Below are 56,724 nucleotides of genomic sequence, written 5' to 3' on the forward strand. Positions count from 1 at the left end.
CCGTAGGTCTTGAAGTCCACGGGCCGGCGTGCGAGCGCCTCCGCGCGCTCCTTCTGGTCGAACGCCTTGAAGACGTCGATCAGATGTTCCTTGGTGTCGCCGCAATTGAGCATGACGATCACGCCGAGATCGCGCTCGGCGATTTCGCGCATGGCGGCGTCGAGCGTCCACGAATGCGTGGACGAGCCCGTTTCCAGCAGATCCAGCACCGAGAGCGGCTCGTGCACGCGCACCGGCGTGTCCTCGCCGGGCTTGGGCGTGCCGCGCACGAGGGCGATGTGCGGCGTGCGCGTGGGGTGGTCGACGTACATGACCGCGCGGAACACGCCGTGGGCGGTGTGCATGGTGCGCTCGGCCACGCGCTCGACGATCGACTCGGTGCGACTGCGGTAGTGGATCAGGTCGGCGATGGTGCCGATCTTGATGTCGTGCTCCTTGGCGAACTCCATGAGATCGGGCAGGCGCGCCATCGTGCCGTCGTCCTTGATGACCTCGCAGATCACCGCCGCCGGCGTGAGGCCCGCGAGCGCCGTGAAGTCGCAACCGGCCTCGGTGTGGCCCGCGCGCACGAGCACGCCGCCCGGCTGCGCCATGATCGGGAACACGTGGCCCGGCTGCACGATGTGCTCGGCGCGCGCGTCGTGCGCGACGGCCGTCTGGATCGTGCGGGCGCGGTCAGCGGCCGAGATGCCGGTCGTAACGCCTTCGGCCGCCTCGATGCTCACCGTGAACGCCGTGCCGTACTGCGTGCCGTTGCGGTAGGTCATGAGCGGCAGGTTGAGCAGCTTGCAGCGTTCCTGCGTGAGCGTGAGGCAGATCAGGCCGCGGCCGTACTTCGCCATGAAGTTGATGGCTTCGGGCGTCACGAACTCTGCTGCGATGACGAGGTCGCCCTCGTTTTCCCGGTCTTCTTCGTCAACGAGGATCACCATTTTGCCGGCTTTCAGTTCGGCGATGATCTCAAGGGTGGAGGCGAGCGTCATGATGGGATTTTGGCTGGAAAGCGCACATTTTACGCCACGCGGGCGGGCGCGTCGCCCAGAACGGTGGGAGCGCGCGGGGTTTTGAGGCGGGCGGGCCCTCAGGCGGGTTCGCCGGCGCTGCACGTTCGCGTTGCCCGGTGCCGATCAAGCGCGCACGAGAGTTGGCCGAACGGCCAGCTAGCCCCGGCGTGGCGCCTTCGCGACAATAGTAACGCTTGACGTTATTAACGAGGAGCGTTACTATCCATGACGATTACATCATTTGCCTGCCGGGACACCGCCGCCCTGTTCGCGGGGCGCCGGGTTGCCCGATTTGCCGCGATCGAAACGGTCGCCATGCGCAAGCTGCAGCAAGTTCATGCCGCGGTTTCGCTATCGTTTTTGCGCGTGCCGCCCGGCAACCGGCTGGAGCCCTTGAACGGCGAGCTGGAAGGGGCGCACAGCATCCGCGTCAACGCGCAATGGCGCATCTGCTTTTATTTCGCGCGCGGCGAGGCTTCGCAGGTGCGCATCATCGACTATCACTGAGGAGCATTGCTATGGCACGGGAAGTACCGCTGGCCACTCCGGGCGAGATCCTGAACGAAGACTGGCTCAAGCCGATGGGCATCAGCCAGTACGCGCTCGCCAAGGCGATTGGCGTGCCGCCGCGCCGCATCAACGAGATCGTGCTCGGCAAGCGCGCGATCACGGCGGACACGGCCGTGCGGCTCGCCGTCTATTTCGGCACCGACGCGCGCAGCTGGATGGAGCTGCAGGCGCACTACGACACCGAGCTCGCGCGCGAGGCGCTCGCCGAAGTATTGGCGAACATTCAGCCTCATGTGCGCGCGGTGGCGGCCTGAGCGCCGGCGCGTCCGGCTTGCGGCTTGCCCCGCGCCGGGCGCTCAGCGCAGGACGATGTCGTCGGCGAGTCCCTTCGTAAGCTCCAGGGCCTGGCGCTCGAACAGGCGCCGGTAGAGCCCGTTCTCGCGGCGCACGAGTTCGTCGTGCGTGCCTTCCTCCGCCACGCGCCCGCGCTCGAGCACCAGCAGCCGGTCGAGCGCGCGCACGGTCGAAAGCCGGTGCGCGACCACGACCGTCGTGCGGCCCTCCATCAGGCGCTCCATGGCCTGCTGGATCAGCACTTCGCTTTCGCTGTCGAGGCTCGAGGTCGCTTCGTCGAAGATCAGGATCGGCGCGTTGGCGAGGAACGCGCGCGCGATCGCGACGCGCTGGCGCTCGCCGCCCGAGAGCTTCACGCCGCGCTCGCCCACGAGCGTCTCGTAGCCGCGCGGCAGCGCCATGATGAAATCGTGCGCGCTCGCGAGCTTCGCTGCGCGCACGATCTCGTCGTGGGTCGCGCCGGGTCTCGCATAGGCGATGTTCTCCGCGAGCGAGCGGTGGAACAGCACCGGCTCCTGCTGCACGATGGCGATCTGCGAGCGCAGCGAAGCCTGCTGGATCTGCGCGATGTCCTGGCCGTCGATCGTGATGCGGCCGTCGGACACGTCGTAGAGCCGCTGGATCAGCTTGATGAGCGTGGTCTTGCCGGAGCCCGAATGGCCGACAAGGCCCACGCGCTCGCCCGGCGCGATGCGCAGCGAAAGATTCGCGTAGAGCGGCCGCTCGTGCGCGCCGTAGCGGAACGTCATGTCCTCGAAGCGGATGTCGCCGCGGTCGATCACGATGGGCGGCGCGTCCGGCCGGTCTTCGATACCAAGCGGCTGGGCATCGAGCATCACGAGCTCTTCCATGTCGTTGACCGAGCGCTGCAGGTTGCGCACGTGCATGCCCACGTCGCGCAGATAACCCTTGAGCAGGAAGAAGAGCGTGAGCGCGAAGGTGATGTCGCCCACGCTCGCGAGCCCGCGTGCCCACAGCAGCAGCGCCGAGCCCAGAATGGCCGCCTGCATGGCCACCAGCAGCGCGCCCTGCACGCCGCCGTTGAACGTGCCGCGCCGCCAGGTGCGGCGCGTGCGGCTGTCCCACTTGGCGATCACGCGCGCGAGCCGCGCTTCTTCGCGCGTTTCCGCCCCGAACGCCTTGACGACGGGGTTGCACGAGACGGCGTCGGCGAGCGCGCCGCCCATCTTCGTGTCCCACTGGTTCGCCAGCCGTGCGGAAGGCGCGACGTAGAAGAGCGAGAGCGAGACGGTAATGGCGAGATAGAGCGCCGAGCCGACTCCGACCACGAGACCCATCACGTGCCACTGCACCGCGAGCAGGATGGTCGAGCCGACCAGCATCACGAGCGACGGGAAGAGGGCGACGAGCAGCGTGTCGTTGAGCAAGTCGAGCGCCCACATGCCGCGCGTGATCTTGCGCACGGTCGAGCCGGCGAAGCTGTTCGCGTGCCAGTCGGTCGAGAAGCGCTGCACGCGGTGAAAGGCGTGCGTCGCGACCTCGCTCATCATCCTGAGCGTGAGCACGATGATGTTCTGGAACGCGGCCTGGCGCATGAGCGTGCCGACGAGCCCGAGCGCCGTCAGCGCCCAGAACGCCACGACGGCGGCGTGCCAGGCGGCGGCGTTGCCGCTTGCGGCGTCGTGCGCGAGCGCGTCGACGAGCTGGCCGGCGTAGTGCGGCGTGAGCACGTCGGCGAGCGCGCCGAGCAGCGCGGCGAGGGCCACGGCGCCTACACGCCACGGCTGGCGCGACCAGTGCCGGAACGTGAAGCCGAGGACATTGCGGAACGTCTGTCCGCCCGAAGCGAGTTGTTTGTCTTGGTCTGCCATGGACAGCGTGCTCCGGACGCGAGGCCCGGAGACTATTCAGGAATGCGATGAGCGGAAAACGGGGTCTGCGCGTTCAGTGACGCAATTCGGGCACTTCGTGCCGAACGTAAAACCTCGAAATCGCTGGAAAGCGGCGCGGCGGCAAGCATGCCGCCAATCACGCGCCGCGCGGCGCAGCGGACGCAGTCAGCGTGCCGGCAGCGGAGTGTGCGCGAAGTGTGGCATCACCCGAACCGGCGGCATGACGGCGGCCATCTCGATTACTGCCATCTTTGCCTCCTTCATTGAGTTCGGGTGGAGAGACCGCGGTGCGCCGGCTGGCGGCCGCGAAGGACGAATGGGGAGTCTACCAGCGCTGCAGAATATGTGCTTGCAGGCGGTGCGGAGCTGGCTGCGCGTGCGCACCGTTCTTGTCGTGTGTCACTGAGAGGGGCGGCCCGCGAACTGCGCGGGCACGCGCCGTGGCAGGCGGCTCAGTCTTGAGCTGTGCCGTTGCCTCGCGATGAGGAGAGCATCCGCTCCACATACCGCGCAATTATGTTGAGTCTGGCGGGAGAGGCTTGTCCCACATGGCTGGGGTGCCAAACGCCGGCCAGTATACCGTCAGAAATACCGTCACTTAGCGGTTGCTGTACCTAAAGACGTCAGTAGACGAACAGGTTAATGCATCGCGCGATGCTTGATGGGTGCCTAAACCGAGCGTCACAGCCGTTCTGCTGCTCCTTGCGGAGTTAGGTGGTGATCACTTTAAGCCGTTGGCTCAGCACTCGACTTTGTGACGACTATCGTAGCTGTGAGTGAGATTGTCGTGGGCGACGCCGATAACCGCTGTCAAGTCTCCGGAGGCTCTCGCGAGTCCCCTCTACCACTTGCTAAAGATCCATGGCGCAATGCCGTTAATATCTCAAATAACCGTACTTTAGAACAGAATCTATGCGCTATCGGGAAGAAAAAGATAAGGTATTTGGGTATCGAGTGGTTGGTTTGATTATGGTTGCCGGCGGTGGTGTCTTTACGCTCGCCTCCATATTGAAATTTTTCTATTTTGGCCTTGATTCAGGTGACCCGCTTTCCCATGCGTTGGCTCAACCGTTCAAAAATCTCGTTTCGCTGGCTTACGGTTTGACGAGCCCCTACTTGAACATCGTTTGGCGCGTGGCCGCCTTGCCTAATTTTAGAGAATATGTTTCTTGGGGCAATGGCGGTTTCATTTTTGAATATCTTGTTCTCATATTTGGCATCGGGAGAATTCGAGCGGCAGGACGTTTGACAGGACGCATCGCCGAAGCCAGAAAGATTCTCGAGGACGAGCAATTGAGGCAATCTGTAAGGCCTGGGGGCGGCGAGCCCCCGGCACAGACGCAATCTACGACTCCTGTACAGATGCAATCTACGACTCCCGTGCCTAGTGGGAATGGCGGCGGGTTTAAGTTGTTCCACGCGCTGTACATTGGTCCGGTAGTCGCCGCAGTTGTTGCTCAAATTATTGAGAAGATTTTTCACCTTACCTGATTGACCTCCCGGGGCGGCAGAGTCCGTCAAGGCGGTTCGCGCAATACTCAACAGCGAGGCCATCGTTCTCTGTCGAGCGCTTAGTCAGGGCTGTGGTGTTTGGTTGCCCTCCACCGGGATGGCTTGTGCCGACCTCGTTGAACAAATGAGCAATTATGTTGAGTCTAGCCGGATTCACTTGCCTGCGGCTGGTCGATTAGCCGCCCCGGCCGGTTGCCTTCAAGAGTAACCGAATGAGCGCGAACATACGGTGAAATAGGTAATCGATTTGCGATGACTCGACAATCGGCACCTTGTCTGTCTCGGTATGCCGAATCATGAAATTGTTCCCGATCTCGGTTAGTTGAATGGCCTCCTGTTCGAGACGGTCTCGGAATACCGGCTCGGACGAAACACGATCGAGCAATGCTTTGGTGCTGCCTTTCTTGTCCTTGCCGGGTTCAAGCGTCTTTAGGCGTTCCCAGGCGTCCCATAGCTTCTCAAGCGCCTCCCGCCGTACATCGATGTCGCGGTTCAGGAACTTCTGGCGAGCTGTCTCCAGCAGCGTATTGAGTGCCGCGTCTCCCGTCTGAAATAGTGTCTCGATTAGGCTTTGGTTGATGACGGCCGGGGCGAGGCGACTCACTTCGCCGTCAAGCAGCTCGAAACCCATGCCATTCCGTTCGAAGATTCGATTCACGTCGGACGCAAACTTCTCCCGACCGGCTTCTTGGTCGTAGGTGTAGTGCGAGTGGCTCATGTACCGGTGGTACTGTGGGTCAAGCGCTTCGGCGACATGTTCGTAGGAAAACTCGACTAGGTCGAAAATCGCGCTATCAGTTGGCGGAGCGTCAGGATCAATCTGTTGCCGTGGCGATAGAAGCCCATAGCCGGCTATCGTGTTCTCCAGCTTATCGAGGTCCGTCCCGGCATACGCGTAGCCGTCGCCGCATTTGTTAGGGAAAGCAAGGCCGAACCATTCTTCGTCTATGCGTGCGCGTATGAGTGTCAGTAGCGCGCTGCGCGTTGTGTCGTCCAGCGTTTCAGCGACTCGTGGCTTTATGATGCCCTGCCGCTCGGTGAACAGCTTCTTCATGCGTGGTCCTTGCGTTCACGAGCTCAAAGGGCGATGGCCTTCTCGATTGCCTTGACGGCAACGGCAGTGCCGATCTTTAAGGCGACATCTAGCGCCCACTTGCCTGATGATTTCAGATGACCGATCGCACCGGCGGCGTCGTGATTCTTTGCTGCGGTTTCAGCCGCACCAACGCTGGCGATTGCCTGGTCATGTTCAACATCGGTCGCCTCTTTACGCATGGAGGCCCGTAGAGAAGCTAGTTCGCCAGCGAGAGCAACAAGATCAATCCCCGCTGCCGCCTGTTCGCAGGCTTGGTTGAAGGTGTTGTGCGCTGCGTGAGCGTTCGGTCCGACGGCACCAGCTTGACCAGAAATGTTGTATTGGTCTCCCATGGCAATCCTCTCAGAGAAGAACTGTTGAACCACCATCTGCTCCTGTCGGGGTAGCAGATATTCGTAAGCATCTAGATGTGCCCCGTAGGCCGAAGTCGTCTCATCGTCGAAAGTGAATGACGGGAAAATCTCCGGATCCACCCGGAATACGACTTCAAGTGAGAAATCGAACGCTCCGTGTGATGAGCGACACTCCAGATATAGGACAAAGCGATCACGCTGTTCATCGCGGACAACTGCCTTCTTGAACTCGCGGCCGCTGCGAGGATCGGTGAAACGTACATGCGTGGGTACGGCTCCCTGCGGTAGGCACAGCGCATAGTAGCTTAGGCGCTGCCGCTCGGTCGGGATGCCAGCCCACGATGTGAGGAAGCGAAACTCGCCATCGTTACAGCTTAACCGCGCAGAGGACACCTTCCGAACTTTGCATTCCGCGAATGCCCGTGCGAAGTGTCGCTCATGGCGATCGTCAAGGAAATGAAACGGACCGCTTCTCGGTTCTTCATATTCGTCTGCGAAGGCAACAGTGATCGCCTCTCCATATTCCGCGTGCATGCGGAACGTACACAATGCCCCGTCTGCATCGAGTTGTTCAACAATCACGACGGCTACGTCCATATTATTCTCCTTCGTTGTTTGCGACTTAGCAGCGCTTTCGGGGTAACGGTGTACGCGGGTGCCCATGAATCCCCGGCTTGGTAACCATATGTACCCATTCTTTGAGCTGAGCGATAGTTTCGTCAGTTGAACGTTTCGTGGTTTGTCCGACAAAGTAGTGTGCTAGATCGGCGATTTCCCCTCTTGCAGGAATACCGGTACCGCCCCAGTACCAGAACGGCTCGAAGATCAGCGCATTCTTGCCACTCCTGTCGCGAGCACGACTTTTTCCGTCTTCGTGATAGTCCTTTCGCAGCGGAACTAATTCTTCTCCCATTGCCCCCGGTTTTGCGCGATAGATGGCATCTCTCCGGCCACGGAACCGCTTTTCGTACTCGCCAAGGGAAAGTACTTCGGAGATTTGTCCCACGTACGCGACGCGCCCAATTCCATATTGCTTGGGCGCAAACGCAATAACCCAGTCCCCCGGGATCGCGTGCTTGCGAATCATGGGCTTGCAGCACGAGAGGGTCAGCATATTGTTGTCCACGCACGGAGCCATTCCGGCATCAGTGGCTAGAACATACCGCCAGATCCGGTTCACGATGTTGCCTCCATCAATACCGAAGTAACCCAGTCGCTCATGCTGGATGAATCGATGGGGTGCGCAACAAACTCTTGACCTCGTGCGGCGGTCTGAAGTGAACCGTCGGGTTTCCAGCGATCAGGGGGGTTGTATGTCATGCCGCAGCCCCCTTTGCCGGGATGAAGCCATTCTGGGACGGTCCAAACGGATGGCAATGAACAGGCAGCCGATAGGCGATATCCACGCTTAAGGCTGCCCCAACCCTTGAGAGGCAATTGCTTCGGGCCAAGCTTTAGTCGGTCGGCGGCGAGATAGAGGACGTTTGGCGACTTCCAGCCGGGTCGGACGTGAGGATGAACTTCCAACCATGGGTGCTGCTCTATTGCGCGGCTTCCATCTGCTCCCAGATCGAATACGTCTCCAACCTGAAGCCATCCCCAAATGCGGTGTTCTGGCCGGCCGATGAATTTCCAACGGCTATCATGTTCGACTGGCCGAAATAGGCCCCAAAAGATAAATAAATCTCCGCGCCCCACATTCTGTTTCGCTAAATGCCCTTGAGCGGAGGACACTTGGCCGAGTGCGCCTCGCCAACCGGCGATACGCGGCAGGCACTCTGAGGCAACGTCGGGATCGAGGTGGCACCAGCTCTCCGCAGTTAGACGGCCACGAGTGAGATCGGTGACGAGATCGCCGTAGTGGCCACTCAAGTCCCCATAGCGGGTGCGAGAGGGCATTTTCGTCGGTATGGGGAGGGACACTGGGCGGCCTTCGACAATCGGGCTTGGGCAACCACCGGCGGTTCCATCAAACCCCTTTCGGCTGAAGATGATCTTCACGACGATACCCCCGGGAATACCGATATTTTCATTGCCGGCCTGTCGTGTCAGCGTATCCGAACACGGTGTTTTTCGCGAGCCTGACCAAAGTTATTTGGCCGTTGAGGGGGTGATTTGACCCTGATAAAATGACGATACGACCGAAAAACCGGCCAAATGTCGGCTTTCGGCTCGCCGCTCGCGCCGCAGCGCATGCCTTAGCAAATCCGCCGGATTTTTCGCCGGATTTCGCTTCGAATTTCTCTCCCTGAACCACCCAAAATGTCCGATGCCGCCACAGGCAGGCGTTGCTGCGCGCTTCTTTTTCGCGTTTTTACGGAGCCTCCATGCCTGTCATTGCAATTCCAACCGCAGTCGAGAGCACACCGACGACCTTCACGCCTGCGTTTCCGTTCGTCGCGCAGACTAACGATTTCGACGATGTCTTTGCGTGCGCCGCGATGCTCTCACGCAAGACGATCGAAGATGTGAGGGAAATCGCCATCGCGAAGACTCGGCATCCCGCCCGGGGACCGTTCTATCTTGGTGAGACGCAGATTGCCGCGCTGCTCGCGCAACTAGGCTTTGTCGCGACCGTGTACAAGGAGGTTGGTCGCGTGGCTGACATTCCTGACGTCGCTTTCCTGCTAGTCGACTACAACGCCGACATGGAGGTTGGTCGGCACATTCTGTTTCACCGCGCAAAGGCTTCGCACGCCTCCGGCACGACGATCGAGTACGCCCTGGACCCTTCGCCGTGGTGCAAACCGGCGGACCGCGTTCGCACGAACTTCAAAGACATCGCCGGCCATTGGGCAATTGGCATCCACGCCATGAACACCAAAGCCGGTACCAGCAAGTAATCCCGCCAGCAATCAGCGGTTGCCCCTTCCGGTTGCATTGAAAGCCAGAGCGTCACGTGTCTGGCTTTTTGCATTTCTGGGGCGCCATTTATCGACACCAACAGGTGTTCAAGGAGATCCAGATGAGCATGAACAACGGGACGTCTGAACCCGGCACGGCAGCATGCCTCTCCCTGCAAACGCCGCTGCCGCGGTTCCGGCTCGGGCAGATCGTAGCTACGCGTGGGGTTTTGACGCATCTCGAGCACCACGGCATTCAAGCCGATCCTTACCTGCGTCGGCATGTATGCGGCGACTGGGGAAACGTGCCGCCCGACGATGCTTTGGCAAATGAGCGAGCCGTGGTGCACGGCGCGCGAATCCTGTCATCGTATGAGGTTGCAGGCGAGCGGGTGTGGGTCATCACTGAAGCAGATCGTTCGGTAACGACCTTACTCTTCCCGTCCGAGTATTGACCATGCCGGCCATCCCCACCACCGTCTCGATGATCGGAGCCGGGTTTGTGCCGGCGTTCCTCCGAGTGCAGCAAAGCGACGACTTCGATTGTTCGTTCGCGGCAATCGCCATGATCTGCGGCACGACCCTCGAAGCTGTACGCAACGTTGCAATCGAGCAGTTTGGGCATCCGGCGCACGGCCCTTACTGGATAACCGGCGCGCTGATCGCGAGCCTACTCGAACACTACGGGTACGAAACTGGCATGTACGAAGAACCAGTATCGGTCGGTGAAATACCCGATCTGGCGATCGCCCTGGTGGAATACGACGATCACACCAATCTTGGCCGACACGTGCTGTTCCATCGCGCCCGCGCCAGTCACGACCCAACCATCAAGGTTGAGTACGTTATCGACCCGGCATACTGGATCGAGCCGCAGGACTATGTGCTAACGAACTTGCCCAAGATCCAGTGGTATCTCGGCATTCGTGCCATGACGGAAGGGCGGGCTAAGGTGCCTTCGTCTGGGTATCGCCGGATTCTGCCCCAGTGTCGGGCAGCGATTCGGCGACAAGCGCGGCCATCGTCACTCCCAGCGCTTTCGCGATGCGTTCGATGTTGCAGATGGAAATGTTGCGCTCGCCGCGCTCGACCGAGCTGATGTAGTTCGGATGCAGTTCGGCCAATTCGGCGACCTTCTCCTGCGTCAGTTCCTTCGACTTACGGACGCGACGCATGTTGGCCGCGAACAGTAGCTGGGCTTCACACTTTTGAGTTTGGTTCGGCATGCCGGAAGTGTTCCGGCACCGCCCGCCCAAAGCCACACACTTTGAGTTTGGTTTCAGGTAAAGTGCACGCGATAACCAAACCCAAAGTGTTATTTTTGACCTTACGGGGGTATTTCAATGAAACGGATCTTTCTCGCGGCGGTCCTGGCCGCGTCAGCATCCATCGCGAATGCGCAGAACCTTTCCGATCAGGACATCAACCTGATGGCTGCTGCGCAGAAGGCGGTCAAGACATACAAGCAGGGCGGCGTGACTGGCATCTATTCGGCCGTCACCCAGTGTTATCAGCATTTGCGCCAAGGTCAGAAGGCATTTGGCCGGAGCGTCGAGTTTTGCGTTGCGCTCGACATCAGCGGCATCTTCATCGATTCGGAAATGGCGAGCGCGGAGGGATTCCCGCGTGATGCGCGCTTCATGGACGCGACGGCGGCAAATCGCATGAACGAGGTTCTGCGGCGCTACGGGATCACGGCCAGTGACGACGATACGCGCGCGTACTTTGCCGCACGTGTCGAGCGCGTCAAGAAATACACCAACGACGCCATGCAACTCGGGTGAGGAGCGAAAAATGAAGCTGACAACATCTGCTACCGCCACCGCAGCATTGGCATTGGTTTTCGCTGTTGTGTCGTGCCACGCAGCTAGTAAGGCCGAGGTCGCCCACTATGAAAAGCAGGTCGAGCGTGCCGCCACGAAAGAGTGTGATGGCGACACCGGCGACGGCGTGAGCACAACCGCGTACTCGTGGAACCTCGCCGGCACCGGGCCGGTGACGGTCGTATCGGCCGGGGCCAACGGCTGCGCGGGCGGGCAGGCTCCACGAACCTGGCTTTGGATGTTCTTCGCCGATGGCAGCGCCAGCCAGGCGAGCCAGTCACCGAATTCGGTCGAATCGCTCGAGCTTACCGGCGACCAGATCGTCGTCAAGAGCCTCGAGGTCGGACCGGAAGATTCGCCGAACTTCCCGAGCCATCTGACCCAGCTTGTCTACAAGGTCGCCGGCCGAAAACTGACCCTAGTCAGCAGCCGGTTGCTGGCGATCAAAAAGGACTGAGCAGGCGAGGCACGGCTAGCGGGTTCCGTCTAAAACCGCGCTGCCATGCTTGGCGTGGAAGCCACGCGCGGCACGTTGCCATGCGCAGCGGCATACGACGGCAAGCCTTCCGAGCTATTACCGTTCGATTTGCAGATGCGTCGTCCAGCGATGGCGCGTCGATAACTATGGAGGGAGCGCTATGGCGTTCTGCGAGCAGTGCGGTACACCGTTGTTAGAAAGCGCACTTTTTTGCGCTGGATGTGGCAAAGAGATCGCGTCCTCGGCGGCGTCGCGGGCAATGGCGCTCGATGCGGCGCGATCAACACCCGGCTCTTCGCGAGCGTCAACCGCTGATGACTTCGCCGAACTGCCGGAAAAGTGGCGGCAACGGTTTGCCACCATCGAGAAGGCCGGTGGCGAGCGCGTCCGGTGGTGGCGCTGGCCGGCGGCGAAACAGCTGAGCACGAAAGAGAAACGGCTGATTACCTCGAATTTGTGGGCCTTCGTGTTCGGACCGTTCTATTACCTGTATCTCGGCCTTTGGCGAAAGGCCATCACGCTGTCGCTCGTTGCGCTCGTACTCGATGTCATCCTTAGCATGGCCGGTGATGCACTCAATATTCCAATCGACAACTTCCTTTGGATCGTGTCGGCCATCATGTTCAAGCAATGCGCGAACGTCGATTACTATCGCAAGACCGTACTCAAGCGGCGCGAATGGTGGTGACGGGTTGCCCACTGACTAGACTAGACCACTCCACGTGGAATCGTGCATGAAACGCTTCTGTTGTGCAGTCACCGCTTTGCTCATCGCCGCCAACGTCCACGCCAACCCGCTCGATCATGGCGACCTCGTGACGTTTCCAACACGGGACGGCGTGACGCAGAGCGTCTTTATCGAGTCACGGTGACCTAACCCGCCATGGGTGATTGTCCTGTTCGGCGGTACGCCGGGCGACCTTCATCTGGACGCCAATGGCGCGACTACGCTCAAGGGCAATTTTGTGATCTGCTCGGCGCATCACTGGATCAATTGGGGCGATGCGGTCGTCTTGGTCGATACGCCGTCCGACCACACCGAAGGCGTCGATGACCTGTTCCGTCGCAGCAAGGAGTCGTTCGCGGATACGCAGGCCGTCATGGCGACGTTGCGGCAACGCTTCCCGAATTCAAAGATTGCGCTGGTCGGTACGAGCGCTGGGACGGTTTCGGTCGGCAACGCGCTGGACCGCGATCCGACGCTGGCCGATGCGTTTGTGCTGACATCCCCGGTGACCGTGTCGCACAAGGGCAGCGCCGCCATCGGCGATCTTGACGTGGACGGCACAAAATATCGCGTACTGGTGGTTTCGAACGAACACGATGCCTGTGTGTCATCGCCTGCGTATGCGGGCAAGCGTCTGGCCGAACACAACCACTTCGATTTCGTCTCGGTCGACTCGACGGACGGTAGCGGTGATACCTCGGAGAAATGCGGCGGGCATTCGCCGCACGGATTTCTCGGCATCGAAAAAGAGGTGCTTGGCGGCATCAACAACTGGTTGGTAGGGCAACCGGTCGTTGGGCAGTAGAGCAGGGGCGAAGGGCGCATCAGTCGGAACCGTGCCTACGCGTTCACTGTCTTTAAGGTAATCCTCCGACTCGCCAGGCGTCCTTTTTTTTTCCACTGCCGATCAACCGTAACGAAGCCAGGGCATTGCGCCCTGGCTTTTTGGCTTGCGTTGCTCACGCGCACGTGCCGAAGCGCTACGGGGTCCCATCGTTGGGCGAGATCAATTTCATGCCGGCACAGCTAGGATTTCCGCATAACCGATCAATTCTGCAGAATAACTGCCATCGCCGTTTGCAGTCCCCTTGTGCTTCAACTCTCGCTGCAACGTTGGCTCGACCGTATGAACGAATAGGTCGATTCGCTGCTCTGGCTGGAGCAGTGGTGTTGTGGTTGGGGCAAGGAGGTATTTTTCGCACAGACGTTCGACCGCCGGGACGCGCGTGCCGTCCTGCTTCACGGCAATAGGCTGCACCACCACGCGCCGCTCGCCGTTGCCGACTGACGCCTCGACCATCCACAGCGACAACAGCACCGGGTCATCCACGTCGCCACATACGGCGACGCCGACTTCCTCCGGCGGCACGCTGCGCCAGCGTCCCAATTCCTCCTGCACCAGCGGGTGATCCAAACCCATCAGTTGCAGCGTGTCCTGATTTGTCGCCGCTTCGCGACTTAAGGTGAAGCGCGCGCGGCGGGTGTTCTCGGCGGTGATGAGGTCGTAGGTGGCATCGTCCACCTTCACCAGCTTCTGCTGGCGATCCGCGACCGCCGCTGAGATGAAACGGACCAGCCGATCCAGACTAGACGACACGTCCGAGAAGGGCTTGTAGTCGTCGAGGCTGAAACCGTCGAGGTCTTGGAACAAGTCGAATACCACCTGACGCGCCTCGCGCGAATTCGACAATGCCGCCTCCAGTTCCACCTTCGTGCGCTTCAGTTCCGGATCGGATAACGCTTCCTGATACAGCCGGTCGTAGTTCAACCGTTCGGACAACTGCCCAAGAATCTGCGCGCGCAGATCTTCCGCGACATTGCCTTGCTCATCTACCTTGCCCACTGTGCGCGCGATCTCGGTTAGCTTCTCGTCGAGCAGCAGGAAAATACGGCCTTCGATGGTGTCCGACAGCACGAGGTTGTAAACCTGCGCCGTGTAGCTCTGACCGTAGCGATGGATGCGCCCGATGCGCTGCTCCACGTCCATCGGGTTCCACGGCAGGTCGAAGTTGAACAGGATGCGCGCAAATTGCAGGTTGATGCCTTCGCGGCCTGCCGCGGTGCAAACCAGGACGCGTGGACCGTCCTTCTGGCGAAAACGCCGCTCCGCCGCCACCTTCGCGCCGTGATCGCCACCGCGCAGCACCACCACACCCTGACCGGGGAAGGTCTGCTCGATCTCCCGAGCGATCATGTCCACCGTGCCAAGGTAGGTGGCGAAGATTACGATCTTCTCGTTCGGGTTTTGCCGCCAGAGCGTGCCCAAGCCATCGAGCAGCTTCTGCATCTTGGTCTCACGCTGCGGTGGGAACACGCGCAGCAGATCGCTGATGCGTAGGCGCTCCTCTGGTAGATGCAGGTTCACCACCGCCGATGCGGCTTCCTCCGCGTGTGTGGCCGAATACTCGCTGCCGTAAGGATCGGAAGCCATCTCAAGTGCTTCCTCATCAAGCTTCCTCACCAGCCGGTATTTCAGATCGGCTAGCACTCGATCCACCTCGCTGCGCCCGACGCTGTCACGCGGCAGATCGAATTCCTCGTGGATCAGCTCGCGCGCTTCCTCGGTCAATCGCTCGCGGCCCTCAATATCCAGCTCCTTGTCGCGCAGAAACGCCTCGTGCAGCGTCAGCATCAGCAGGCGCCGCTTGAGCGTGCGGCGCACGGCAGCGAAACTCGATGCCGCGATTTTCTGGAAGATCGCCATCAGGAAGCCCAGTGCGCGCCCTTGGTTGCCTTGGCGGCGCGCGAGATCGAAGCCATCCTCCAAATACTCCCGTAGTTTCTCGTAGAACAGCCGTTCGGCTTGCGCCATCACGAACGATTCGGTGTGAACCCAGCGACGCGCAAACAGCGGCGAACCATCCGGCTGGCAGGCGTCGGCCTTGGTGCGGCGGAACATCACCGTGTTGAGGCGATGACGGTTCTCGACCATTTCTTCGGGGCTACGGAATAGCGTCGGGTTCAGCAGTTGCACCAGCATCCAGAACTGGAAGTGGTTGCCCTGGTGCGGTGTGGCCGACAGCAGCAGGAGGTCGCGCGAATGATCCTTCAGCGCCTCGGCCAGCTTGTAGTTCTCCGTCTTACGCACCTTGCCGCCAGTGCGGTAGGCGGTCAGGTGGTGCGCTTCGTCGAATACCACCAGATCCCAACGCGGCGCGTCCAGCAGCCGCTTGATACGCACCGGGCGCTTCAGCGTGTCAATGCTGGCAATCAGCCGGTCGTGCTTGGCGAAAGCGTTGGTTTTTCGGTCGGTGATGTCACCCTCGGAACCGAACACCTCGAAGTCGAGGTTGAACACCTCGTTCAATTCACGGTGCCAGTTGTTCACGAGACCCGCAGGCACCACCATCAGCGCGCGATTCAATTCGCCACGGCTCGCCAGTTCGCGCAGGATCAGCGCGGTTTCAATGGTCTTGCCCAAGCCCACCTCGTCGGCGATCAGGTAACGCCGGGGCGACGCGGTGGCGACGCGGTGCGTCAAAACCACCTGGTGTGGGAGCAGGTCGATTTTAGCCGACGTCAGCGCCGAGGCGCTTTCCATTACCGGCAGCGCGTGGGCTTCGTAGGACAGCCACGCCTTGCGCCCACGCTCCGCACTGCCATCCACGGCGCGCAGGATGCGCTCTGTGCGAGTGAATTCGCGCCGCAGCGCTGCCACCGGCACTCGGCGTTCGCCGACACCGAAGAATGCGCGTAGGTACCCGTCACGCGCCTGATCGAGGACGACACCCGGACCGTACTCGTGGTGGGTGATGCGCTCGCCAGGTTGGAACCGAATCTCTGCCGTCACGCGTCGCCCTCACGTAATCCGCAGGTGGAACAGACCAGCGGGCTTGCCGCCGTCACGCAACAGGATTTCCTGCGGGTATTCGTTAGCCTGGCCCCAGAGGATGCGACCGAAGTCGATCTGATGCCCGTGGGGCGCGTGGCACAGCCAGCCCACCTCGTCGGTGGCCGCTTGCACCTTGATGCGATTGTGGCCGCCGGGCAGCCAGAACACCAGCGCTGCATCGCCTTGATACTCGTCTTGAAATGACAGAATCGCGGGCTTGATCGCATCACCCAGCCAAGTGTCGGCTTCCAAGGGCGATAGCAGATCGAGGCTGCCATCCAGTCCCGCCACTACGAGGGTCTTGCTGCCATTGCTCGGCAGGTCGTCCGGCCAGCTGCTCACCGCGCGCAAGAACTGGCGCAAGCTCCAAACCTCGCTGGCCGCGCAGATCTGGTTGCGTGCTTCCTCGTCCCACACCCAACTCGTGCCGCGTCGCTGCCACACCGTATCCAGCAGTTGCCTCATCTCCCGTACTCCCCATCGTCATCGAACAAGGAACCCTGTGCAGGCTGGGGTGCTTGGCTGGCGTGCCATGCGTTGTAGATGGACGCGGCGCGCGAAGCCGCATTGCGGGTGGCCTGATCCGAGCCATTGCGGTGGAGCCATTCCAGCAGCGATTTCAACGCGACGTGCGGCTTGAAATTTTCGTTCTTCAGCGTGTCGGAGGCGTTGATGCCGCTGCCGTCGAAGCACGCGCCGATTAGGACCAGCGCCTGATCGAGGTCGGATGTGAGGCGGCGACGGTGCTTGCCCGACCACTCGCGCGCGAATGCCAGCGGATCGGTGCGAGTGAAGATCTTGCTCTTTTCCGCACACCAGCCGCGCTGTACGAACTCGTCCGGAGTGGTGATCGATCCTTTGAGGAATTTCTGCAACTGATCGCGCTTCAGTTCGCTGGCCACGCCGAAGGTGCGCAAGAACTGCCGCGTGATCGGCTCGGAGTTGACTGGCGGTGCCTCTTTGCCCTTGTCGGCGTCCTCGTCGATGAGCTGGTTAATGCCGACCAACGCATCCCTGACGGAGATGGTGCGTCCTTCATCGACATAGACTTTGCCGTAATGGCGCGAGAAGTATTCGAGTGCCTTGCCGCGCCGGATTACCTGAAGGTCGGCAGCGGGCAGACCTTCCTTCGCGTGGTTCTCCAGCATGGCCTGCAACTGACGCACGTCGGCCATCACCTCGCGACGCATCCGGCCCCAGCTTACCTGCTTGGGTTCTTCGGTGCGCTTGCGGCAGACGTGGATGATGTCGTACTCGATGGTCTGCGAGCCGAACGTGCCTGGCTTCGCGCCTTCTCCTTTGGTTTCGTCCGAGCGGATCGGATACGTATCGGCGAACTGAGGCGCCGACTTCAGCCCTAGCGGGGAATTCCCCGCTAGGGCCATTTCCTCATGTACCGTTGAAATCGTGGAGAAGCGATTGTGGTCGAGCTGCTGCGATTTGGGATCGATCGTCGGCGCGCCTCAGTTCAAAGGAGGCCCGTCAGATACCCGATTTTGCGACCCGGATGTGGACCTGGTTCGACGTGTTCGACCCACTTCGGCCACCAGGCGCGTCTCCAAATAGGCGGCAGCTTTCGCGTTCACGTCGGCCGCTCGCGACGTAAGCTCATCATCGGTCAAACCGATCGTTGATGCCATCAGGTTCATTGAAACCGAAAATGTCCGGCACTCGGTTCAGAAATTCCCGGCGAAAACGGGGGCGTCCACGACGCAACGTTTCGGCGCTGTATGCAAAGCCACGCTCATTCAGTAATGCCGCGACATAGTCGTCGGTGTCTGCCCATGTCCTGACAGGACTGACGCCTTTTAGATTCGTGTTATGTCGATCTCGATAGAGGTTTTCGGCAATGAGGCCCGCGAGACAAAATAGTATTGGCTTCTTCGTGTCCACGATTTTGCGGCGAATGCCGTGATTCGCGACCAGGCCACGCAGCCCTTCCGGCAGGCTGTCGAAGAACGCGCCGGACTCGCTTGGACCGAGATGCCTGTTTCGCCATTTTGAGTCGAGCCTCATGAGAAAAAGTGCCAGTTGTCTCTCGATGTCGAGCGTCCTATCGTCGCATGGCACGAGTAGCACCAGAGAGTCCAATACGGGCCTTCCGTACACTCGCACATTGGCGCGTTCCGAGTCGAGAATGCTTCGACGCATGGCTCTGGTTTCACGATCATCTCCACTGAATGACAGCGTCAAGCCACGGACGAACCATGAATTGAAAAGGCGATCAAACTCAGCGGTTGGAATTGGCTTAGTCTTCATAGCTTCGGGCGAGAAGCGACCATCGTTGACTCGTCCCTGGAGATTCATCCGTGCATACAGATCAAGCGCCTTTAGACTTGTATCGGTGACATGATCGACCAAAGTGTCCCACTCATAGCTCTGGTCGATCTGAATGCGGATTTCATCTGCAGTTGACCGCAATTCCGCAGCTATCTGTAGACGCGCTATCAGTTTCTTATTTGCAGCCAGTCGTTCCGCCACCTGCTGGTAGCGAGCTACTTCGGTACGCAACTCCCTTTCCGTAACATGTCCCGGTCGGCTCGCGAGATACACGATGCAATCGGCCAGGGAGGGAACATGAAATGGGAAAGGTAGATTTTTGCCGACGGCGCGAATGGGTCCGCCCGCCCAGCTTGTCAAAGTCCGCAACGGTACCCGCGCTTCGAAATCGCGCTTGACCTCAACCATGAGGGTCCTAGCAAAATTCAAAAGAGAGTCCTCGTTTTCTTGGTGCATGCGAGGCAAGTCAATGTCTGACGGCGGTGCTGTCCAATCTTCTAGCGAATGACCGCGCCGTCCCGGGCCGAACGGTCGTCGGGCATCCTGCAGCGAGTTCAGGATTTGGCTGGTCGCAATTGCACGCTCGCGGTCCGATTCAAAAATGCCAGCAGACGCGTCAACCTTCTCTCTCACTTGCTGACTGAGGTCTACGAGGCGCTCTAGCCCGTTTCCTTGACCACGCTGCCAAGTCACCGCGAGCAAAAACTGCAGGTACGCGTCCATCAGGTCGATGGCGGCGATTTCGGATTCACTAATTGCTGTCATTGTCAAGGGTAACATTGGGTTGTCCGATTCGTGGCATTTTATCCTCCCCAGACTGAAGGCAAGATGCTTACCGGTGCCAGCGCACCGACCTTTCCCACCTAAAATGGAGTGAATCATGTCAGTTACCAAACTTGTAAAAACAGTCTCAGGGACCGCAGGAGAAGCGTTGGAGATCAACACGTTTAACCGTCTGGTGCAGCGCTATGGCGACGCGCAGGTAGTGAAGGTGATCGTGGAGGCGGAACTGAAGGCCGCTGGCGAAACCTGGGACAGTTTCAACACGTATATGCGTGTCAAGACGAAGATCCAAAATGACGAGATCAGTATCGTTCGCGCAGCCAAAGAAGCGAAATCGCTGTTGGACGCGGACCTTCGCGATGCCGGCTTCAGCGGCACATAATCTGTTCGGATCCCAATCGGCGGGGGTAAGGGGCGAGCATTGAAGCGAGTTCGACTCGTCGGAGGTACGGCGCGACGGCGACAGCGGCCGCAGACCCACTCTCCCCGTTGTGGGTCGAAGGAGCTAAGCCGCACGCCTTTCGAGGTCAGGGCAAGCGGCCAGCCCCGTACGCACTGCCACGGAAACGTCTAAAGCCCGCCGAATGCGGGCTTTCTTTTGGTGTGCCCGGCAAGGGGAACCGTTAGCCAGAGACAAGGATGTCGCGGGCGACTGCGAATCCGAAGGAAGTCCAAGGCAAAGTCCTGGTCTGACGAACAGGGAGCGGATACGAGACGACGCATCGGGGTCAGGCGGCCAAAGGAGCCAAAGCCCGAAACTTGCACGGAACGATGCGGCGCATACCGCTCCGTTCAGACGGACTGCCGGCCTTGGCTGGTCCCAGAGACTACTGCGCCCGAGTCCGGCGCATAGATCTGCGACAGGATCTCCGCGACCAGTTCAATAGTTCCCAGCACTTGGTTCGTCAACATCGACGAGCCATGGGCTAACTCATTGCGCAAACTGGGCAGGCTCTTTTGCAGTATCTGCACCAGATCCCAACGCTGATCACAAGGAGTGATGTTGACCGGCTCGTCGTCGTCAACCTCCATGCTTTCGAGTTGCTGATCGATCATGGTTTGGATAATTTCCATTGACCGACGCTGGCGCGCACGGCCTTCTGCGGCCCGATGCCAGCGGCTGAAGCCTTCGTTTCGGATAAGACCCAGTTCTATCGCATAGCCCAGCAGGCCGGCCAGCATCGGTTGCTGCTGCCTTGGACGCTGATACCGGTCAGGCAGTCTATCGGGCAACCGCTCTCTGAGCCCAAACTCCAGTGCGAATAGCGCTTGGCTTTGAGCCACTGGAAAGAAGCGGTACACGTGCCAGGCATAGAGGTAGAGGTTACGAGCCGTCTCGAACTGAATGGCTACGGCTTCCGGCACGCCGATGGTGAGCTGGATGGCCTCAATGTCGCGGTGGTGTGCAGCTAGGGACGGCAAAGCCTGCCCAGCGAACATCGCCGTGCGCGGGTCTGGTTCTGCCGCGGTGCCAGGGCTCCGCAAGCTTTCGGCGGCACTCAAGATGGTCGACTTCATGACGGCTAATTTGGAGGCTGACATTTACAGTGATCTTGGGCTGTTCACCAGTGCTGGACCAGTTCCATGAGGTCTTCGGGCTTTGTCTGATACACCGGAGCCCGAGGCAGCACGTCCGCATGTCGCCATTTGTGAGGGGCAGGTTATGGCCGGCTTAGGTCAGATGCGCATTTCGCAGTTGTGGACATTCCACTTGTCAGCTGGAGGCGCGTGGTGTTCAGAGAATCCGAAGGTTCCGGATTTTGCCGATGGTTGGAGACCGGCTCAGGATCAGTTCGGTGATGTACTCGGGCACGAGTGCGCGTGGGATGTTGGTCGGAATCCCTTCTACGAGCTGCGACGGAACCTGGGCGATGAATGCGTCAGGATCGTTTTTCATGCTGTGCTCGTAGCTGACTCGGTAATCCATATGGGTATGGTACAGCCTGTGGTCTGACGGGTAGCTGATGTGGCGTTCGACTTGATACGGCGAGTGGTATACGTAGAAAACCACTGAAATCCGCGAATTCTCCGCGCTGCCCAATCTCTGGGCGTCGCCGTCGATCCCAATGCCGGCGGGGCAGACAGCCGGTTTGGGTGCCTCGGAGAGGCGTTTTTCTGGACGCGTGACGGTATACTTAGCGCGGAAAACGACGGTATACCGTCAAGTATACCGTCACAACGCCATAGATTTAGCTGGATCTGGCGAGACGACCGTAGACGCTGATTTTCGAAAAATCGAATTATTTCAACGGGTTATGGTCGTCCTGAGGCGCACTGAGCATCCGCTCCACATACCGCGCAATCAAATCGATTTCGAGATTCACCTTCGAGCCCGCCGCGAGATGCTTGAGCGTGGTCACTTCAACGGTGTGCGGAATCAGGTTGATCGAGAATTCGCAGCCGTCGGCGCGGTCGTCCACGGTATTCACGGTCAAGCTCACGCCGTTGACCGTGACCGAGCCCTTGTACGCGAGGTAGCGGCCGATCTCCGCCGGCGCGAGGATGCGCAGCTCGTGCGACTCGCCCACCGGCGCAAAGCGCGTGACGGTGCCGAGGCCGTCGACGTGGCCCGAGACGATATGGCCGCCCAGCCGGTCGTGCGCGCGCAGCGCCTTTTCGAGATTCACTTCGCCCGTGTCGGCGAGGCCCACGGTGCGGTTCAGGCTCTCGCGCGAGACGTCCACGTCGAAGCTCGCCGCCGACTTTTCGATCACGGTCATGCACGCGCCCTGAATGGCGATGCTGTCGCCGAGCTGCACGTCCTCGAGGTCGAGGCCACCCGCGTTGACGGTGAGGCGCACGCCCGCGTCGGCGTCGCTGCCGAGCGGACGGATCGATTCGATGCGGCCCACGGCCGCGACGATTCCGGTAAACATCTGGCTGTCCTTTATCTGTTCGTTCAGTGTGTTCGGGAGAATCATGGTGCCTCCCCGTGCGCGTGGGCATCGGCGCCCGCAGTCGGGTCCGTATTGGGGTTATCGTGCACGAGGCGCGCGAGGATGCGCAGATCCTCGGCGATGCGCTCGACCGAATGGAAGGCGAGGCGCGTGCGCGCATCGAGCTTCGTGGGTGCGACAAGGTCGAACATGCCGAGCGCGTTCGTGCCGAGCAGCGAGGGCGCGAGATAGACGAGCAGCTCGTCCACGCAGCCTTCACGCAACAGCGATCCATTGAGCTTGTAGCCGGCTTCCACGTGCAGCTCGTTCACGCCGCGCGCGGCCAGCTCGCCGAGCATGGCGGGCAGATCCACCTTGCCGCGCGCGTTGCCGATCGCGACGATCTCGGCGCCGCGCGCGCGCAGTGCGTCGGCGCGCTCGGCGTTGGTGTCGTCGAGCGTGGCGCAGAACACGAGCGTGGGCGCACCCACGAAGATCTGCGAAAGCGGCGAGGCGTCGAGGCGGCTGTCGACGAGAATGCGCTTGGGCTGGCGCGGCGTGTCGATCGCACGCACGGTCATGCGCGGGTCGTCTTCCTTCACGGTGCCGATGCCCGTGAGGATGGCCGACGCGCGTGCGCGCCAGGCATGGCCGTCGGCGCGCGCGGCCTCGCCCGTGATCCACTGGCTTTCGCCCGAGGGCAGGCCGGTGCGCCCGTCGAGCGACGCCGCCACTTTCATGCGCACCCAGGGGCGCTTTCTCGTCATGCGCGAGACGAAGCCGATATTGAGTTCGCGCGCCTCGTTGGCCAGCAGCCCGCAGCGCACTTCAACGCCCGCGTCGCGCAGTATCGAGAGGCCGCGCCCCGAAACGAGCGGGTTCGGGTCTTCCATCGCCGCGATCACGCGCGCGACTTTCGCCTCGATCAGCGCGTTCGCGCAGGGCGGCGTGCGGCCGAAGTGGCTGCACGGCTCGAGCGTCACATAGGCGGTCGCGCCGCGCAGGTCGTGGCCGCGCGCGCGCGCGTCCTTCATCGCCTGGATTTCGGCGTGGTCGTGGCCGGCGGGCTGCGTGAAGCCTTCGCCGATCACCACGCCGTCCTTCACCAGCACGCAACCGACGCGCGGGTTCGGATCGGTCGTGTACAGGCCGCGCACCGCGAGGGCGAGCGCGCGCTGCATGTGGGCGAAATCGGCTTGCGAAAACATGTCTTGCTGGCTCCGGGGCGGATCGGGTGAGGGCGGCGAGGCCTACGCCCCGCCTTCGGCTGGCTGCCGCGCTCGTTTAGTGTGCTTGGTGCCTTACTGCTCGGCGAACGCGCGGCGCGCAACGGCAATCGTCTCGTCGATGATCGCGTCGTCGTGCGCGCTCGACACGAAGCCCGCCTCGTAGGCCGAAGGTGCGAAGTACACGCCCGCATCCAGCATCTGATGGAAGAAGCGGTTAAAGCGCGTCACGTCGCTCTTCGTGACTTCCGCGAAGCTGCCCGGCACCTTGTCCGCGAAGTAAAGGCCGAACATGCCGCCGAGCGAATCCGCGACAAACGGCACATTCGCTTCGCGCGCGGCCTGCGAGAGACCCTGCGCCAGACGTGCGGTCTGCGCCGTGAGCTTCTCGTAGAAGCCCGGCGCCTGAATGAGCTGCAGCGTCTTCAAGCCCGCCGCCATGGCGATCGGGTTGCCCGAGAGCGTGCCCGCCTGATAGACGGCGCCGTTGGGCGCGAGGTGGTCCATGATCTCGCGGCGGCCGCCGAACGCCGCCGCCGGCATGCCGCCGCCGATCACCTTGCCGAGGCACACGAGGTCCGCCTGCACGCCGTACAGCGCCTGCGCGCCGCGCAGGCCCACGCGGAAGCCGCACATCACTTCGTCGAAAATCAGCACGCTGCCGTGCTTCGCCGTGAGGGCGCGCAGCGTGTTGATGAATTCGGGCGTGGCCTTCACGAGGTTCATGTTGCCCGCGACCGGCTCGATGATCACGGCGGCGATCTCGTCGCCGAACGCCTTGAACGCTTCTTCGAGCGCCGCGACGTTGTTGTACTCGAGCACCGTCGTGTGCTTCGCGATGTCCACCGGCACGCCCGCCGAAGTGGGGTTGCCGAACGTGAGCAGGCCCGAGCCGGCCTTCACGAGCAGGCTGTCGGCGTGGCCGTGATAGCAGCCTTCGAACTTCACGATGCGGTCACGCTTCGTGAAGCCGCGCGCGAGGCGCAGCGCGCTCATGGTGGCTTCGGTGCCGCTCGACACCATGCGCACCTGCTCCATCGACGGCACGATCTTGCAGATTTCCTCGGCGATCTCGATCTCGGCCTCGGTCGGCGCGCCGAACGAGAAGCCGTTGGCGAGCACGCGCTGCACGGCTTCGAGCACTTCGGGGTGCACGTGGCCGACGATCATCGGGCCCCACGAGCCGATGTAGTCGATGTAGCGCTTGCCTTCGGCGTCCCAGAAGTACGCCCCTTGCGCGCGCTCGATGAAGCGCGGCGTGCCGCCGACCGAGCGGAACGCGCGCACGGGCGAGTTCACGCCGCCCGGAATGGTGCGCTGGGCGCGTTCGAAAAGGGCCTGGTTCGTGGACGAGGTGTTGGACATGAGTGCTGGACCTGCGAGAGTGGTGTTTGCGGTGGCGTGGGGCGCGGCAGGCAGTGCCCCGGCGCGCCGACGCCCGGACCCATGCGGCTTCGGGCCGGCCGGCTGAGGTGCCGGGCCGGGCGCCAGCGATGGGGCGGTTATGCCGAAATTGTACCGGAGTCGCGCCGAACGGGCCGAGGGCAGCACCGGGCGGCGGCGGGGGCGGCGGAGCACCGGCGTGCACTGCGCAGACGGCGCGAGCCAGCCCTTACATCGGCGCGTACGGCACGGACGGCGCGAGGCAGGCCTTGTCCAGACTTACCCAGCCGCGTGCATCGCCGCAACCGCTGCGGCCGGCATGGGCCGCTTGCCGGTCAGCTCGGCCCAGCGCTTTTCCAGCGCGCCCTCGGCGATCGGCTTGATGACGGTGCCCGAGCTCTGTGCATCCCAGGTCTGCACGGAAAACGGATGCACGCGCAACGCGTCGCGCGCGATCACGACGTTTTCGCTGGCGTCGACCAGCCAGTCGTAGACGAAGTCGATGCACAGCCTGTAGCCGCGCTTGTACGCGGGGTCGGGCACCTCGTAAGGCGCGCGCGTCACATAGCCGGAGCCGAACAGGCCCCGTGGCTCGGCGGCGACGCGATGGAGGAACACGCGGTCGCCGGGCAGGATGCCGCGCGCGAAGCCGCAACCCCAAGTGTCGGCAATGGCCTCGCCCGCCTGCACGCGGCGCGCGAAATCGGGCAGCTCGGGCCAGGGCCACTTCTTGGGGCTCCAGATCAGCAGGTAGGCACTCATGGGCGAAGGTCGCGCCTCGCGGCGCATTGCAGGGCTAGAACGGACGAAAAAAGGACGCGAGGTGCGCAGCTTAGCGCAAAGCGACCATGGCGCGGCACGGACGCGGTTGCAGCGCCGGTGCGTGCTTACGTGCGGCTCGGCCCTGCGCGGCGGTCCTGTCGCACGACCCTGCGGTGCGCCGAAAGCGAAAATTAAGCCTCGGGTACAATGCTTCGGCTACGTAGCCGCTTTTTGCGTCGCACTGCGTCGCGATTGCGACCCGATGGGACGCAACCGGCCCATGCCAAAGCGGCGCAGAACATCGAGACCGGGCCCCCGGCCACGGTCCGCTCCTCATCGATTCCATGTCCCATTCCCCGCGACGCCGGCCCGATGGCCGGCTGATCCTGTTGCTCGGCGCGCTCGCCGCCTGTGGCCCGCTCGCCACCGACATGTACTTGCCGAGCCTGCCCGCCATCGCCCAGTCGTTCGGCGTGAGCGCGGCCGCGGCCGCCATGACGCTCACGAGCTTCATGGCGGGCTTCTCGATCGGCATGCTGCTCTACGGTCCGCTCTCCGATGCCTACGGCCGCCGCCCCGTGCTGCTCGGCGGCATCGCGCTCTTCACGCTCGCGAGCGTCGCGTGCTGGCTCTCGTACTCGGCGGGCGAGCTCGCCTTCGTGCGCTTTTTGCAGGCGCTCGGCGCGGGCGCGGCCTCGGTGCTCGCGCGGGCGATCGCGCGCGACGCGCACGAGCCGTCCGACGCGGCCAAGGTGCTCTCGATGGTCGCCATCGTCACCTCGATCGGGCCGCTGCTCGCGCCGCTGATCGGCGGGCAGTTGCTGCTGCTCGGCGGCTGGCGCGTGGTGTTCGTCGCACTGACGCTGTTCGGCCTCGCGTGCGGTGTCGCCGCCTGGCTGCGCGTGCCCGAGACCTGGCCGGCCGAAAAGCGCGAGAGCGCCGCCGTGCTGCGCTCGTTCGCGGCGTACGGGCGCCTGCTGCGCGACCCGCTCGTCTGGGGCCACATGCTGTGCGGCGGCATGGCGTTCGCGGCGATGTTCACCTACATCTCGGCCACGCCGTTCGTCTATATCGAGTACTTCCACGTCTCGCCCCAGCACTACGGCCTGTTCTTCGGCGCGAACGTGTTCGGCATCATGCTCGGCAACTTCCTCAACACGCGCTTCATCGGACGCATGGGCACGCTGCGCATGGTGTCGATGGCCTCGACGGTCAGCATCGCCGCGTCGTTCTTCGTCGCGCTCATGTGCGTGACGGGGTGGGGCGGCCTGTGGTCGATCGTGACCGGCCTGTTCTTCGTGGTGGGCGTGGTCGGCCTGCTCAGCGCGAACTGCGCGACCGATCTGATGTACCGCTATCCGAAGAACGCCGGCGCGGCCGCGGCCGTGTTCGGCGCGACGCAGCTCGGGCTTGGCGCCTTCGCGAGCGTCGTGGTCGGCTGGTTCCCCGGCGTCTCGCCGCTCGGCATGGGCTGCACGATCGGCGCGTGCGGCGCGTTCACCTGGGTTGGCCGCAGCATCGTCGTGAAGTGGCACGGGCGGCCCGCGCCGGGCGCACAGCAGGCGGCGCCGAACGCCTAAGCGCAACCAGCCGGAAGCACAAAATCGAACGGGACGCCGAGGCGTCCCGTTTTGCGTTGCATCACGCTTTCATGGTGTCAAATGCGGCGATGTCGTTGCGCGCTGTCGCATTCGCGCCGCTTCATCGCGTCAATCGCTCGCGCGCGCCGACGAAGACGCACCGTGGCTCAGCCAGTCGAGCACGGCGGAGGCGTCGTCATCGGCATGCTCGCGGGCCTTTTCGACGGCGTCGCCCATGTCCGCATCGGGCGACGCGCGACGGATCGCGACGCCCACCGCGAGAATGTCGATCATCAGCAGATGCAGGACGCGCGAGATCATCGAAAGCTGCGACTCGCGCATTTCGATGTGATCGGTCTCGAGCGCCACGGTCGCGCGCTTGGCGAGCGGCGTGTTGCTCGACGTGATCGCGATCACCTTAGCGCCGGCCTGCATGGCGACGTCGAGCACGCGCAACAGCTCGGGCGCGCGGCCCGATTTCGACACGGCCACGATCACGTCGCCCTTGCCGAGCAGGGCCGCCGAGGCTGCCTGCATGTACAGGTCGCCGTAAGCGATAGTCGGGATGCCGAAGCGAAAGAACTTGTAGTGTGCGTCCTGCGCGACGATGTGCGAGTTGCCGAGGCCGTAGAACTCGATGCGCCGCGCGCCGTTGAGCAGCGTGATGGCCTCTTCCACATGCTCGAAGTTCAGATGCTCGCGCAGCTGCAGGATGGCCGAGACGGTGTTGTCGAGGACCTTCGCGCCGAAGTCGGTCGCCGCGTCGCCCAGATGCACCTGGCTGTGGCTCACGGGAATCGTGCCCGTGAGGCCCGTGGCGAGCTTGAGCTTGAAGTCCGAGAGCCCCTGGCAGCCGAGCGAGCGGCAAAAGCGGATGACCGTGGGCTGACTCACGTCGGCCTTGCGCGCGATGTCGACGATCGGGTCGTTGATGATCGAGCGCGGATGGTTCAGCGCGAGGTCGGCCACGCGCCGCTCGGCGGGCGTGAGCGCGTCGCGCATCTGGCGGATGCGCTCGAACACCGCCGACGATCCGCCGCCCGCACGGTTCGAGAGCTGCTCCGCGAGGATCGCCGACACGCCGAGGAACGCCGGATATTCGGCGGTGATGACATAGGTGGGCACGTTCGCGAGATAGGCGTCGAAGCGGCCCTTGGCCTCGAAGCGCTGGCGAAACGACGAGCGCGTGAACAGCTCGCCGAGGCGCGGCACCACGCCGCCGCCGATATAGATGCCGCCGAGCGAGCCGAGCGTCATCGCGATGTTGCCCGCGAAGCTGCCGAGAATGCCGCAGAAGCACTCGACGGTTTCCACCGCGAGCGCCTCGCCGTCGTGCGCGCGCTTGACGATCTCGGCCGTATCGATGGTCGCGGCCGGCTTCTTCTTGTCGCGCGCGGCGAGCGCGCGATAGATCAGCTCGACGCCGGGGCCCGCGCACACGCGCTCGAACGACACGTGCGGCCACTTCTTGCGCGCGAACTGCAGCACGATGTCCTCGCGCTCGTCCTGCGGCGAGAAGCTCGCATGGCCGCCTTCGCTGCCGAGCGCGATCCAGCGGTCGTCGGCGGGAATCAGGCCCGAAACGCCGAGGCCCGTGCCCGGCCCGAGCAGGCCGATCACGCTGTTCTGGCGGCGCTGGCCGCCGCCCACCTGGGTGCGCTGCGTGTCGGTCAGGCCCGGCAGCGCCATGGCGAGCGCGGTGAAGTCGTTCACGACCAGCAGCGTGTCGAAGCCGAGCGCACGGCGCGTGGCCTCGATCGAAAAGGTCCAGTCGTGATTGGTCATGCGCACCTGGTCGCCGTCGACCGGGTTCGCGATGGCGATGGCCGCGTGGTTCACGCGGCCGATCTTGGTGTCCTTCAGGTATTGCTGGATGACCTGGGCGACGCCCGGGTAGTCGGCGCACGGATACACGCGCACCTGGCCGATCTCGCCCGGGCCCGTCTCCAGCGCGAAGCGCGCGTTGGTTCCGCCGATGTCGGCGAGCAGCCTCGGTCCGTCGGCGTGCTGGCCCGCGCCAGGGGCGGATTTGTTAGGCGCACCAGTAGACATCGAGTCTCACTCCCTTGTCGTTCGCCAGCTTCGAGATGGCGTTGTTCTGTTCTGCCGCGGCGGCCTGTTGCAGCACGTCGAGCTTGCGCTGGCCCGCGATCAGCAGGAACAGGCGATCCACCTGGCGCAGCGCCTGCATCGACCACGAGACGCGCGCGTGCGGCGCCGCCTGCGGATGCACGGCCACGAACGGCCGCGCCGTGGTGATGGCCTCGCGCCACTCGGGCGCGTCGGCGAAGATCGAGGCCGTGTGGCCGTCCTCGCCCATGCCGAGCACCGCGACGTTGGGCAACAGGCGCTGCGGATCGGCGTTGAGCGCGGCGACGTGCGCGTCCAGCGTCTGCGCGACATCGACGAGCGGCAGGAAGCGCGCGTGCGCCGCCTCGTTCTTCAGCAAGGTCTCGTGCACGAGACGCGCGTTGCTGGCGGGGTCTGTCTCGGGCACCCAGCGGTCGTCCACCAGCGTGATGTCGGTGCGCGCCCAGTCGAAGCGGTGCGTCGACAGGGTTTCGAGAAAAGGACGCGGGCTCGTGCCGCCTGAAACCGCGAGCGTTGCACGGCGCACGCCGGTGCCGGGTGCGGCTGCCAGAGCGGCGAGCGACGCATGTAGCGCGTCGCCCACGGCTCGCGCCAGCGCGTCGGATTGGACGCGCGGGTCGTCGAATACGTGAAGCTCGATCACTTCTCCTCCAGGCGGCTTTTTTGTCGATCTGCGTGGGTGTTCATCTATTCCGTTCAATTCTCTTCTTCGAGCCAGCAGGTGCCGTGCTGCGCCAGCATCGCGCTCGAGGCCGCCGGTCCCCACGTGCCCGCCGCATACGGCTTGGGCGGGCGCGGCGAGGCGGCCCATTCGTTGAGGATGGGCTCGACCCATTTCCATGCGGCTTCCTGTTCGTCGCGGCGCACGAAGAGGGCGAGGCGTCCGTTGATCACGTCGAGCAGGAGACGTTGATACGCCTCCATCTGGCCTTCGCGGAAGAACTGGTCGAACGCGAGGTCGAGGTGGACGCTCGCGAGATTCATGCCTTCGCCGGGCTGCTTGGCGAGACAGTACAGACGAATGCTCTCGTTGGGCTGCAGGCGAATCACCAGACGATTCGATCCGGGGCGCAGCGCCGTTGGCCCCAGCGCCGAATGCGGCACGGGGCGGAAATTCACGACGATTTCCGCGACGCGGTCGGCGAGGCGCTTGCCCGTGCGCAGGAAGAACGGCACGCCGGCCCAGCGCCAGTTTTCGATCTCGACATTCAGGGCGACGAAGGTTTCGGTGCGGCTATCGGGCTTCACGCCGTGCTCGGTCGCATAGCCCGGCACCTGCTGCCCGCGAATCACGCCCGCATGATACTGGCCGCGCACGGCAACCTTGCTGATATCGGCGGGATTGATGGGCTTGAGCGCACGCAGCACGCGCAGCTTCTCGTCGCGCACCGAGTCCGAGTCCATCGAATGCGGCGGCTCCATGGCGACGATCGAGAGCAACTGCAGCAGATGGTTCTGCACCATGTCGCGCAGCGCGCCGGTGTTGTCGTAGAAGTCGCCGCGCGCTTCCACGCCCAGCTCTTCTGCAATCGTGATCTGGATGCTCTCGACCCATTCGCGGCGCCACAACGGCTCGAAGAGCGCGTTGCCGAATCGCAGCGCGAGCAGGTTCTGCACCGGCTCTTTGCCGAGATAGTGGTCGATCCGGTAGATCTGCTCTTCCGCGAAGATCTCGCCCACGGCGTCGTTGATCGCATTGGACGATTTCAGGTCGTAGCCGAGCGGCTTTTCGAGCACGATGCGCGCGCGCTCGTTCAGGCCGACCGAGGCAAGCGCGCGGCAGATCGGCACGAACAGCGACGGGCCCGTGGCCAGATAGAACACGCGGATGCCGGGCAGCGACGCGATCCCGTCGCGCAGGTGCGTGAAGTCTTCTGCGCGCGAGAGGTCGAGCTTCACATAGTCGATGCGCTCGAGAAAGCTCGCCCAGGCGGCCTCGTCGAGACCGTTCTTCGAGACGTGCGGCTTGACGTGCTCGTTGACCCACTGGAGGTACTGGTCGCGATCGTCCTCGTGGCGCGCGACGCCCACGATTCTCCCCGACGCGGCGAGCATGCCCGAGCGGTGCGCTTCGAACAGGGCCGGCAGGATCTTGCGCATCGACAGGTCGCCGGTGGCGCCGAAGAGCACGAACGTGAAGCCTGAATCGGTAGGGCTTTGCATAGTCTCCGTCACAGTCCAGAAAGGCCGCGGGAACAAGTTCCAGCGGGGCTCGCGCAGGATGCCGATCGAGCTCCGCCTGGGCGGCCGTAGTCCGATAAAATTTTTTTTGACACTGAATTGTAGTTTAACTACAATCCAAATCAAGAGGTAACGTTCATTCGATGAAAAAAGCGTAGGCAAGCGCGGCGCAGCATGGGTTTGCGGCGGTCCTGCACACGTTTTTCGAGGGTGGACGGAACGTCCCTCATGTTAACGGACAATGGATTCGTCCATGTACCTTCCCGGCGCTCAGTCAGGTCTCTCAAGGAGGCCTGCCGGACACCGGAAGCGGGGATGTTCGGCCGCCGCGCCGCTATGACCGGTGCGCGCGGCGCCTTGACTGGTCGAGCGTCGCGTCTCGCGAGCGCGGCCGGACAAAATCAAAAGAGGAGACAGTCTTTGCGTTCCGAACTACTCATCTCTTGAGCGTCCAGCGGCCGGACACCGGCCCGCGGCCCGCGCGCATCCAAAGAAAAAACGCGCGCGGCACTCCGGCGCCCGACCCGTCCAGTGTTTTGCCTGTTTTTGTGCCTGTACTAACCACACCGCACCCTGGTGACATCAGGGGCCAGCTGTTCTTACTGATCAGGTGTCTGGAGGAGATAAGCAATGAAATTCCGAGCGATCATGGGCGCCCTGTGCGCCGCAGGTCTCATGGCCGGCGTCGCGACCGCGCAGGCGGCCGAGTCTCTCGAAGTGCTGCACTGGTGGACTTCGGGCGGCGAATCGAAGGCCGTCGGCGTGCTCAAGGACGACATGCAGAAGCAGGGCTACGTGTGGAAGGACTTCGCGGTCGCCGGTGGCGCGGGCGCGGCGGCCATGACCGCACTGAAGACCCAGGTGATCTCGGGTAACGCACCCACGGCAGCACAGATCAAGGGCCCGCTGATCCAGGAATGGGCAGACCAGGGCGTGCTGGTGCCGATCGACTCGGCCGCCGGCGACTGGAAGGCCAACCTGCCGCCGCAAATCGACAAGATCATGAAGGCGGACGGCCACTACGTTGGCGCGCCGTTCTCGGTGCACCGCGTGAACTGGCTGTGGATCAACAAGGCGGCGCTCGACAAGGTGGGCGGCAAGGCGCCGACCACGTGGCCGGAATTCTTCGCGCTGGCCGACAAGCTCAAGGCTGCGGGTTACCAGCCGGTTGCCGCGGGCGGCCAGCCCTGGCAGGACCTGACGCTCTGGGAAGACGTGGTGCTCTCGCAGGGCGCGGAGTTCTACAAGAAGGCGCTCGTCGATCTCGACCAGAAGACCCTGACCTCGCAGCAGATGGTGGGCGTGTTCGACACGGTCCGCAAGATCGAGTCGTACATGGATAACGCCCGCACGGGCCGCGACTGGAACCTGGCCACGGCCATGGTCATCAACGGCAAGGCCGGCATGCAGTTCATGGGCGACTGGGCCAAGGGCGAGTTCGCGAACGCGAACAAGCAGCCGGGCACGGACTACGTCTGCGCACCGGTGCCGGGCACCTCGAAGGCCTACACTTTCAATGTCGACTCGTTCGTGTTCTTCCAGCAGAAGGGCCAGAAGACGGCCACGCCGGGCCAGCTCGCGCTCGCGAAGACGATCATGAGCCCGGCCTTCCAGGAGCAGTTCAGCCTGTACAAGGGCTCGATCCCGGTGCGTCTGGGCGTGGACATGAGCAAGTTCGACGCATGCGGCAAGCAGTCTTACGCGGATGAGCAAACGGCGATCAAGGCCGGCGGCTATGTGCCCTCGCTCGCGCACGGCATGGCTCAGCCGGACGCAACGGCCGGTGCGATCACCGACGTGGTCACGAAGTTCATGAACTCGAACCAGGACTCCAAGAGCGCGGTGGAAGCGCTTGCGAAGGCCGCCAAGACCAAGTAAGCGAAGTCAGTCTGGGTAGTTGATGCAATGAAACAGGCGGGGTGCGCTGCATGCGGCGCACCCCGGGCATGACGGGTCGAACCGACCCCCATCATCGTGTGGAGTCCGTAATGTTTCGCACCGTACCAGGAGTTGCGCAGTGACTGCTTCTCTTAGCGGCAACGGCAAGGCGGCCACGCCTGCCACACGTCGCACGTCGCCGATGGCGGCGCTCGCCGACCGCTGGATCCCGAAGCTGGTGCTCTCGCCCAGCATCTTGATCAGCCTCGTGTTCGTCTACGGCTTCATCGCCATCACCGGTTATCTGTCGCTGTCGAATTCGCGACTGATGCCGCGCTACGAATTCGCGGGCTTCGACCGCTACAGCGAGCTGTTCAGCAACGACGTCTGGTGGACGTCGGCGCAGAACCTCGGCTGGTTCGGCATCCCGTTCATTGCCATCTGCGTGTTTCTCGGGCTCTTTCTCGCGATCCTGCTCGACCAGCAGATTCGCCAGGAAGGCGCGCTGCGCGCGGTGTTCCTCTATCCGATGGCGCTCTCTTACATCGTGACGGGCACGGCGTGGCAGTGGATCTTCAACCCCGATCTCGGGATTCAGCAGGTGCTGCACGACTGGGGCTGGACGAGCTTCCAGCTCGGCTGGCTCAACGACCCGGACAAGGCGATTTTCTGTATCGTGGTTGCCGCCGTGTGGCAGTCCACGGGCTTTTGCATGGCGCTGTTCCTCGCGGGCCTGCGCGGCGTCGACAGTGAAATCTTCAAGGCCGCCCAGGTGGACGGCGCGACGCTGCCCACGATCTACCGCAAGATCGTCATTCCGAGCATGCGCCCCGTGTTCTTCTCGGTGCTGCTGATCCTGTGCCACATCACGATCAAGACCTTCGACCTCGTCGTCGCGCTGACCGCGGGCGGTCCGGGCACGTCGTCGTCGCTGCCGGCCATCTTCATGTACACGTTTTCGTTCAACCGCGGGCAGCTCGGTGTCGGCGCAGCTTCGTCGATGATGATGCTCGCGACGGTGGTGGCCGTGCTCGTGCCGCTCATGTACCTGGAATCGAGGAGCACGCGCAATGCAGCCTAAGATGAAGGTGAGCCGCGTGGTCGTCTACGCGGCGCTGATCCTGTTCGCGTTGTACTTCCTGTTCCCGCTCTACGTGATGCTGTCGACGTCGTTCAAGTCGCTCGACCAGATCCATACGGGCAACATGCTCACGCTGCCGACGAGCCCGACTTTCGCGCCGTGGATCAAGGCGTGGAGCCAGGCCTGTACCGGCGTGCGCTGCGACGGCATGCAGCCGTTCTTCATGAACTCCGTGAAGATGGTGATTCCGGCCGTGCTGATCTCGTCGATCATCGGCGCGTTCAACGGCTACGTGCTCACGCACTGGCGCTTCCGCGGCGCGGACGCGCTCTTCACGATGCTGCTGGTGGGCTGCTTCATCCCGTTCCAGGCGATCCTGCTGCCGATGGCGCGTCTCGAAGGCTTCTTCGGCCTGTCGAACACGATCGGCGGGCTGGTGCTCGTGCACGTCGTGTACGGCATCGCGTTCACCACGATGTTCTTCCGCAACTTCTACGTGAGCGTGCCCGCCGAGCTCGTGAAGGCCGCGCGCATCGACGGCGCCGGCTTCTTCATGATCTTCACGCGCATCATGCTGCCGATCTCGCTGCCCATCTTCATGGTCTGCCTGATCTGGCAATTCACGCAGATCTGGAACGACTTCCTGTTCGGTATCGTGTTCTCGGGCGTCGATTCGATGCCGATCACGGTGGCGCTGAACAATCTCGTGAACACGTCAACGGGCGTGAAGGAATACAACGTCGACATGGCCGGCGCGATCATCGCCGCGCTGCCCACGCTGCTCGTCTACGTGATCGCCGGCCGCTACTTCGTGCGCGGCCTCACGGCGGGCGCGGTGAAGGGCTAACTACGAAAGTTTGAGAAGAGGATTCACAGCATGGCAAGCCTTTCCATTCGCGACGTCTACAAGACCTACCCGAACGGTGTGCCCGTCCTCAAGGGCGTGAACATCGACATCGAAGACGGCCAGTTCCTGATTCTCGTGGGCGGCTCGGGCTGCGGGAAGTCGACGCTGCTCAACATGATCGCGGGTCTCGAAACCGTCACCAAGGGCGAGATCTGCATGGACGGCAAGGTCGTCAACAACCTCTCGCCGAAGGACCGCGACATCGCGATGGTGTTCCAGTCGTACGCGCTCTATCCGTCGATGACGGTGCGCGAGAACATCTCGTTCGGCCTGAATATCCGCAAGGTGCCGAAGGCCGAGCAGGCGCAGATCGTCGATCGCGTCTCGAGCATGCTGCAGATCCAGCATCTGCTCGACCGCAAGCCGGGCCAGCTCTCGGGCGGCCAGCGCCAGCGCGTCGCCATGGGCCGTGCACTCGCGCGCGATCCGATCATGTTCCTGTTCGACGAGCCGCTCTCGAACCTCGACGCGAAGCTGCGCATCGAGATGCGCTCCGAAATCAAGCTGTTGCATCAGCGCGTGGGCAAGACGATCGTCTACGTGACGCACGACCAGATCGAGGCGATGACGCTCGGCGACCGCATCGCCGTGATGAAGGACGGCATCGTGCAGCAGTTCGGCGCGCCGCAGGACATCTACGACTCGCCGTCGAATCTCTTCGTGGCGGGCTTCATTGGCGCGCCGCCGATGAACTTCATCAACGGCAAGCTGGTGGAGCAGGGCTCGGGCGTCGGCATCGAAATCGATACGGGCGTCGCGCGCAACGTGCTGAAGCTGCCGCTGTTCGAGACGAACAAGCTGCGCAGCCATATCGGCCAGGAAGTGGTGCTGGGCCTGCGCCCGGAGCGCATCACCGACGCGCGCAGCGCGCACGACGGCCACGGTCACGAGCTGCAACGCCACACGGTGAAGGTCGACGTGATCGAGCCGACCGGCCCGGACACGCTCGTGTTCGCGCAGGTCAACGGCAAGCGCGTCGTGAGCCGCGTGCACCCGGGCGCGAATCCGCAGCCGCTCAATAGCATGGAGCTGCTGTTCGACGTCTCGAAGGCCGTGCTGTTCGATCCGAAGACCGAAGCGCGCATCGCCTGATCATAGTCCGCCGGGTTTTCTGGCGCGATAAAAAACCCCGTTCGCTGCGAGTGCAGTGAACGGGGTTTTTACATTCGGCCGCGCAGGCGACGGTGTCGATCAGCGCGCGTGCGGGTGATGCTGGCCATGCCCGTGTGCATGCGGCTGCAACAGCACGAGCACCGCGCCCGCGCCGCCGTCGTGCGGCCGCGCCTGGCAGAACGCGATCACTTCCTCCTTCTGCACGAGCCACGCGCGCACCTTGCCCTTGAGCACGGGCTCCTTGCCCACCGAGCCGAGCCCCTTGCCGTGAATCACGCGCACGCAGCGCAGCCCGCGCTTGCCCGCCTCGCGGATGAAGGTCTGCAGCGCCTCACGCGCTTCCTCGCGGCGCATGCCGTGCAGGTCGAGCTGCGCCTGCACGATCCATGCGCCGCGCCGCAGCTTCTTGACGATTTCCTCGCTCACACCGGGGCGGTGGTAATAGAGCGAATCGTCGGTGTCGAGCAAGGCTTCGGGGTCGAAGTCGTCGGAAATCGCCTCATGCAGAACCGCCTGCTCGTCGAGCTGCGTTTGCAGCGGCAGCGGCGCGGGCGCTGTGCGCCGGGGCTGCGCGCGCGGCGGCTGCTTGAGCTGCGCCACCTGGCCGATCTCGCGGCGGAAGAGGTCGCTGTCGGCGGCCGCTTCCACGCGCGCCGCCTTGGCGGCCGCGCGCTCGCGTTCGCGCTGGCGCGTTTGGGTCTTGAGCGCGTCGCGCAGGCTGCCGAGGCCGGCGAAGCCGGCGGTGGCCTTGCCGGGTTCGGCAGCGGGCGTGACGGCAGGCGCGGGCGCCGGGGCGGGGCGGGCGGCTGCGGGGCGCTTGGGCTCGCCCGGATGGGGCACGTTCTTGGGCATGGCGAAAGAGGCTGGGTAAGGCTGTGGCGCCGCAAAAGCAAAGGGCCGCCGGCTGGCTGGCCGCGGCCCTCTTGCGATGCGCCGTCTGGCTCGATGGCGCTATTTTACCGGCTGGCCGGTGTGCTACCCGTCGCGGTGCGCCGCGTTACTTACGGGCCGGGTCGGCCCGATTCGCGGCCGGCCTCGAGGCCGGTTTGGCGAGCGGATCAGCGCTCGGCTTCGGCGCTCATCACGTGCGGCTGGCCGAGCTCGTTGACGGTCTCGAGATAGCGCTGCGCGTCGAGCGCGGCCATGCAGCCCGTGCCGGCGCTGGTGATGGCCTGGCGGTAGACGTGATCCTGCACGTCGCCGGCGGCGAACACGCCCGGCACGCTCGTGCCCGTGGCATTGCCGTTCAGGCCGCCGTTCGTGATGATGTAGCCGTTCTTCATCTCGAGCTGACCTTCGAAGATGTCGGTGTTCGGCTTGTGGCCGATCGCCACGAACACGCCTTGCAGGTCGAGGTCGGTGGTCGCGCCGGTCTTCACGTTCTTGATGCGCAGGCCGTTCACGCCGCCGTCGTTGCCGAGGACTTCGTCGAGCACGTGATCCCACTTGATGTCGACGACACCTTCCTTTTCCTTTTCCAGCAGGCGGTCGATCAGGATCGGCTCGGCGCGGAACTTGTCGCGGCGGTGGATGACCGTGACCTTCTTGGCGATGCCGGCGAGATAGAGCGCTTCCTCGACGGCGGTGTTGCCGCCGCCGATCACGGCAACGTGCTGGTTGCGATAGAAGAAGCCGTCGCAGGTCGCGCAGGCGGAGACGCCGCGGCCCATGAAGAGCTCTTCGCTCGGCAGGCCGAGATACTGCGCCGACGCGCCGGTGGCGACGACGAGCGAGTCGCAGGTGTACTCGCCCGAGTCGCCGATCAGGCGGATCGGCTTTTCGTTCAGCTTGGCCGTGTGGATGTGATCGAACACGATTTCCGTGTTGAAGCGCTCGGCGTGCTCGAGAAAGCGCTGCATCAGTTCCGGACCTTGTACGCCGTTCGGGTCGGCGGGCCAGTTTTCCACGTCGGTCGTGGTCATGAGCTGGCCGCCCTGGGCAAGGCCGGTGACGAGCAGCGGCGAGAGATTCGCGCGCGCGGCATAGACGGCTGCCGTGTAGCCGGCGGGGCCGGAACCGAGAATCAGGACTTTGGCGTGTTTGGTTGCGGACATGGTCGAATTCCGTAGAAGGCGCTGCGTGGCGCGGTTTCCTGGGCAGTCGTCCGCGTGGCTTGCAGCGCGGTTTCGTGTTCAGGTGCCTGCTCCGTTACCGGGATCCGCAGGCGGGCCGCCCGGTGGTGCGGCGGGGCACACGCATGAAGTTGGGCATCAGCGCGCAATTATAAAGGCCGGGGGCGTTTGATGCTCCATCGAGGTTTCTCATCGGCGCGATAGCCTGGCGCCGTTCGACGCGTCAGGCGCGCATGCTGCCCCGAGGCGCCGTTGTCAGTTACCCTCATTTACAGCCTGGGGCCGCCGGGGCCTAAACAACGCGTTTACAATAGGCCCGATCTGACGTCGGCGGCCGGGCCCGTCTGCCGGAGCCCCGGCAGTGCGTCCGGACCGCGCAAGCTTCAAGAATCACCAGGATTCAATGGCCAAAGCTCCTTATTCCGCGCAGGCGCAGGCATTGCCTAATCGCATGTCGCGTCTTTTCACTGAAATCCGCTGGCTCCTGCAGGTCGCGCTGGGCGTGTTCCTGCTGATGGCGCTCATCAGCTACAGCCGCCGCGATCCGAGCTGGACCCACGCCGCGCAGGTCGACCACATCTCGAACTGGGCGGGGCGCGTCGGCGCGTGGACCTCGGACATCCTGCTGCTGCTGTTCGGCCTCTCGGCCTACTGGTGGGTCGTGCTGCTCGCGCGCCATATCTCGAAGAATTACAAGCGCATCACGCGCCACGAAGCGCTCCCCGAGGACGATGACGACAAGCCGCGCGACCACAGCTGGGTGGCCGAAGGCCTCGCGTTCGTACTCGTGCTGCTAGCCTGCGACGGTATCGAGGCGCTGCGCATGTGGTCGCTCAAGGTGCAACTGCCGCGCGCGCCGGGTGGCGTGGTGGGCGAGGCCGTCGCGCACGGCGTTTCGCACGCGCTCGGCTTCACGGGCGGCACGCTAGCGCTGCTGTTGGCGCTCGCGATCGGCTTGTCGCTGTATTTCCGGTTTTCGTGGCTGAACGTGGCCGAAAGGGTGGGCGAGTCGATCATCAACGCGGTGACGATGGCGAAGCTGCACCGCGAGGCGGGCCGCGACCGCAAGCTCGGCGAGGTCGCTGCGGTCAAGCGCGAGGGCAAGGTCGAGCGCGGCCGCGTGAAGATCGAGGAGCACGAGCCGGTCACGATCGTGCCGCCGGTGGTCACGCCGCAGCGCTCCGAGCGCGTGGAAAAGGAGCGCCAGGTGCCGCTCTTCACCGACTTGCCCGGCGACTCCACCTTGCCGCCCATCTCGCTGCTCGACCCGGCACCCAAGAGCCAGGAAACGATTTCGGACGACACGCTCGAGTTCACCTCGCGCCTGATCGAAAAGAAGCTCAAGGATTTTGGCGTTGACGTGGCCGTGGTGGCCGCGTATCCGGGCCCGGTCGTCACGCGCTACGAGATCGAGCCGGCCACCGGCGTGAAGGGCAGCCAGATCGTGGGCCTCGCGAAGGACCTCGCGCGCTCGCTCTCGCTCGTCTCGATCCGCGTGGTGGAGACGATCCCCGGCAAGAACTACATGGCGCTCGAGTTGCCGAACCAGCGCCGCCAGACCGTGCGCCTCTCGGAAATCCTCGGCTCGGCCGTCTATGCGGACGCGCCTTCGGCGCTCACCATGGGGCTCGGCAAGGACATCGGCGGCAAGCCGGTTTGCGCCGATCTCGCGAAGATGCCCCACCTGCTCGTGGCCGGCACGACCGGCTCGGGCAAGTCGGTGGGGATCAACGCGATGATCCTTTCGCTGCTCTACAAGGCGAGCGCCGAACAGGTGCGCATGATCCTGATTGACCCGAAGATGCTCGAAATGAGCGTCTACGAGGGCATTCCGCATCTGTTGTGTCCGGTGGTGACCGACATGCGCCAGGCCGGCAACGCGCTGAACTGGACCGTCGCCGAGATGGAGCGCCGCTACAAGCTCATGAGCAAGCTGGGCGTGCGCAATCTCGCGGGCTACAACAACAAGATCGAAGAGGCGAACAAGCGCGAGGAGAAGATCCCGAACCCGTTCAGCCTCACGCCCGACGATCCGGAGCCGTGCCAGAAGCTGCCGAATATCGTGGTCGTGATCGACGAACTCGCCGACCTCATGATGGTGGTCGGCAAGAAGGTCGAAGAGCTGATCGCGCGTATCGCGCAGAAGGCGCGCGCGGCGGGTATTCATCTGATTCTCGCGACGCAGCGGCCTTCGGTGGACGTCATCACGGGCCTCATCAAGGCCAACGTGCCCACGCGGATTGCGTTCCAGGTGTCCTCGAAGATCGACTCGCGCACGATTCTCGACCAGATGGGCGCCGAGTCGCTGCTCGGCATGGGCGACATGCTCTACCTGCCGCCGGGCTCGGGGCTCCCCGTGCGCGTGCACGGCGCGTTCGTTGCCGACGAAGAAGTGCATCGCGTGGTCGACAAGCTCAAGGAGCAGGGCGAGCCGAACTATATCGAAGGGATTCTGGAAGGCGGCGTGGCGGGCGAGGGCGACGAAGGCTCGGCCGGCGCTTCGGGCACCGGCGACGAGTCGGATCCGCTCTACGACCAGGCCGTCGAGGTGGTCATCAAGAACCGGCGCGCGTCGATTTCGCTCGTGCAGCGGCATCTGCGCATCGGCTATAACCGTGCGGCGCGCCTGCTCGAGCAGATGGAGCAATCGGGCCTCGTTTCGGCGATGTCGTCGAGCGGCAACCGCGAGATTCTCGCGCCCGCTCGCGACGCCGAGTGAGGCCGATCGAGGCCGATTGAGGTCGTCCTCGGCGCTTGCACTGCGCCAGTGCAGGCACACATTGTGGTTTTGGGAGAACGATAGATGCAGTTTCAGGTTGGGCAACACACCCGTTTGACGCTGGGCCGCGCCGGGCGCGCGCTCTTCGCGGCGCTTGGCGCGTCGCTCGTCATGGCCTCGCACGCGTATGCGAGCGGCACCGATCAACTGAAGCAGTTCGTCGCGCAGGTCCACGCCGCGCGCGGCAACTTCGTGCAACGCGAACTGAAGACGCCCACGAACGCGAAGAACGCGAGCGACGCCATTGCCACGGCCATGTCGAGCTCCAAGACGTCGAGCGGCACCTTCGTGTTCGCGCGTCCCGGCAAGTTCATCTGGACCTACGAGAAGCCGTATCAGCAGCTGCTGCAATCCGACGGCGACAATCTCTACGTCTACGACAAGGACCTGAACCAGGTCACCGAGCGCAAGCTCGGCGGCGCGCTCGGCGCGAGCCCGGCCGCCATCCTGTTCGGCAGCAACGATCTGGACAAGAACTTCACGCTCACCGACGCGGGCGTGAAGGACGGCATCGACTGGCTGGAGCTGATTCCGAAGTCGAAGGACACGCAGTTCAAGAGCGTGGGCATCGGCTTTCGCGACGGCAATCTCGAAGCGATGGAGCTGCACGACGTGTTCGGCAACGTGACGCTGCTCACGTTCTCCAACATCGAGAAGAATCCGTCGCTGCCGGCGTCGACCTTCAAGTTCGTGCGACCCAAGGGCGCCGACCTGATCACGGGCGGCGGGAACTGATCCGCGAGGCGTGACGCGACAAGCGAAGTCACAAAAAAGGGGGCGGCTCGATGGAGCCGCCCCCTTTTGCTATGGGCTATGGGTGCCGCGCGTTCGCACGCTCAGGCCGAAAAGCGCAGCACGCCCTTGTCGTCCATCTTGCGCTTTAGCTTGCCCGCGAGCCACAGCAGGTTCAGGTGGGCGAGCGCTTCACCCATCGCGAAGGTCAGCTGATGCATGTCGAGGGCGCGCTTGAACATGATCGGCACGATGTCGGCGGCGCATTGCGGCGCGCGCTCGCAGGCTTCCATCACTTCGGCGAGACGTGCGTCATGGTGCGCGCGCAATTGTCCGATGCGCGTGTGTACGCCGCGGAACGGCTTGCCGTGCGAGGGCAGCACGAGCGTGTCCTCGGCCATGGTCTCGTAGCGTCCGAGCGATTCGAGGTAGAGCCCGAGCGGATTGCCCTCCGGCTCCATGTCGAATACGGAGACGTTGGTCGAGATGCGTGGCAGCACCATGTCGCCCGAGATCAGCACGCCGAGCGATTCGCACAGCAGTGCGCAATGCTCGGGCGAGTGGCCGTAACCGGTGACGACGCGCCAGTCGCGGCCACCGATCGACACCGTGTCGGCCTCGCGCAGCCGGCGGTATTGCGGCGGCAGCGCCGGCACGAGGTTCGAGTAATAGTTGCGGCGGTTGCGCAGCTGATCGAGCGAGGCCTCGTCGGTCACGCCGTGGCGCGCGAAATGGCGTGCCGCGCCTTCGCCGCCCGCGTTCGAGCCGTTGCCCGAGGCCAGCACGCACGCGCTCATGTATTCGCCGAGCGTCGCCCACAGGCGCACGTCCCAGCGCTTCTTCTCGCCGCCCGCGCAGATCCAGTGCGCAAGGCCGATATGGTCCGGATGGCAGTGCGTGACGAGCACGCGCAGCACCGGCAGGCCTTCGAGCTGGCTGTCGAACACCTGCTCCCAGTGCGCCTTGATCGTGTCGTCGGTGATGCCGCAGTCCACCACGGTCCAGCCTTGCTGGCCGTCGATCTCGTCGCGCAGCAGCCAGAGGTTGATGTGATCGAGCACGAAGGGCAGCGGCATGCGCAGCCATTTCACGCCGGGCGCGACTTCGAAGGCGAGGCCGGGTTCGGGCAGGGTATCGGCGAAGGGGTAGTCGAGCTGGTGTTCGAGGGCGTTCATTGGGGTCTCGTCTGATCTAATTATGGTGGGCTGAGGACGGCCTGTCAGGACGGCCTGTCAGGACGGCCGGAGCCGCCGCCTTGCCTCATTGTCGCTGCATTGCGCAATTCCTGCAGGGAAACCGGGAGAATGTTCCGGCATGCGGAACATTCGGGCGGTTGCGCAACCCATGCGTTGACGATAACGTAAACGTCGATTCCAACGATAGCCCTGCCGCCGGACCGATTCCGGCTGACGCGGGGCGCGCTTTCCGACATGACCCAGTACACGATTACCGAGCTCGCCCGCGAATTTGACGTGACGCCACGTGCGATCCGTTTCTACGAGGATCAGGGCCTGCTCTCGCCGAGCCGCGAAGGGGCGGGCGGCCTCAAGCGCGTGTTTTCGGGGCGTGATCGCACGCGGCTGAAGCTCACGCTGCGCGGCAAGCGCCTCGGCTTTACGCTCAACGAGATTCGCGCGCTGCTCGATCTCTACGATTCGCCCACGGATACGCTGCCGCAGCTCCAGGCGTTCCTCGACACCGTAGTGCACCACCGCGAGATACTGGAGCGTCAGCGCGCCGATCTGGACGCCACGCTCGAAGACCTCGCGCAATACGAGACCCAGGCGCGCGCGCTGCTCGCAAGGAACGCCGCCGGCGAGCGGATTGCGCCGCTCGCACTGCCCGACGATCAGTAGCCGGCGCTGGCCCGTCTTCGCGTCACGCCGTCGAGCCGAGGTGAATGCGTCATGAGACATTTCCCGAAACTGCTTTCCTCGCAGATCGGCTTCGACGTTGCGCAGACGATGCTCGAAGGCTTCAACCGTCACTACCGCAACTTCTGCGCGGCGGCCGTGCGTGCGCGCGAGTGCTTCGAGGCGCGCGACTGGCGCGGCCTGCAACAGCTCGCGCGTGAGCGCATTGCGTCTTACGACGAGTGCGTGCGCGAGTGTGTGATGGCGCTCGAAGACGAGTACGATGCGGAAAGCATCGACGACGAGGTCTGGGAGCAGATCAAGCTGCACTACATCGGCTTGCTGACGACGCACCGGCAGCCCGAGTGCGCCGAGACCTTCTTCAACTCGGTGTGCTGCCAGATCCTGCATCGCTCGTACTTCAACAACGATTTCATCTTCGTGCGGCCCGCGATCTCGACCGAATACATCGAGAACGACGAGCCCGCGGCCAGGCCCACCTACCGTGCGTACTATCCGGGCAAGGACGGGCTGGCGCCCACGCTCGCGCGCATCGTCACGAATTTTCAGCTCGAGACGCCGTTCGATGACCTCGATCGCGACGTGGACTGCGTGATGCGCACGATGCTCGACACCTTCGGCGTGGTCGACCCCAAGCCCAATTTCCAGATTCACACGCTCGCGTCGCTGTTCTTTCGCAACAAGTCGGCGTATATCGTCGGGCGCATCATCAACGGCGATCTGCTCGTGCCGTTCGTGCTGCCCATCCGCCACACGGACGACGGCAAGCTCGCGCTCGACACCGTGCTCCTGCGTCTCGACGAGCTGCTGATCATGTTCAGCTTCTCGCACTCGTACTTCCTCGTGGACATGGGCGTGCCGTCCGCCTATGTGGCGTTCCTGCGCACGATCATGCCGCGCAAGGCGAAGGGCGAGATCTACACCTCGCTCGGGCTGCAGAAGCAGGGCAAGAACCTCTTCTATCGCGACCTGCTGCATCACCTCAAGCATTCGAGCGATCAGTTCATCGCCGCACCCGGCATTCGCGGCATGGTGATGATCGTGTTCACGCTGCCGTCGTTTCCCTACGTGTTCAAGGTGATCAAGGACAGCTTTCCCGCGCCGAAGGAAACCACGCGCGAGCAGGTGGAAGCGAAGTACCAGCTCGTGAAGCGCCACGACCGCCTCGGGCGCCTCGCCGATACGCTCGAATATTCGAGCGTCGCGCTGCCCGTCGCGCGCCTCGCCGAAGCGCTCGTGCGCGAGCTCGAAACGCTCGCGCCTTCGATGATCGAGTACGAGGGCGAGAACCTCGTGATTCGCCATCTCTACATCGAGCGCCGCATGGTGCCGCTCAACATCTGGCTGCAGAACGGCAGCGACGAAGACGTCGAGCACGGCATCCGCGAATACGGCAACGCGGTGAAGGACCTGATGCGCGCGAACATCTTTCCGGGCGACATGCTCTACAAGAATTTCGGCGTGACGCGCCACGGCCGCGTGGTGTTCTACGACTACGACGAGATCGAATATCTGACCGAATGCAACGTGCGCGCGGTGCCCGCGCCACGTAATGAGGAAGACGAACTATCTGCGGAGCCGTGGTACGGAGTCGGCCCGCGCGATATTTTCCCGGAGACGTACCGCACGTTTCTGCTCGGCGACCCGCGCGTGCGGCGCTATTTCCTCGAGCATCACGCCGACTTCTTCGACCCGGCGCTGTGGCAGGAGAGCAAGGCGCGCCTGCTCGCGGGAGAGGTGCCCGACTGCCTGCCGTACGACGCGGCGGTGCGCTTTCGCGTGCGCTATCCCGAGCGCTTCGCGCAGGGCGACGCCGACGGCGAGGCCAATGAGAACGACGCACGCGCTGCATGAAACACGCGGCGGACTACGAATTTTCGATCGTCGATGGATCGAGAAAGGAGACTGGACATGAGTGAGACACAGAAGGATCCGGTTGTGATCGTGGCGGCGACGCGCACGCCGATGGCCGGTTTTCAGGGCGATTTCGCCTCGCTGGCAGCGCCCCAACTGGGTGCGGCGGCGATCGCGGCCGCGGTGGAGCGCGCGGGCCTGAAGCCCGAGCAGGTCGACGAGGTCGTGATGGGCTGCGTGCTGCCCGCCGGCCAGGGGCAGGCGCCCGCGCGCCAGGCGGCGATCGGCGCCGGCCTGCCGCTCGCGGCGGGCGCGACCACGGTGAACAAGATGTGCGGCTCGGGCATGCGCGCGGCGATGTTCGCGCACGACATGCTGCTGGCAGGCTCCGCCGACGTGATCGTCGCGGGCGGCATGGAGAGCATGTCGAACGCGCCGTATCTGCTGCCCAAGGCGCGCGCGGGCATGCGCATGGGGCACGGCCAGGTGCTCGATCACATGTTCCTCGACGGACTCGAAGACGCCTACGACAAGGGCCGCCTGATGGGGACCTTCGCCGAGGAGTGCGCGAGCGAATTCGACTTCTCGCGCGAGAGCCAGGACGCCTTTGCGATCGAGTCGCTCGAGCGCGCGAAACGCGCCAACGAGGACGGCTCGTTCGCCTGGGAGATCGCGCCGGTGAAGGTTGCCACGCGCGCGGGCGAGACGACGATCGAGCGCGACGAGCAGCCGTTCAAGGCCAATCTCGACAAGATCCCGGCGCTCAAGCCCGCCTTCAGCAAGACGGGCACGGTGACGGCCGCGAATTCGTCGTCGATTTCGGACGGCGCGGCGGCGCTCGTGATGATGCGCGAATCGACGGCGAAGCGCCTCGGGGTCAAGCCGCTCGCGCGCGTGACCGGTCATTCGACCTTCGCGCAGCAACCCGCGAAGTTCACGACCGCGCCCGTGGGCGCGATCGCGAAGCTCTTCGAAAAGACTGGCTGGAAGGCCTCCGACGTCGATCTCTACGAGATCAACGAGGCGTTCGCCGTGGTCACGATGGCGGCCATGAAGGAGCACGACCTGCCGCACGAGAAGGTCAACGTGAATGGCGGCGCATGCGCGCTGGGCCACCCGATTGGCGCATCGGGCGCGCGCATTCTCGTCACGCTGATCGGCGCATTGCGCGCACGCGGGCTCAAGCGCGGCGTCGCGAGCCTGTGCATCGGCGGCGGCGAAGCGACCGCAATGGGCGTCGAACTCATGTAGGCTTGTGCTTGAAACGCGCCGCGGGGAGACGGCGCTTCGCAATACCGGCACGCGGTGCAGCAAAAAAGCCGCGGCACCCGAAAAAGGTGGCGACATGAAAACAGCGTTGATCGTGGGCGCGTCGCGGGGCCTCGGCCTCGAATTCGCGCGCCAGTATGCGAAGGCCGGCTGGCGCGTGCTGGCGACGGCGCGATCCGATGAAGCGCTCAGGGCGCTGAACGCGCTCGGCGCCCAGACACTCCCGCTCGACATCGCGCAGCCCGAGGACATCGCCGCGCTCGGCGCGAAGCTCGACGGCGAGCGGCTCGACGTGGCGCTCATCGTGTCGGGTGTCTACGGCCCGCGCACCGAGGGCGTCGAAGCCATCAGCGCCGAAGATTTCGAGTACGTGATGAACACCAACGTGCGCGGCCCGATGCAGCTCATTCCAATCCTGCTGCCGCTCGTCGAGGCGGCGTACGGTGTGCTCGGCGTGCTCTCGAGCCGCATGGGCAGCATCACGCAGACAACCGGCACGACGGGCTGGCTCTATCGCGCGAGCAAGGCGGCGGTCAACGACGTCATCAAGATCGCCTCGCTGCAGACCCGCCGCGCGACCTGCATCGCGCTCCATCCTGGCTGGGTGCGCACCGAAATGGGCGGGGCGCACGCGGCCATCGACGCGGCGGCGAGCGTCGCCGGCATGCGCGAAGTCGTGGCCGAGGCGGCCGCCGCGCGCGACGTCTTCAACGGACGCTTTTTCCAGTACGACGGCACCGAGCTCGACTGGTGAGCGGCGCATCCGCGCAATAATCGTGTTCTGGGGCCGCAACGCTAGCGCGAGCGGCCCTTTGTGTTTTGTTCTGCCGGGTGGGTGCGACATCGCACGACCTCGTCCGCAATCGCAGTAATCGCACTCAATCGCACGTGAAGGATCGCTATTCCATGACCGCTGAACTCAAGCGCGCCGCGCGCCCGCTCGACTGCCCCTGTGGCGGTGCCGCGCCCAATCTGAAATCGGGCGCGAAAGCGCCGCGCTTTGCCGACTGCTGCGGCCGCTTCATCGATGGCGGCGCGCTGCCCGCCACGGCGTTCGAGCTGATGCGCTCGCGCTACACGGCCTACGTGCTGGGCGAGGCCGACTATCTGCGCGCGACCTGGGCCGCCGAAACCTGTCCCGCCGATCTCGACGCCGACCCGGATGCCCCCGGCGCTCCACGCTGGCTGGGTCTTGCCATCAAGCGCCACGAGGCTATTGATGCGACGCATGCGCTGGTCGAATTCGTCGCGCGCTACAAGAGCGGTGGTCGCGCGTATCGCCTGCACGAGCTGAGCCGCTTCACGCGCGGCGACGACGGCCGCTGGCGCTACGTCGACGGCGACATCCTCGAAGGCTGAACGCGAGCCTTGCTCGGCCGCTGCGGCGCCTGAAATAACGTCTTTGCAAACAAGCACTTAATGCAAAAAAACGGGGCCGTTGGCGGCGCGCTACACGCAACACACTGAAATATTTGTTATGCCGTGCTCGCTAAGAGGGCGACGAAATCCCGCCATGGGCCGCCCGTCAAGGTATACGCGGTGCACGCCCCTCGTTGGCACGCCTTATGCCGGGTTACCCCTGAATTGCACAACAATTAATTGTCGTGCGAGGATGCAATCACGGTGCTCGTCACGCCAGGTAAGCGAACGTTGAGAAACGTTTTTTCAAGGCGATTCAGTGACGGGTGCTGGCGGCGGATCTGACGATTGCAGGTCGGCGCCGCACAGGTGTTCCGATCCGTGTTCTCCCCCGCAGCAACGGGTACAGCCACGCCAGGCTCCCTAGCCAGGCGCGTCGATCCTGTTGTGTCCGAAAAGGGCGGGTAAGTTCACACAGTGGTTCGGTCCAGCAGATTACAGCAGGACTTTCGCAGGCGGGTGTTGCGCATGGCGTTCAGGAAGCTTCTTACCGGATGGGCGGTGGCCAGCACGGCGTGCGTGCTGTCGGTTGCCCACGCAGCATCGCTTTCCGATCCGGCAACAGCGGCCAGCGCACAGGCTTCCGCATCGTCGTCGCTCTCCGTTGCGCATGCGAATGCCCAAGGCGACGCCTCGCGCACCGCAGGCACGCCGCTCGTATCGGGCCCGCTCGGCAGCGCGAACGTACCGCGCATCGCGCTCGACGACGCGTATCTGCCCGTCGTGCACGCCGACATGAATGAGCAGATCATCCACATTCCCGTCGCCGGCGACCCGAGCGTCACGCTCGAAACCACGGTCTATCGTCCCGATGGTCCCGGTCCGTTCCCGATGGTGGTGTTCAACCACGGCAAGATTCCCGGCGATCCGCGCATGCAGCCGCGCAGCGACCCGATGTCGTTCGCGCGCGAATTCGTGAGCCGCGGCTATGTGGTCGTGGCGCCGAACCGCCAGGGCTTCGCGGGCTCGGGCGGCACCTATCAGCAAGACGGCTGCGACGTGGCCAGCAACGGCCTCGGCCAGGCCGCCGACGTCGCCACCACGGTCGACTACATGGCGAAGCAGCCGTATGTGGACGCGAACCATATCGTCGTCGCCGGCACCTCGCACGGCGGCCTCGCGACCATGGCCTACGGCACCGAAGCGGCGCACGGCGTGCGCGCGCTCATCAACTTCTCGGGCGGCCTGCGCCAGGACGCCTGCACGGGCTGGCAGAACAACCTGACCGAAGCGTTCGGCGATTACGGCGCCAAGGCGCGCGTGGCCTCGCTCTGGCTCTACGGCGACAACGACTCGGTGTGGACCTCCGATCTCGTCACGCGCATGTTCGCGGCGTTTCATACCGCGCAAGTGGGCGAGGCGCAGTCGGGCGCGGGCGCGAAGCTCGTCGATTTCGGCTCGTACAAGAACGACGCGCACCGCCTCGTGGGCGACCGCGACGGCGTGCAGGTCTGGTGGCCCAAGGTCGAGGCGTTCCTCGCGGGCCAGGGCATGCCCACGGCCCAGGAATACCGCGTGGCGACGCAGGCCGCGCCGCACGCCAGCGGCTACGCGTCGATCGAGTCGGTGAGCGCGGTGCCGTTCCTCGATCAGGCGGGCCGTGACGGCTATCGCAACTTCCTCAAGCAGTACCCGAGCCGCGCGTTCGCGGTGTCCGATTCGGGCGCCTGGTCGTGGGCCGAGGGCGGCGACAATCCGATGGCCGTCGCCGTCGCGAACTGCCAGAAGCACAGCTCGGATCCGTGCCGCCTCTACGCGGTGAACGGCAACGTCGTGTGGTCGAACGACACCGCCACGGCGCAGAACGACAATGCCGACGACGGCCACGCCGTGGCCGCCGACGACGCAGACAACTCGCACGCGCTCGCCAGCCGCTAAGCGCGTTTGAAACCGCCGGAGCGCGCGTGAGCGCCACGGCGGTTTTGCACATTTGACCCCACTCAAAGACGCGCGCTTACGCGCCCGGCCGTTTCCGCATCGCCTTCTCGTTGTCATCGGGTTTTCGCCTCGCGCTCGCGCGAGACCCGCACATGGCACGCCCGTTCGCCCCATCCTCTGGTTTGATCCATACGCATAGCGTGGCGACTCCCGCTCGCGCCAGCGAGCGACACCAGCGCTTTCTCGATGCTTCCCCCGAAAAAAATTCCCCGCGCACGAGGTGACAGCACGCCTTTTCGGCACGAGCCCGCAGATTTTTTTGCATAAGCGCGCTTCACTTTGCCGTCGTCATCTACGGTCATTTCTGGCCTTCGCAAAGGAACGGTGCGCAGCTGTCCCGAACCGCGCCGAACCCCGCGCGCACGGGCTTTCCGGGTCCATTTTCGGGGTAGTGCATTGCGGCATTGAACGGGTTAATCTCGGTCGCTGTCGTATCGGGAGCCGCACTTGAACTCGCATTCCAACCTTGCCAACGAAGCCTGGATCGCGCGCAGCCTGCGCGCCGTCTGGCATCCTTGCACCCAGATGAAGCACCACGAGCGCTTGCCGCTCGTGGCCGTCGCGCGCGGCGAAGGGCCGTGGCTCTACGACCATGAGGGCCGGCGCTATCTCGACGCCATCAGCTCGTGGTGGGTCAATCTCTTCGGCCACGCCAATCCCACGATCAATGCCGCGCTCAAGGCGCAGCTCGACACGCTCGAGCACGTGATGCTCGCGGGCTGCACGCACGAACCCGCGGTCGAGCTCGCCGAGCGGCTTGCCGCGCTCACCGGCGGCACGCTCGGCCATGCGTTTCGCTTCGGACGGCGCGTCGGCGGTCGAGATCGCGCTGAAGATGAGCTTTCACGCGTGGCGCAATCAGGGCGCGAACGACAAAAGCGAATTCGTGTGCCTCGCCAACAGCTATCACGGCGAGACCATCGGCGCGCTCGGCGTGACGGACGTGAAGCTCTTCAGGGATGCTTACGATCCGCTTTTGACCCATGCGCACGTGGTTGCCTCGCCCGACGCGCGCACGGCGCGCGAAGGCGAGAGCGCCGCCGACGTGGCGCCGCGCGCTCGCCGACGTCGAGCGCGTGTTCGCGGAGCGCGAGGGCCGCATCGCGGCGCTGATCGTCGAGCCGCTCGTGCAATGCGCGGCCGGCATGGCGATGCACGATCCCGCGTATCTGCAGGGCCTGCGCGCGCTGTGCGACCGCTACCGCGTGCATCTGATCGCCGACGAGATCGCCGTGGGCTGCGGCCGTACGGGCACGTTCTTCGCGTGCGAGCAGGCCGGCATCTGGCCCGATCTGCTCACGCTCTCGAAGGGCATCAGCGGCGGCTACCTGCCGCTTTCGATCGTGCTCTCGCGCGACGAAATCTACGCGGCCTTCTACGACGACGACACCACGCGCGGCTTTCTGCATTCGCATTCGTACACGGGCAATCCGCTTGCCTGCCGTGCCGCGCTGGCGACGCTTGACCTCTTCGAGCGCGACGACGTGCTCGCCACGAACGCGCGCAAATCGACGCAACTGCGCGAGGCCTTCGCGCCGCTCGAACAGCATCCGCTCGTGCGCGACATGCGCCAGTGCGGCACGATCCTCGCGTTCGACGTGGCGATCGAAGACGCCGGGCGCGCCCGCACGTTCTCGCGCCGCTTCTTCGAAAATGCACTGCAGCGCGAATTGCTGCTGCGCCCGATCGGCACGACGGTCTACGTGATGCCGCCGTACATTCTCGACGCACAGACGCAGGCGCACCTGGCCGAGCGCACGCGCGAGACATTCGACGCCACCGTCGCGGAGGACCTTTGATGACGCAACACACTTCACTGCTCGACACGCTCGAACACGGCCTGCGCGAGCTCGACGCGCAAGGCTTGCGCCGCCGACGCCGCACGATCGACTCGCCGTGCAGCGCGCACATGGTCGTCGACGGCCGCGACAGCATCGGCTTCGCGAGTAACGACTACCTCGGGCTCGCCGCACATCCGCAACTCGTCGCGGCGTTGGCCGAGGGCGCCCAGCGCTACGGCGCGGGCAGCGGCGGCTCGCATCTGCTGGGCGGCCACTCGCGTGCCCATGCGCAGCTCGAAGACGATCTCGCCGCGTTCGCGGGCGGCTTCGTGGATGCGCCGCGCGCGCTCTACTTCAGCACGGGCTACATTGCGAATCTCGCTGTGCTCACCGCGCTCGCGGGCCGCGGCACGACGATCTTCTCCGATGCGCTCAACCATGCTTCGCTGATCGACGGCGCGCGGCTCTCGCGTGCCGATATCCAGATCTATCCGCACGCGGACATGGACGCCTTGAGCGCGATGCTCGAAGCGTCCGACGCGCGCGCGAAGGTGATCGTGAGCGACACGGTGTTCAGCATGGATGGCGACGTCGCGCCGCTCGCGCGTCTCGTCGAGCTTGCCGAAAAGCACGGCGCGTGGCTCGTGGTCGACGACGCGCACGGTCTGGGCGTGCTCGGTCCGCAAGGGCGCGGCGCGCTGGCCGAAGCTGCGCTGCGCTCGCCGAACCTCGTGATGGTGGGCACGCTCGGCAAGGCTGCGGGCGTCTCGGGCGCGTTTATCTGCGCGCACGACACCGTGATCGAGTGGCACGTGCAGCGCGCGCGTCCGTACATCTTCACGACGGCTTCGTCGCCGGCGGTCGCGCACGCGGTGTCCGAGAGCCTGCGCCTGATCGCGGGCGAAGAGGGCGATGCGCGGCGCGCCCATCTGAAGCATCTGATCGGGCGCACGCGCTCGATGCTCAAGGAAACCTGCTGGCAGCCCGTCGATTCGCACACGGCCGTGCAGCCGCTCGTGATTGGCTCCAACGACGCCACGCTCGCACTGCAGGCCGCGCTCGAACGCGATGGCCTGTGGGTGCCGGCGATTCGTCCGCCGACCGTGCCCGTGGGCACTTCGCGTCTGCGCATTTCGCTCTCGGCCGCGCATTCGGATGCCGACCTCGATCGCCTGAACGCAGCGCTGCAACGCGCAAGCCTTGATGCGCAAAAGCAGGTGCAGGAGAGCACGCAATGAGCACTGCGAAGTTTTCGCTCTTCGTCACCGGCACCGATACCGAGATCGGCAAGACCTTCGTGAGCGCGGCGCTCCTGCGTGGCCTGGCACACGCGGGCCTGCGCGCGGCGGCGATGAAGCCCATCGCCGCCGGCGCCTACGAGCGAGACGGCGTGTGGCACAACGAAGACGCCGACCAGCTCGACGCCGCCGCGAGCGTGCTGCTACCGCCCGAGATGCGCACGCCCTACCTGCTCAAGGAGCCGGCCGCGCCGCACATTGCCGCCGCGCTCGAAGGCGTGACGCTCGACATGGTGCGCATCGTGCAATGCTACGGTCAAGCGCGCGAGCGCGCGGACGCCGTGGTGGTCGAAGGCGTCGGCGGCTTTCGCGTGCCGCTCACGGCCACGCAGGACACCGCGGATCTCGCCGTCGCGCTGAATCTGCCGGTGGTGCTCGTCGTCGGCATGCGGCTTGGCTGCATCAGCCACGCGCTGCTTACCGCCGAAGCGATCGCCGCGCGCGGCCTCACGATCGCGGGCTGGGTCGCGAACCGCATCGACCCGGCCATGACCTTTCCCGAAGAGAACATCGACGCGCTGCGCGAGCGGCTCGCCGCGCAATTCGGCGCGCCGCTCATCGGCGTCGTGCCGCACATGCCGGGCGCGCGCGCCGACGCCGCGGCCGAACACCTGAACATCGACGCGTTGCTAGCACGGCTAGCCACGCTGAGCTGAGCACACGCGTCTGAACCCCTATCGCCCGTCAAGAAGGACCCCGAGACCATGACCGAAGCCCACATCGACATCACCGCGCTCAAGAAGACCGCGCCGCCGGCACAGCCGCAAGACGAAGCCGCAGCGCGCTGGCGCGTCGCCGATGTCGCCGCGCTCTACGAGCTGCCGTTCAACGACCTGATGTTCCGCGCCCAGCAGGTGCATCGCGAGCATTTCGACGCGAATGCGGTGCAGCTCTCCACGCTCCTGTCGATCAAGACCGGCGGCTGCGAAGAGGATTGCGCGTATTGCCCGCAGTCGTCGCATCACGACACCGGCCTCGACGCGAGCAAGCTCATGGACGTGGACGCCGTGCTCGACGCCGCGCGCGTGGCGAAGGCCAACGGCGCGACGCGCTTTTGCATGGGCGCGGCGTGGCGCAATCCGAAGGACCGCCATCTCGAGCCGATCAAGGACATGATCCGCGGCGTGAAGTCGATGGGCCTCGAAACCTGCGTCACGCTCGGCATGCTCGAAGACCACCAGGCGAAGGCGCTCGCCGACGCGGGCCTCGACTACTACAACCACAACCTCGACACGTCGCCGGAGTTCTACGGCCAGATCATCTCGACGCGCACCTACCAGGACCGCCTCGAGACGCTCGAGCGCGTGCGTGACGCGGGCATCAACGTCTGCTGCGGCGGCATCGTCGGCATGGGCGAGTCGCGCCGCGAGCGCGCGGGCCTGATCGCGCAGCTCGCGAACATGGAGCCGTATCCGGAGTCGGTGCCCATCAACAATCTCGTGCAGGTGAGCGGCACGCCGCTCGAAGGCACCGAGCCGCTCGATCCGTTCGAGTTCGTGCGCACGATCGCGGTGGCGCGCATCACGATGCCCAAGGCGATGGTGCGCCTCTCGGCGGGCCGCGAGCAGATGGACGAGGCGCTGCAGGCGCTGTGCTTCATGGCGGGCGCGAACTCGATCTTCTACGGCGACCAGCTGCTGACCACGAGCAACCCGCAGGCCGAAGCCGACCGCAAGCTGCTGCAGCGTCTGGGCATCAGCGCGCAGGCGGCGCAGGAATTGCCGGCCGAAGGCCATGCGCATCACGCGGATCATGCCCATCACGGCGGCTGTGGGCACTGCGAATAAAAGCGCTGACGAGCGCTTTGAAATGAGCGGCGTGCTAGAAGTGCGCCGCTGAAAAAACAAACGCCACGCTGTGAAGCGTGGCGTTCTCGTTTGTGGCGTCGCTTTTAGTGGCGCTTGGTGTGTGCGTCGCTTTAAGCGTAAGCCGCGCGCCGGCGTCCCGCGAGCACGAGGTAGCAGAGCGCGCCGATCACGAGCGAGGGCAGCGTGGCGCCGAGATTCGGCAGCCACTGGTTGAGCGCCTGATACGCGCCGAAGCCGAAGCCCCACGCGACAAACGCGGTCACATGCCAGCCGCCCGAATAGCCATAGGCGCCGCTCAGATCGGCGAGCGCACGAGCGTCGATACGGCGGCGCCGCACGATGAAGTGATCGGCGAGCACGACGCCGAAGAGCGGCGCGAACACCGAGCCGATGAAGAGCAGGAAGTTCTCATAGCGCGCCATCGGCACGACGAGCCCGATCAGCGTGCACAGCGCGCCGAACGCCGCCGAGAGCCAGGGCACGCTGCCGCGCGTCCAGAACGTGCCGGTCGAGACGGCGGCCGAGTGGATGTCGGCGAAGGCGTTGTCGATTTCGTCGATCAGCACGAGCAGCAGGGCGAAGCCGCCGCCCGCCTTCGCGAGCGCGGTGGTGAGGAGCGCGTCGCCGCCGCCCGCGGCGAGGCCGTAGATCGCGCCGAGCGCGTAGAACCACAGGTTCGCGATGCCATAGCCGAACAGCGTGCCGCGGAAGGTCTCGCCGGCGCGGCGGCCAAAGCGCGTGTAGTCGGCGATGAGCGGCAGCCACGAGAGCGGCATCGCCACGACGAGGTCGATCGCGCTGCCGAACGGCATCTCGCCGGTGCCGGGACGCTTCATCAGCGCGCCGATGTCGTGCTGCGCGAGCAGGCTCCACGTGAGCCACGCAGCGCCCGCGAGCAGGAGCCAGATGCCCCACGTGCGCAGGAAGCGGCGCACGAACGAGAGCGGGCCGCTCACGGCGAGCAGGGTGGCGAGGAAACCGAAGATCAGGGTCCACACGAGCGGCATCGAGAGGCCGAAGGCCTGCTTGGCGAGCGCATCGGCGGAGTCGCGCATCACGATGATCTCGAACGAGCCCCAGCCCACGAGCTGCACCATGTTGATGACGGCCGGCACGGACGCGCCGCGGATGCCGAGCGTCGGGCGCAGCGACGCCATGGCGGCGAGTCCCGTGTCGGTGCCGATCACGCCGGCGAGCGAGAGCAGCACGACGCCGATCACGCTGCCGATGCCGATGGCGGCCAGCGCATGGGGCAGCGAGAGGCCCGGCACGAGCAGGGCGCCCGCCTGGGCGACGAGCAGGCCGATGCCGAGCGAGAACCAGAGCGCGAAGGCGTCGCCGGTGCGGAACTGGCGGCGCGCGTCGGGCACGGGC

At 64.2% G+C, this 56,724-nt stretch carries 51 protein-coding genes and 1 pseudogene (2 of these 52 running past the window's edge); 28 read left to right on the forward strand and 24 right to left on the reverse strand.

Annotated features, from left to right (window positions below):
* Positions 1-983, reverse strand: partial view of a bifunctional 3,4-dihydroxy-2-butanone-4-phosphate synthase/GTP cyclohydrolase II gene (gene ribBA / locus E1956_RS06750; protein WP_134747924.1) — the 5' portion only. 178 nt of this gene lie to the left of the window's left edge; the window shows 983 of its 1,161 coding nt (coding positions 1-983); the start codon lies at positions 981-983; its stop codon lies off the left edge, out of view.
* 246 nt (positions 984-1,229) lie between these two features.
* Here ribBA and E1956_RS06755 point away from each other — a divergent pair, with 246 nt between their 5' ends.
* Positions 1,230-1,511 (forward strand): type II toxin-antitoxin system RelE/ParE family toxin, encoded by a 282-nt coding sequence (locus E1956_RS06755; RefSeq protein ID WP_134747925.1) that lies wholly within the window; start codon positions 1,230-1,232, stop codon positions 1,509-1,511.
* Between the two features lie 11 nt (positions 1,512-1,522).
* On the forward strand, positions 1,523-1,828 hold the full coding sequence (locus tag E1956_RS06760) for a HigA family addiction module antitoxin (protein ID WP_028215805.1): 306 nt from the start codon (positions 1,523-1,525) through the stop codon (positions 1,826-1,828).
* Between the two features lie 42 nt (positions 1,829-1,870).
* On the opposite strand, the gene E1956_RS06765 is transcribed toward E1956_RS06760, so the two are convergent.
* The gene (locus E1956_RS06765; RefSeq protein WP_134747926.1) at positions 1,871-3,700 is read right to left on the reverse strand and encodes an ABC transporter ATP-binding protein; all 1,830 of its coding nucleotides are present in this window, start codon (positions 3,698-3,700) and stop codon (positions 1,871-1,873) included.
* A gap of 933 nt (positions 3,701-4,633) precedes the next feature.
* Here E1956_RS06765 and E1956_RS06770 point away from each other — a divergent pair.
* Positions 4,634-5,212, forward strand: coding sequence for a YniB family protein (locus tag E1956_RS06770; RefSeq protein WP_134747927.1), 579 nt, complete (start codon positions 4,634-4,636; stop codon positions 5,210-5,212).
* Positions 5,213-5,408: 196 nt separating this feature from the next.
* Here the strand turns inward: E1956_RS06770 and E1956_RS06775 are convergent, their stop codons facing one another.
* From E1956_RS06775 to E1956_RS06790, 4 genes are read right to left on the reverse strand one after another with little or no spacing between them, the layout of a single operon-like run.
* Entirely contained in the window at positions 5,409-6,287 is an 879-nt protein-coding gene (locus E1956_RS06775) for an AbiJ-NTD4 domain-containing protein (RefSeq protein ID WP_134747928.1), read from the reverse strand.
* Between the two features lie 23 nt (positions 6,288-6,310).
* Positions 6,311-7,279, reverse strand: coding sequence for a hypothetical protein (locus E1956_RS06780; RefSeq protein ID WP_134747929.1), 969 nt, complete (start codon positions 7,277-7,279; stop codon positions 6,311-6,313).
* 25 nt (positions 7,280-7,304) lie between these two features.
* Positions 7,305-7,862 carry an Nmad2 family putative nucleotide modification protein gene (locus tag E1956_RS06785; RefSeq protein WP_134747930.1) on the reverse strand — a complete coding sequence of 186 codons (558 nt, stop codon included), beginning with the start codon at positions 7,860-7,862 and terminating at the stop codon, positions 7,305-7,307.
* Positions 7,859-8,683: an Nmad3 family putative nucleotide modification protein gene (locus E1956_RS06790; RefSeq protein ID WP_134747931.1), complete on the reverse strand. Its 825-nt coding sequence runs from the start codon at positions 8,681-8,683 to the stop codon at positions 7,859-7,861. Before E1956_RS06790 ends, E1956_RS06785 begins: the two co-directional genes overlap by 4 nt.
* Before the next feature lie 287 nt (positions 8,684-8,970).
* Between E1956_RS06790 and E1956_RS06795 the strand changes: the two genes are divergently transcribed.
* Together E1956_RS06795 and E1956_RS06800 are read left to right on the forward strand one after the other, a co-directional pair.
* The gene (locus tag E1956_RS06795; protein WP_232071309.1) at positions 8,971-9,525 is read left to right on the forward strand and encodes a hypothetical protein; all 555 of its coding nucleotides are present in this window, start codon (positions 8,971-8,973) and stop codon (positions 9,523-9,525) included.
* Positions 9,526-9,647: 122 nt separating this feature from the next.
* On the forward strand, positions 9,648-9,980 hold the full coding sequence (locus tag E1956_RS06800) for a hypothetical protein (RefSeq protein ID WP_335929946.1): 333 nt from the start codon (positions 9,648-9,650) through the stop codon (positions 9,978-9,980).
* A gap of 492 nt (positions 9,981-10,472) precedes the next feature.
* Here E1956_RS06800 and E1956_RS06810 read toward each other — a convergent pair whose 3' ends face one another.
* Positions 10,473-10,751: a helix-turn-helix domain-containing protein gene (locus tag E1956_RS06810; RefSeq protein ID WP_134747932.1), complete on the reverse strand. Its 279-nt coding sequence runs from the start codon at positions 10,749-10,751 to the stop codon at positions 10,473-10,475.
* 117 nt (positions 10,752-10,868) lie between these two features.
* Between E1956_RS06810 and E1956_RS06815 the strand changes: the two genes are divergently transcribed.
* The 5 genes from E1956_RS06815 to E1956_RS06830 all read left to right on the forward strand — a co-directional run bounded on the left by E1956_RS06815 (position 10,869) and on the right by E1956_RS06830 (position 13,358).
* A complete protein-coding gene (locus E1956_RS06815; protein WP_134747933.1) occupies positions 10,869-11,309 on the forward strand; it encodes a hypothetical protein in 441 nt (146 codons plus the stop codon).
* 10 nt (positions 11,310-11,319) lie between these two features.
* Positions 11,320-11,805, forward strand: coding sequence for a hypothetical protein (locus E1956_RS06820; protein ID WP_134747934.1), 486 nt, complete (start codon positions 11,320-11,322; stop codon positions 11,803-11,805).
* A gap of 181 nt (positions 11,806-11,986) precedes the next feature.
* Positions 11,987-12,514 (forward strand): DUF2628 domain-containing protein, encoded by a 528-nt coding sequence (locus E1956_RS06825; protein WP_134747935.1) that lies wholly within the window; start codon positions 11,987-11,989, stop codon positions 12,512-12,514.
* 46 nt (positions 12,515-12,560) lie between these two features.
* Positions 12,561-12,698 carry a hypothetical protein gene (locus E1956_RS46055; RefSeq protein ID WP_167759981.1) on the forward strand — a complete coding sequence of 46 codons (138 nt, stop codon included), beginning with the start codon at positions 12,561-12,563 and terminating at the stop codon, positions 12,696-12,698.
* A 15-nt stretch (positions 12,699-12,713) separates the two neighbouring features.
* A complete protein-coding gene (locus E1956_RS06830) occupies positions 12,714-13,358 on the forward strand; it encodes an alpha/beta fold hydrolase (RefSeq protein ID WP_134747936.1) in 645 nt (214 codons plus the stop codon).
* Positions 13,359-13,565: 207 nt separating this feature from the next.
* Here the strand turns inward: E1956_RS06830 and E1956_RS06835 are convergent, their stop codons facing one another.
* The 4 genes from E1956_RS06835 to E1956_RS06850 all read right to left on the reverse strand — a co-directional run bounded on the left by E1956_RS06835 (position 13,566) and on the right by E1956_RS06850 (position 19,547).
* Entirely contained in the window at positions 13,566-16,343 is a 2,778-nt protein-coding gene (locus E1956_RS06835; protein ID WP_134747937.1) for a DEAD/DEAH box helicase, read from the reverse strand.
* Positions 16,344-16,352: 9 nt separating this feature from the next.
* Complete coding sequence (locus tag E1956_RS06840; RefSeq protein WP_134747938.1) at positions 16,353-16,850, reverse strand: hypothetical protein; 498 nt, start codon at positions 16,848-16,850, stop codon at positions 16,353-16,355.
* Positions 16,847-17,770, reverse strand: a complete 924-nt coding sequence (locus tag E1956_RS06845) for a hypothetical protein (RefSeq protein ID WP_232071312.1) — start codon at positions 17,768-17,770, stop codon at positions 16,847-16,849. Before E1956_RS06845 ends, E1956_RS06840 begins: the two co-directional genes overlap by 4 nt.
* A gap of 226 nt (positions 17,771-17,996) precedes the next feature.
* Positions 17,997-19,547, reverse strand: a complete 1,551-nt coding sequence (locus E1956_RS06850) for a hypothetical protein (protein ID WP_134747939.1) — start codon at positions 19,545-19,547, stop codon at positions 17,997-17,999.
* On the opposite strand from E1956_RS06850, the gene E1956_RS06855 reads away from it, so the two are divergent.
* A complete protein-coding gene (locus tag E1956_RS06855) occupies positions 19,546-19,830 on the forward strand; it encodes a hypothetical protein (RefSeq protein ID WP_134747940.1) in 285 nt (94 codons plus the stop codon). The two genes, E1956_RS06850 and E1956_RS06855, sit on opposite strands and share 2 nt — an antisense overlap.
* A gap of 410 nt (positions 19,831-20,240) precedes the next feature.
* Here the strand turns inward: E1956_RS06855 and E1956_RS46800 are convergent, their stop codons facing one another.
* From E1956_RS46800 to E1956_RS06890, 6 genes are all read right to left on the reverse strand, one after another.
* On the reverse strand, positions 20,241-20,966 hold the full coding sequence (locus E1956_RS46800) for a hypothetical protein (protein WP_232071314.1): 726 nt from the start codon (positions 20,964-20,966) through the stop codon (positions 20,241-20,243).
* A gap of 217 nt (positions 20,967-21,183) precedes the next feature.
* Positions 21,184-21,375 (reverse strand): hypothetical protein, encoded by a 192-nt coding sequence (locus E1956_RS06870; protein ID WP_134747942.1) that lies wholly within the window; start codon positions 21,373-21,375, stop codon positions 21,184-21,186.
* Positions 21,376-21,688: 313 nt separating this feature from the next.
* Complete coding sequence (locus E1956_RS06875) at positions 21,689-22,324, reverse strand: riboflavin synthase (protein WP_134747943.1); 636 nt, start codon at positions 22,322-22,324, stop codon at positions 21,689-21,691.
* 41 nt (positions 22,325-22,365) lie between these two features.
* On the reverse strand, positions 22,366-23,532 hold the full coding sequence (gene ribD / locus E1956_RS06880; RefSeq protein ID WP_134747944.1) for a bifunctional diaminohydroxyphosphoribosylaminopyrimidine deaminase/5-amino-6-(5-phosphoribosylamino)uracil reductase RibD: 1,167 nt from the start codon (positions 23,530-23,532) through the stop codon (positions 22,366-22,368).
* Positions 23,533-23,625: 93 nt separating this feature from the next.
* The gene (gene hemL, locus E1956_RS06885; RefSeq protein ID WP_134747945.1) at positions 23,626-24,915 is read right to left on the reverse strand and encodes a glutamate-1-semialdehyde 2,1-aminomutase; all 1,290 of its coding nucleotides are present in this window, start codon (positions 24,913-24,915) and stop codon (positions 23,626-23,628) included.
* 297 nt (positions 24,916-25,212) lie between these two features.
* Positions 25,213-25,695, reverse strand: a complete 483-nt coding sequence (locus E1956_RS06890) for a hypothetical protein (RefSeq protein WP_134747946.1) — start codon at positions 25,693-25,695, stop codon at positions 25,213-25,215.
* Between the two features lie 344 nt (positions 25,696-26,039).
* Here E1956_RS06890 and E1956_RS06895 point away from each other — a divergent pair, with 344 nt between their 5' ends.
* On the forward strand, positions 26,040-27,275 hold the full coding sequence (locus E1956_RS06895; RefSeq protein WP_134747947.1) for a Bcr/CflA family multidrug efflux MFS transporter: 1,236 nt from the start codon (positions 26,040-26,042) through the stop codon (positions 27,273-27,275).
* Between the two features lie 129 nt (positions 27,276-27,404).
* Here E1956_RS06895 and E1956_RS06900 read toward each other — a convergent pair whose 3' ends face one another.
* The 3 genes from E1956_RS06900 to zwf are packed head-to-tail and all read right to left on the reverse strand — an operon-like array spanning position 27,405 to position 31,529.
* On the reverse strand, positions 27,405-29,327 hold the full coding sequence (locus E1956_RS06900) for a bifunctional transcriptional regulator/glucokinase (protein WP_134747948.1): 1,923 nt from the start codon (positions 29,325-29,327) through the stop codon (positions 27,405-27,407).
* The gene (gene pgl, locus E1956_RS06905) at positions 29,308-30,009 is read right to left on the reverse strand and encodes a 6-phosphogluconolactonase (RefSeq protein WP_134747949.1); all 702 of its coding nucleotides are present in this window, start codon (positions 30,007-30,009) and stop codon (positions 29,308-29,310) included. The genes E1956_RS06900 and pgl overlap by 20 nt, the downstream gene beginning before the upstream one ends.
* A gap of 53 nt (positions 30,010-30,062) precedes the next feature.
* Positions 30,063-31,529, reverse strand: a complete 1,467-nt coding sequence (gene zwf, locus E1956_RS06910) for a glucose-6-phosphate dehydrogenase (protein ID WP_134747950.1) — start codon at positions 31,527-31,529, stop codon at positions 30,063-30,065.
* 648 nt (positions 31,530-32,177) lie between these two features.
* Here zwf and E1956_RS06915 point away from each other — a divergent pair.
* The 4 genes from E1956_RS06915 (at position 32,178) to E1956_RS06930 (ending at position 36,505) form a co-directional block, all read left to right on the forward strand.
* Positions 32,178-33,425, forward strand: a complete 1,248-nt coding sequence (locus E1956_RS06915) for an ABC transporter substrate-binding protein (protein ID WP_134747951.1) — start codon at positions 32,178-32,180, stop codon at positions 33,423-33,425.
* A 139-nt stretch (positions 33,426-33,564) separates the two neighbouring features.
* Positions 33,565-34,506 (forward strand): carbohydrate ABC transporter permease, encoded by a 942-nt coding sequence (locus tag E1956_RS06920; RefSeq protein ID WP_028215815.1) that lies wholly within the window; start codon positions 33,565-33,567, stop codon positions 34,504-34,506.
* Positions 34,496-35,353 (forward strand): carbohydrate ABC transporter permease, encoded by an 858-nt coding sequence (locus tag E1956_RS06925; protein WP_197732820.1) that lies wholly within the window; start codon positions 34,496-34,498, stop codon positions 35,351-35,353. Before E1956_RS06920 ends, E1956_RS06925 begins: the two co-directional genes overlap by 11 nt.
* Before the next feature lie 30 nt (positions 35,354-35,383).
* Positions 35,384-36,505 carry an ABC transporter ATP-binding protein gene (locus E1956_RS06930; RefSeq protein ID WP_134747952.1) on the forward strand — a complete coding sequence of 374 codons (1,122 nt, stop codon included), beginning with the start codon at positions 35,384-35,386 and terminating at the stop codon, positions 36,503-36,505.
* 99 nt (positions 36,506-36,604) lie between these two features.
* Here E1956_RS06930 and E1956_RS06935 read toward each other — a convergent pair whose 3' ends face one another.
* Entirely contained in the window at positions 36,605-37,378 is a 774-nt protein-coding gene (locus E1956_RS06935) for a Smr/MutS family protein (protein ID WP_134747953.1), read from the reverse strand.
* A gap of 206 nt (positions 37,379-37,584) precedes the next feature.
* A complete protein-coding gene (gene trxB / locus E1956_RS06940) occupies positions 37,585-38,580 on the reverse strand; it encodes a thioredoxin-disulfide reductase (protein ID WP_134747954.1) in 996 nt (331 codons plus the stop codon).
* A 421-nt stretch (positions 38,581-39,001) separates the two neighbouring features.
* Between trxB and E1956_RS06945 the strand changes: the two genes are divergently transcribed.
* Both E1956_RS06945 and lolA read left to right on the forward strand, forming a co-directional pair.
* Positions 39,002-41,317: a DNA translocase FtsK gene (locus tag E1956_RS06945; RefSeq protein ID WP_134747955.1), complete on the forward strand. Its 2,316-nt coding sequence runs from the start codon at positions 39,002-39,004 to the stop codon at positions 41,315-41,317.
* Positions 41,318-41,401: 84 nt separating this feature from the next.
* The gene (gene lolA, locus E1956_RS06950) at positions 41,402-42,112 is read left to right on the forward strand and encodes an outer membrane lipoprotein chaperone LolA (protein ID WP_134747956.1); all 711 of its coding nucleotides are present in this window, start codon (positions 41,402-41,404) and stop codon (positions 42,110-42,112) included.
* Between the two features lie 101 nt (positions 42,113-42,213).
* On the opposite strand, the gene E1956_RS06955 is transcribed toward lolA, so the two are convergent.
* Positions 42,214-43,284 (reverse strand): MBL fold metallo-hydrolase, encoded by a 1,071-nt coding sequence (locus E1956_RS06955; protein ID WP_134747957.1) that lies wholly within the window; start codon positions 43,282-43,284, stop codon positions 42,214-42,216.
* Between the two features lie 255 nt (positions 43,285-43,539).
* Between E1956_RS06955 and E1956_RS06960 the strand changes: the two genes are divergently transcribed.
* The 10 genes and pseudogenes from E1956_RS06960 to bioB all read left to right on the forward strand — a co-directional run bounded on the left by E1956_RS06960 (position 43,540) and on the right by bioB (position 55,329).
* Positions 43,540-43,965, forward strand: coding sequence for a MerR family transcriptional regulator (locus E1956_RS06960; RefSeq protein WP_134747958.1), 426 nt, complete (start codon positions 43,540-43,542; stop codon positions 43,963-43,965).
* Positions 43,966-44,016: 51 nt separating this feature from the next.
* Positions 44,017-45,837: a bifunctional isocitrate dehydrogenase kinase/phosphatase gene (gene aceK / locus E1956_RS06965; protein WP_134747959.1), complete on the forward strand. Its 1,821-nt coding sequence runs from the start codon at positions 44,017-44,019 to the stop codon at positions 45,835-45,837.
* A 57-nt stretch (positions 45,838-45,894) separates the two neighbouring features.
* A complete protein-coding gene (locus tag E1956_RS06970) occupies positions 45,895-47,088 on the forward strand; it encodes an acetyl-CoA C-acetyltransferase (RefSeq protein WP_134747960.1) in 1,194 nt (397 codons plus the stop codon).
* 94 nt (positions 47,089-47,182) lie between these two features.
* A complete protein-coding gene (locus E1956_RS06975) occupies positions 47,183-47,860 on the forward strand; it encodes an SDR family oxidoreductase (protein ID WP_134747961.1) in 678 nt (225 codons plus the stop codon).
* A 152-nt stretch (positions 47,861-48,012) separates the two neighbouring features.
* On the forward strand, positions 48,013-48,465 hold the full coding sequence (locus tag E1956_RS06980) for a YchJ family protein (protein ID WP_134747962.1): 453 nt from the start codon (positions 48,013-48,015) through the stop codon (positions 48,463-48,465).
* A 528-nt stretch (positions 48,466-48,993) separates the two neighbouring features.
* Positions 48,994-50,403 (forward strand): dienelactone hydrolase family protein, encoded by a 1,410-nt coding sequence (locus E1956_RS06985; protein ID WP_134747963.1) that lies wholly within the window; start codon positions 48,994-48,996, stop codon positions 50,401-50,403.
* Between the two features lie 507 nt (positions 50,404-50,910).
* Positions 50,911-52,262, forward strand: a pseudogene (gene bioA, locus E1956_RS06990) (adenosylmethionine--8-amino-7-oxononanoate transaminase).
* Positions 52,262-53,482: an 8-amino-7-oxononanoate synthase gene (bioF, locus tag E1956_RS06995; RefSeq protein ID WP_134747964.1), complete on the forward strand. Its 1,221-nt coding sequence runs from the start codon at positions 52,262-52,264 to the stop codon at positions 53,480-53,482. The pseudogene bioA and the gene bioF overlap by 1 nt, the downstream one beginning before the upstream one ends.
* Positions 53,479-54,198 (forward strand): dethiobiotin synthase, encoded by a 720-nt coding sequence (gene bioD / locus E1956_RS07000; protein ID WP_134747965.1) that lies wholly within the window; start codon positions 53,479-53,481, stop codon positions 54,196-54,198. Before bioF ends, bioD begins: the two co-directional genes overlap by 4 nt.
* Before the next feature lie 48 nt (positions 54,199-54,246).
* On the forward strand, positions 54,247-55,329 hold the full coding sequence (bioB, locus tag E1956_RS07005) for a biotin synthase BioB (RefSeq protein WP_028215830.1): 1,083 nt from the start codon (positions 54,247-54,249) through the stop codon (positions 55,327-55,329).
* A gap of 131 nt (positions 55,330-55,460) precedes the next feature.
* On the opposite strand, the gene cytX is transcribed toward bioB, so the two are convergent.
* On the reverse strand, positions 55,461-56,724 hold the 3' portion of the coding sequence (cytX, locus tag E1956_RS07010) for a putative hydroxymethylpyrimidine transporter CytX (RefSeq protein WP_134747966.1). The gene runs 77 nt beyond the window's last position; the window shows 1,264 of its 1,341 coding nt (coding positions 78-1,341); its start codon lies beyond the right edge, outside the window; the stop codon is at positions 55,461-55,463.

The sequence above is a fragment of the Paraburkholderia pallida genome, from assembly GCF_004524855.1.
GTDB lineage: Bacteria > Pseudomonadota > Gammaproteobacteria > Burkholderiales > Burkholderiaceae > Paraburkholderia > Paraburkholderia oxyphila.

Coding starts and splice junctions, on each gene's coding strand:
- bioF (WP_134747964.1), top strand. CDS start 52,262: ATGACGCAACACACTTCACTGCTCGACACGCTCGAACACGGCCTGCGC.
- bioD (WP_134747965.1), top strand. CDS start 53,479: ATGAGCACTGCGAAGTTTTCGCTCTTCGTCACCGGCACCGATACCGAG.
- E1956_RS06855 (WP_134747940.1), top strand. CDS start 19,546: ATGTCAGTTACCAAACTTGTAAAAACAGTCTCAGGGACCGCAGGAGAA.
- E1956_RS06755 (WP_134747925.1), top strand. CDS start 1,230: ATGACGATTACATCATTTGCCTGCCGGGACACCGCCGCCCTGTTCGCG.
- E1956_RS06895 (WP_134747947.1), top strand. CDS start 26,040: ATGTCCCATTCCCCGCGACGCCGGCCCGATGGCCGGCTGATCCTGTTG.
- E1956_RS06780 (WP_134747929.1), bottom strand. CDS start 7,279: ATGGACGTAGCCGTCGTGATTGTTGAACAACTCGATGCAGACGGGGCA.
- E1956_RS46055 (WP_167759981.1), top strand. CDS start 12,561: ATGAAACGCTTCTGTTGTGCAGTCACCGCTTTGCTCATCGCCGCCAAC.
- trxB (WP_134747954.1), bottom strand. CDS start 38,580: ATGTCCGCAACCAAACACGCCAAAGTCCTGATTCTCGGTTCCGGCCCC.
- E1956_RS06970 (WP_134747960.1), top strand. CDS start 45,895: ATGAGTGAGACACAGAAGGATCCGGTTGTGATCGTGGCGGCGACGCGC.
- aceK (WP_134747959.1), top strand. CDS start 44,017: ATGAGACATTTCCCGAAACTGCTTTCCTCGCAGATCGGCTTCGACGTT.
- E1956_RS06770 (WP_134747927.1), top strand. CDS start 4,634: ATGCGCTATCGGGAAGAAAAAGATAAGGTATTTGGGTATCGAGTGGTT.
- E1956_RS06945 (WP_134747955.1), top strand. CDS start 39,002: ATGGCCAAAGCTCCTTATTCCGCGCAGGCGCAGGCATTGCCTAATCGC.
- E1956_RS06955 (WP_134747957.1), bottom strand. CDS start 43,284: ATGAACGCCCTCGAACACCAGCTCGACTACCCCTTCGCCGATACCCTG.
- E1956_RS06875 (WP_134747943.1), bottom strand. CDS start 22,324: ATGTTTACCGGAATCGTCGCGGCCGTGGGCCGCATCGAATCGATCCGT.
- lolA (WP_134747956.1), top strand. CDS start 41,402: ATGCAGTTTCAGGTTGGGCAACACACCCGTTTGACGCTGGGCCGCGCC.
- E1956_RS06815 (WP_134747933.1), top strand. CDS start 10,869: ATGAAACGGATCTTTCTCGCGGCGGTCCTGGCCGCGTCAGCATCCATC.
- E1956_RS06775 (WP_134747928.1), bottom strand. CDS start 6,287: ATGAAGAAGCTGTTCACCGAGCGGCAGGGCATCATAAAGCCACGAGTC.
- E1956_RS06930 (WP_134747952.1), top strand. CDS start 35,384: ATGGCAAGCCTTTCCATTCGCGACGTCTACAAGACCTACCCGAACGGT.
- E1956_RS06810 (WP_134747932.1), bottom strand. CDS start 10,751: ATGCCGAACCAAACTCAAAAGTGTGAAGCCCAGCTACTGTTCGCGGCC.
- hemL (WP_134747945.1), bottom strand. CDS start 24,915: ATGTCCAACACCTCGTCCACGAACCAGGCCCTTTTCGAACGCGCCCAG.
- bioB (WP_028215830.1), top strand. CDS start 54,247: ATGACCGAAGCCCACATCGACATCACCGCGCTCAAGAAGACCGCGCCG.
- E1956_RS06765 (WP_134747926.1), bottom strand. CDS start 3,700: ATGGCAGACCAAGACAAACAACTCGCTTCGGGCGGACAGACGTTCCGC.
- E1956_RS06850 (WP_134747939.1), bottom strand. CDS start 19,547: ATGATTCACTCCATTTTAGGTGGGAAAGGTCGGTGCGCTGGCACCGGT.
- E1956_RS06820 (WP_134747934.1), top strand. CDS start 11,320: ATGAAGCTGACAACATCTGCTACCGCCACCGCAGCATTGGCATTGGTT.
- E1956_RS06925 (WP_197732820.1), top strand. CDS start 34,496: ATGCAGCCTAAGATGAAGGTGAGCCGCGTGGTCGTCTACGCGGCGCTG.
- E1956_RS06870 (WP_134747942.1), bottom strand. CDS start 21,375: ATGGATTACCGAGTCAGCTACGAGCACAGCATGAAAAACGATCCTGAC.
- E1956_RS06975 (WP_134747961.1), top strand. CDS start 47,183: ATGAAAACAGCGTTGATCGTGGGCGCGTCGCGGGGCCTCGGCCTCGAA.
- E1956_RS06840 (WP_134747938.1), bottom strand. CDS start 16,850: ATGAGGCAACTGCTGGATACGGTGTGGCAGCGACGCGGCACGAGTTGG.
- E1956_RS06800 (WP_335929946.1), top strand. CDS start 9,648: ATGAGCATGAACAACGGGACGTCTGAACCCGGCACGGCAGCATGCCTC.
- zwf (WP_134747950.1), bottom strand. CDS start 31,529: ATGCAAAGCCCTACCGATTCAGGCTTCACGTTCGTGCTCTTCGGCGCC.
- E1956_RS06985 (WP_134747963.1), top strand. CDS start 48,994: ATGGCGTTCAGGAAGCTTCTTACCGGATGGGCGGTGGCCAGCACGGCG.
- E1956_RS06900 (WP_134747948.1), bottom strand. CDS start 29,327: ATGTCTACTGGTGCGCCTAACAAATCCGCCCCTGGCGCGGGCCAGCAC.
- E1956_RS06760 (WP_028215805.1), top strand. CDS start 1,523: ATGGCACGGGAAGTACCGCTGGCCACTCCGGGCGAGATCCTGAACGAA.
- ribD (WP_134747944.1), bottom strand. CDS start 23,532: ATGTTTTCGCAAGCCGATTTCGCCCACATGCAGCGCGCGCTCGCCCTC.
- E1956_RS46800 (WP_232071314.1), bottom strand. CDS start 20,966: ATGAAGTCGACCATCTTGAGTGCCGCCGAAAGCTTGCGGAGCCCTGGC.
- E1956_RS06960 (WP_134747958.1), top strand. CDS start 43,540: ATGACCCAGTACACGATTACCGAGCTCGCCCGCGAATTTGACGTGACG.
- E1956_RS06915 (WP_134747951.1), top strand. CDS start 32,178: ATGAAATTCCGAGCGATCATGGGCGCCCTGTGCGCCGCAGGTCTCATG.
- E1956_RS06825 (WP_134747935.1), top strand. CDS start 11,987: ATGGCGTTCTGCGAGCAGTGCGGTACACCGTTGTTAGAAAGCGCACTT.
- E1956_RS06935 (WP_134747953.1), bottom strand. CDS start 37,378: ATGCCCAAGAACGTGCCCCATCCGGGCGAGCCCAAGCGCCCCGCAGCC.
- E1956_RS06845 (WP_232071312.1), bottom strand. CDS start 17,770: ATGGCCCTAGCGGGGAATTCCCCGCTAGGGCTGAAGTCGGCGCCTCAG.
- E1956_RS06980 (WP_134747962.1), top strand. CDS start 48,013: ATGACCGCTGAACTCAAGCGCGCCGCGCGCCCGCTCGACTGCCCCTGT.
- E1956_RS06890 (WP_134747946.1), bottom strand. CDS start 25,695: ATGAGTGCCTACCTGCTGATCTGGAGCCCCAAGAAGTGGCCCTGGCCC.